We start from the raw sequence: 57,671 nt of genomic DNA, 5'->3' as shown, positions 1-57,671 counted from the left end.
TGGAAGGGCCTACTTTAGTAAATCCTTGTGATAACTTCATGCAAGTTGTGCCTGAAACTTCAAATAGAATTGCGGCGATAAGGTAAATCCAACCTGTTGACATATTTGTTATCAGCATTTTGTGAAGAATATGTTTTTATTTTATCTCTGTAAAATAAAAAATACTGCAAATCGAATTATTATCATTATTCGCATGAATCTACTCAATATTTGTAGGATACGCTACGGGTTGGAAGCTTTATGTGTAAGGGCATAGGTGACACTTGTACCAACATTTTAAATAGAATTGCTATATTTCAAGTCTGCTTTTGCCGAACTTACCGAACTCCAATAGTTCAGTTTACCGTATATTTCTAATAAGGACATTTCTAGTTCGGTAATCATCAGTAATCAGGTGATAAAAACCGAATTTACCTCACTTTTATTTTTAAATACTATAAAAACATAGAAAGGAATCAAATCTTCCAATCCTTAAACAGTAAAGATAGTGATTATCCAAGGTAGAAATATGACATTAGTACGTTTGAACCCCTGGCAAGAATTTAACGCGATACAACGTCAAATCAATCGCTTATTTGATGAAGATACTTTGCCAACTGCATTTTTAGATAGAGGTTTATCCAAAGTTCCGGCTGCTGAGTTAAAAGAAACTGAAGATGCAATTCATCTGAAACTAGAACTTCCGGGAATTGAAGCTAAAGACTTGGATTTACAAGTTACAGAAAAAGCTGTGTACCTGAGCGGTGAGCGGAAGTCTGAAGCAAAATCTGAGGATAAAGGTACAATTAAAAGCGAATTCCATTATGGTAAATTCCAACGTGTAATTCCTTTACCTGCTCGGATTCAAAATACCAATGTTACAGCAGATTATAAAGATGGTATCTTGAACCTGACGCTACCTAAAGCTGAAGAAGAAAAGAATAAAGTTGTCAAAGTTAATCTAGCATCATCTGGCTAATTCCAGCTTAATATCTGCTAGCTATCTAAACTAAATAAAAAGCGCTCTCCAAAAGGTGAGCGCTTTTTAGCGTGAATTACTCAGCCTATACAGATTTATTAGGAAAGTGCAAAATTTTAAATCTTTTACAGTGTGTTATACACTAATCCAGATTTTAGGTGCGCTAGGAGGAATATTATAATGCACCCGATAAAACTTGCTCTTGATTAAATCCACATTTCTTAGTTAAGCGTTAAGCGCTTCTTCTTGATGGGTTTCGATAACGCAATCAGAAGTGGGGCGGGCAACGCAGGTAAGAACCCATCCTTCGTCAATTTGATCGTTGTCTAAGAAGTTCTGATCTGATTGGTCAACTGTACCTGAAATCAGCTTCCCGGTACAGGTAGAGCAAGAACCAGCGTTACAGGAATAGGGCAAGTCAAGCCCATTTTCCTCGTTAGCGATCTCTAGGATGTACTCATCATCAGGGACTTCAATTACGTGTTCACCTGCATTTTCTTCACCTTCTGGGATACGTAATGTAACCTTGTAAGTTGCCATGTAAAAATTCCTAGCTAAATATAAACTCCATTTTCGATACTACGGGTTTATGTGCAGCTAGTCTAGAGTTTATTGTGGTTGATTTATTTACATTCTTAAGCGCTTAGTGTGAACTGGAAGTTAAAGCAAAAAATTCTGCGATCGCTTCAGCAAATCCCTCAAATGAACTATAATCTTTAGCCACGATGGAAACATTCACACCTAACTTTCGTGTATTAGCAGTTGTATAAGGGCCAAAACATGCAACTATACAGCTTTTATAATCGCTTTGCGAGTTGAACATTGTTAAAAAGCTTTCTACTTCTGCCGTGCTACTAAAGGCAATTACATCGATTATTCCTTGACGAATCAAATTTAATTCAATACTGTAGATACTTGTGTTTAAACCCTGTGTAATATAGCTAGGTACACTAGTTACTTCTATACCCAATTGCTGCAAATCTGTAATCAAATTGGGTATAACATCAGGCTCAGGTAAACCAATAACTTCTGGAGCCGGGATCAGCACTTTTTTATTGTGAATTTCTGGTAATTTCGCTAGTTCTACTACAATTCCGGCTGGGCTAGATTCTGCGGGGATTAAATCGACTTTGCCACAAAAAGATGATAAGCTTTCTGCATCTTTTCCTAAAGCACATAATTGGCATTTTTCTAGTACAGATACGGGAATATCTAAATCATTCATTCGCTGAAAAAACGCAGTAATGCCATTTCTACTGGTGAAGACAATCCAATCAAATTCCTCTATGCGACCTAGAGCAACATCTAACTTAGTGTAGTTTGATAAATAGCAGGTTTCGATAGTAGGCATAAAAACAGGTAAACCACCTTGTTTGATGATTTGTTTAGCTAACCTATAAGCATAATTTCTCGGTGCTGTGATTAAAATTCTCTTGCCATATAGAGGTAATTCTCTAGATGGAGTCAGCAGGTCGATTTCTGTTGATTGGATGTGCATTTGTTTATCTGTCATTTCATTGCTATTCGACCTTAGAACGCAATACGCTTGGTGTTCGTGATATTTTGCCCATATTTTTGTAACGATTCAGGTGGCTCATCAGCAATAACAGAAATAGACTGGATTTAGCATATAATCTGATAATAGGCAGTTTTTATGCTCTTAGATTTTCTTTACCAATCATCTCTTAGATTAAATCTTTATCACTCCTCACTGGACTGCTGAACACTAAAAATTTTCTTAGAGGAATTCTGTCGCACAGCGATAGCACTTTACTACAGTTAATTGGACTCAAAAAAATATAAAATTGGCACGTTCAAGGGGTTCAGCTGGGATACCTGCAAAATGGGACACCTTATAAAATTTTGTAATGCATCTATGGGCGAGTTAGTAAATCAATAAAACAGGCTCTGCAACATTTATTTACAACGTGTGCTGTTTTGCGCGTATCCCGGCTGAACCCCTATTTGTCTACTTTATAAGGTAGAGCAATGACTTTACTATATTTAGCATCAATACGATTTAGCTGTCCATTGGGACTAATGATGTCAATGCCAATTAGTTGGTAGGAATTTGGGTTTGTAGAAACTACAGGAAGTTGTTCAAGATTTCCTAAGTAAAGCACAGCAACAGTAATTGAACAGGCGTTGACTGTTCCTGTTGAACATCCATTTGGATAATTAACACCGCTAAGAACCCCTGGAGTATAAGGTGGAAGACCGAGAAATGGAGCTTTAAGACCTGGAACTACTTTCCAAGAAGCATTCTCATTTTTAAAATCACTATCTCGTCCTGAAAAACAGAAATCAGACACTGCGCCAAAGTATGAGTATTCTTTACCGAAAGTATTGAGTGTCACAGTGGATTGAGCAGCAGTGTTGAAGTCAAAGGAACCTTTCCCCCCGCCCTTAAGAGTAAACTTAAACCTCAGTACGGTTTTAGGTCTGCCAGTAGCCAGAGTACGAATAAGTGGAAAGCTTCCTGTGGCTGTGGCACCTATAATTAAGCTACCACCCACTTTTAAAATTTTACGTCTCGAATAGATGTTAAACACAATGTTTTCTCCTAAACAAATAAAATTTTTGACGTTGCATAAATGCTGGATGAATTAGCTCTAGTGCAATTGATTTATGCTAACCGTTCATAGGATCTGAAACGCTGTAGTCAAAAATAGGTTACTGAGAGCTGATTCGTAAACAAAAGCTTATTTGAACCGTATTGAGCTATATAAATCCTAGTATCATGCAGCATAAATACACATACCATTTTTTAGCCTTGTGGTCAGCCAAATTTTCGTAGCTTTTAATGGTCTGCTTACTACCGCCAAGCTGTACTAGCCATTTTTCTAGGATGAATTACTCCCCATTTTTCCGATGCCATGTGTGTTGATAAAACGGCACGATATGAACATCCAAGAAAGTTGGCACAAAAATCTTATGTCTTCATTACTGGCTTTATCTAACAGTTTAGCTGATACCGTAGAACAAGCTGGAAGTGCTGTGATTGCAGTAAATGCGGGTACTCGTGTTTCTCCAAGCGGCATTCACTGGCGTAATGGCATCATTGTTACCTCTGATGAATCTCTCCAACGTTATGACGACATCACCATCACTTTATCAAATGGTAGTACTGCACCAGTAACACTCATCGGTCATGACTCTAGCACTGATATCGCTGTTTTTAAACTAGAGAATGTAGAAATACCTGTGGCAAAAGTTGGTGATGCCAAAACGCTTAAAGTCGGTCATCTGGTGCTAGGACTGGCAAGAGGTAGCGAAGGCGATTTAAGGGCGGCGATGGGGGCGGTAAGTGTGGTTAGCGGTGCATGGCGCAGTATAAATGGCGGCAATATTGACCAATTCATCCGTCCAGACATCACCCTTTACTCTGGTTTTGCTGGTGGGCCGCTCGTAGATCCTGCTGGTTTTGTGGTAGGCATGAATACATCGGGGCGGCGTGGTACTGCTTTGACTATTCCTACTGCTACAGTTGATCGCGTAGTTGACCAATTAGTAGCAAAAGGACACATTTCAAAAGGCTACTTGGGTGTGGGAATGCAACCTGTACGCTTACCTAAGAATCTGAAAACTGCTCTCAAATTAACTTCTGCAACTGGGGTAATTGTCGTTAATGTTGAGTCTTCTGGGCCGGCTGATAATGCAGGTGTGCTGCTTGGCGATGTTTTGGTAACGTTCGATGGCGTAACCGTGGGCGATACCGGTGATGTACTGGCGCTGCTCAATAGTAGCGATCGCATTGGTAAAACTGTCAACCTGCAAGTTGTCCGGGGTGGAGTGTTAGTTGAGTTAGCGATCGCAGTTGGTGAACGACCTACTAAGGAAGAATAATCCAATTTGGGATGGGTTTAACTAGCTCTGTCAAGATTTATCTAAATTTTCTATTCATTCGAGCTTCTAAACTCGAAACTTCCACCTTTTTACTCGAACGTTGAGCCTCTGATCTCGAAAGTTGCACCTTTTTGCTCGAACGTTGAGCCTGTGAACTCGAAAGTTGCACCTTTTTACTCGAACGTTGAGCCTGTGAACTCGAAAGTTGCACCTTTTTACTCGAACGTTGAGCCTGTGAACTCGGAAGTTGCACCTTTTTACTCGAACGTTGAGCCTGTGAACTCGGAAGTTGCACCTTTTTACTCGAACGTTGAGCCTCTGATCTCGAAAGTTGCACCTTTTTGCTCGAACGTTGAGCCTCTGATCTCGAAAGTTGCACCTTTTTGCTCGAACGTTGAGCCTCTGAACTCGGAAGTTGCACCTTTTTGCTCGAATCGTCATTAGTCATTAGTCATTTGTCATTTGTGTTTCTAAGGACAAAGGACAAATGACAAAGGACATCACTAGATTTTACTTTGACATGGGGAAAAATTGCATAACATGGCAAACACAACATTAACTAACATCGCTGCTGAATTGACAGAGGTAGCTGCTAAACTACGCGATCGCACTGTCAAAGTAAAAAGCGGCTCTCTAGGAGTCGGTTCTGGTGTAATTTGGCAATCTGACGGACTAATTATCACTAATGCCCATGTCGCAACCAGCAACCGCGCAACTGTAGAATTAGCAGACGGAAGGGTATTTGATGCGGTGCGGACACAATTTGATCCACAGCAGGATTTAGCAGCCCTAAAAATTGTCGCCACTGATTTAACTGCTGCAACGATTAGTAATTCTGAGGCGCTAAGAGTAGGTGAGTTAGTTTTAGCGGTGGGTAATCCCTTTGCTGACAGTGGTGCTGTGACAACTGGAATTATCCATGCAAATAATCCACGAGCAGTTATGGCTGATTTGCAGTTATATCCTGGAAATTCTGGGGGGCCACTTGCCGATTGTCAAGGCCTTGTGGTGGGAATTAACACCATGATTGTTAATGGTTTGGCTGTGGCAGTTCCCAGCAACAGCGTTGAGCGTTTTTTACAGGGCAATGGTCGTCTGCAACTGGGAGTCACACTGCAACCTGTGCTTTTAGGTAGACGTAGCTTGGGTTTATTGGTGTTGTCAATTCTACCTAACAGTGCGGCGGAAACTGCTGGTGTGCAAATCGGCGATGTTTTAATTGGAGTTTCGGGGCGATTATTCACTAGCATGAATGATTTAACTAAATATCTCCATGACAGTAAAGGATCTGTGCCGCTACAACTCCTACGCAGTGGGAAGCAATTTGTGATTTATGTTGACGTGCAGTCTGGGAAAACTCCTGTGGAGGCGACATGATCCGGGTGATGGTAGTTGCCACTTCGCCTGTAGTACGGGCAGGGTTATCAGCTGTGGTGACTACCAATCCTCGGTTGACAGTTGTGGGGAGTGCATCTGATTTGGATGTATTGGCAAGGGAAGTTGGGCAATTACAACCAGATGTGGTGCTGGTAGATTTGAGTGGCAATCTTCAACAATCGGTGTGGGAAAAATTGCTGGTTATTCAAGAACAGCAATATCCATTAGGAATGATCGTCATTGTTGAGGAACTTGACAGCATTGATTTAGAGACAGGGTTACATTCTGGTATCCGGGGGATATTGCCCAGTACTAGCACGGAGTCAGAAATTGTTGCGGCTGTGGAGGCGATCGCTTTTGGTTTGGTGGTGCTGCACCCGGATGCTATAGAATTATTATCTATCCGGGAAAAAGTGGTGGCAAATCCTGTACAAACCTTGACACCACGAGAGATAGAGGTTTTAGGTATGCTTGGTTCTGGGTTGGGGAATAAAGCGATCGCTAAAGACTTGCACATTTCTGAGCATACCGTCAAATTTCATCTCTCATCCATTTTTCAAAAGCTCAGTGTCTCCAGTCGCACTGAGGCTGTTGCTGTAGGTGTGCGACTAGGTTTGATTATGCTGTGATCTGTAGTGATTAACAGTTGAATGCAATTGATCATGAGCTTAGATCCCCTCTAAGGAGCGCTTAAAGTCTGAAGGAGTACACCGAGAATTTCTGCTCATGATATCCTTTATTGATGACACGTCCCTTAAGGCACACATTTCTCCGATTGAAAGAATTACCATGACTTCTGACAAACATTCTGTATCCTTGGATGACGCACGACGAATACTAGCGGCTGGAGAAGCGAAGGCTCGTGCAATCGGACAACCAATGAATCTTGCGGTTGTTGATGCTGGCGGGAATCTTGTTGCTCATATTCGGATGGATGGTGCGTGGATTGGAAGTATCGATATCTCAATTAACAAAGCATTTACTGCTCGTGCGTTTGATCTCTCTACCAAATCCCTTGGTGAGGATGCTCAACCAGGAAAACAATTTTATGGTATTCACGCCTCAAATGGAGGACGAATCATGATCTTTGCCGGGGGTATACCACTTCAACGTGATGAGCAGATAGTTGGTGCGATCGGAGTAAGTGGTGGTAGCGGTGAACAGGATCAAGCTGTAGCTGAGGCAGCTGTCGCAGCTTTCTAATACCATTACACTAGTACTGCTGCGCGGAAGTCAAAAGTCAAAAGTATTGTATTGCGGGCTTTCGCGTCATTTTGAATGGTATGTTTATTTACGCCGTGTTGTAATAGATGCCCTACATTACCAAAAAAACTTGCAATTTTTCTCAAAGCGTCTTTTGCGCGTCTGGTAGAGAAGTGACGTGACATATAGCCTCCAATGAGGGCATGGTGTATATATCACATTTGATTCATCACTTATATGAACATTTTAATGCTCTCTTCTACCTTTCCCTACCCACCAACGCGCGGAGGAACCCAAGTCAGGACATTTAATTTACTTAAATACCTGAGTCAACGCCATAGTATTACCCTGGTGACTCAACGTGAGGGCGATGTTACAGACGCAGAAGTAGTAGGATTGCGCGATTGTGTGGATCATTTAGCCATTTTTGAACGCCCGCCAGATTCTGCAACCACCGGAATATTAAAGAAAATACAGCGATTTGGTAAATTTTTACAACAGGGGACACCGCCAAGTGTACTCAACCGTTACTCAATTGAGATGCAAACATGGATTGATAACTGGGTGGAAGCGGGGAAATGTGATGTAATTACCTGCGAACATAGCGTCAATGAAATTTATGTACATTCGCATTTTCCCAAACAACTAAAAACTATAGTTAATGTTCATAGTTCAGTTTACGCTACTTGTCGCAACCAACTATCAACGGGTATTTCTGAAAATTCCCTTAGAGACAGAATTAATCTGCCACTTTTGCGGCGTTATGAGCAAAATTACTGTGCTAAATTTTCGGCAATTGTGGCGACAACAGAAGAAGATAAAATTCAACTAGAAGAATTTAACCCTAATAGTAAAATTACAGTTATTCCCAATGGTGTAGATTTAGTTTCTTTCCCCAACCGTACCACCGATCCCGGTGGACACCGTTTAATTTTCATCGGTGCAATGGATAATTTGGCAAATATTGATGCTGTCTGCTTTTTCAGCAACGAAGTTTTGCCAGAAATCCAAAAATTGTATCCTGATGCAACTTTCGATATAGTCGGTTCTCATCCAGTGTCAGAAGTTTTAGCACTTGCTCAAAAACCAGGAATTAATGTAATTGGGCGTGTGCCTTCGATGGTAGAATATTTACATCAATCTACCATCTGCGTTGTACCTATGCGGACTGGGTTTGGGATTAAAAATAAAACTTTAGAGGCAATGGCAGCTGGTGTACCGATAGTAGCTAGCGATCGCGGCTTAGAAGGATTAGCCGTAGATGCAGCTAGTCATCCATTACGGGCATTACGAGCAAATAAACCGACAGAGTACATCACCGCCATTAGTCAACTATTTGAGCAGCCACATCTGCGTTCAGAATTGTCTGACAACGGCAGACAATTAGTAGAAACAGAATTTACTTGGGATATTGCTGGTAAAAGTTATGAACAAGTGTGTCTTAAAACAGATTAATGCTAATTGGTTATCAGCTACTTTAACGTAATTAGCACACACATAAAAATGCTTGATTTAATAGAGATTACACCACTAGCTTCTAGATAGATTTTTATTCTTATTTCTTGTTGGTGTGGGACAGATGTGAGTAGAGACCTTGCAATACAATGTCTCTACATTGGCTGTACAAATTATCTTATCTAAATCAGATTGGTTCAGGGTTAGCTTGTAAAGAAACACATCAATTATTGTCAAATTTAGTTGAAGCACCTAACACAAGTAATTTCTTATGCTTACGTTTATTCTTATTTTTAAGAGTTGTCAAATAATTATCAACGTAGCGAAAAGCAGCTGCACCATCGTAATCAGCAATGGCTATAGCTTGTAAGAAAACCTTTGAAGGAATTTCAAACCCTAAAAATTTTTCTGTTAAAATTAACAAATCTTTATCTGTGGCAGGAAAAGTAGTTTCTTCAGCCTCTTCTAGATTAGAAAATATATCTTCAATTAATGCTTTATACATTTTGTACCTCCCCAAAAGGATAAGACGCAAAGCCTGTGATAAAGTCTAGTTGCTGATCGCGAGTTTGTAAGTTAAGTGGAAGTTCAACACCAGGACATCCAGTCTCGCGCAAAATCTGCAAACAATAAGCACCCAGTGGAGTGTATGGAGCAAGCTCCAATTCATGAGCTACTTCAAGAGCCATCTCCAGATTGACTTGGATAACCGTCTTTACAGGGTTGGTCATAAACACGCCCTAATAAACTGGATGCTCTAAGTTTTGATCACAAGTTCAAATAGCGTAACGGTGTTTTTGCGGATTTTATGAAGAGGCGAAAATAAAGTATCAGCGCATTTGCGGTAATGTATCCAAAATTATGCAAATAAGTCTTGCGATCGCTGTTTGCTTAAAAGACGTTGACGTACCTCTTTAAATGTTTTCCTAAGTACAGTGCGTCGCACATAAGACAAAAGATTGGATGTGTTTACACATGCATCGTGATGTGCATTAGGGACTTCCAACTAAAAAAATATCCTATTGGTGTGTAAGCAGAGGGGCACTTAGTTGGGGGTAGGGGGAGAAAGAAGAATATTATCTGAGTAAATTAGATAATTTATTTTCTGGAAATCGCTTAACAGTGATTGTAGTTAACAATTAAGTAGCTTGTTTCTTGCCAAAGGCGAGTATTATTATCAATGAGGAATTATTTCGGCACTTCCACAGCGTCGAAAAAATTTTTCATTGGATAAGCTTAATTATTTGGACATACTCAAACTTCAGTCAGACATAAGGTTCACATAATTCTTATCTTTAGCCAAATTAAAGTAAATGTCATACAAAGAATTAGAACACATCGTAGACGCTAAGATACAAAAAGCTATACGGAAGCATGAGGTTATAGTTGCTTTTATTAGTAGTATTATTGGTTTGATTTTTATAGTGGGTTTGTTCCATGCTATTTTGCTCAACCACACTCAAATTCAATTATATTGCTTGAGATGATTAATGATTCTGTTCAATATTTTTTTATTATCAAGTGTTCCTTAATCTCTATAAAATTAATCAAAGTGTAAGAATTCAGCACCCAGAATTCAGGGGGCAAAGCCTGAGATATTTTTGTTAGGTCAGGTCAGAAGTTATTAATAATTTAGAATGATTGGTATATTTATTTATCAAAGACTCTCCTGATTATTTAACTATTCTAAATCCTGAGTTTTAATATTAAATTTATACATATTTTTTCTAAAAATGAATTGCACTATGGAGACTAAAAATAATAGCATGACTGCTGAAAAACCTTTATTTTTAGTTTTCAGTTATCAATAAAGTTAAGTTTTTTAGCACATATATTATTAGTGGGATAGGTTCATTAAAAATTACGAATTACGAATTACGTTAGCGAAGCGGGGCGTAGCCCATTACGAATTATTATGACTGGTCGCCGAGTATTGTTTTTAGGCATAATTGTAAGCATCCTTCTCACCTATGCAATTTGGATAGGTGGGAGCATTCCTGCAAGCATCATTAAACTTCCTGACCAAGGATTAAACTGGTATTACTGGAAGCTTCCTCAACCAACCTTTTGGAGTCGAGCGACGGCTTGGGGCATGTACATTGGGCATCAGTTTAGCATCTGGGGGTGTATCTGGTGGGCACAGCGATCGCAGTTAAAATACAAATCGGCATTGCACCCGATTAATTATCTCATGCTTGCTATTAATGGTGCATTCATCGCTTTACACTTTCTCCAGACTTATATTTGGTACGATGCTCTAGCTCAAGATACTTCAATTTGGGCTTCTCAAGGTGCAGTTGTCCTTCTACTGGTGTTTGTACTAATTTTGGAAACGCCTCGACGCGGTTTGTTTTTTGGCAATTCTGTTCCATTCCATCAACAGTTTTTGCAAATTATCAAGCTGTACCACGGCTACTTTTTCTCCTTCGCCGCTATCTATACCTTTTGGTATCATCCAATGGAAGCGACTTTGGGGCACTTAATTGGTTTTCTCTATATGTTCTTGCTTTTGCTCCAATCGTCGTTGATATTTAACCGCACGCATGTAAATCGTTGGTGGACATTCACTTTGGAAATTACAGTTATTTTACATAGTGTTGTTGTATCTTTGATATTAGGACAAAGCAAGTGGCCAACATTTCTCTTTGGTTTTCTTGGCATTTTAGTACTTACTCAACTCCACGGTCTACCTTTAGGTATCTTGACTAAACGTACTATCTATGGAGTCTTTTTAGTCAGTGTAATGACGGTTTATGGACTAACTGAACGCGGCTTGGGCAGGATTTACGAAGTAACCTATATTCCTCTGATTGAATTTGGACTAGTTGGCGCAATTTACTTAATCTTCCTGCTCATTTTATGGACAATTTCTCGTTTATCTCTCAAGACGTAATATAATGTTAGCGTTGTAACTTGTTGAACTCTAACAAGCTGAATTGCAAAATTATGATAAAATAATAACTCATCTGGGTTATTTTAAATAAATTTTAAAGAATTGAAATATTTTTTAAATGCCCATAATTATGTCCTTTATTATCACGTTGTATAAAAGAAGAAGCATTCTGTTTTGAAAGAATTGATTCTGCCCAATTATTAAGACTTCTATCAGAAATCCAATGTTCAAACTCATGTAGAGAATGCACAATTGGCGGTATATTCAAACCCATACGAGAGCAATAGTCAGTTTGCTTTACCATCTCCTCAAATACTGTAGATGCAGCAATACTGTCATAAAAAGTCAAAATAAGAGGAATCACTGGCTTATCGTGAAGATTTAAAGCTTCTACTGTGTTGCCAATTTGCTCAAATGCAGAATGAATTCGACACCAAACATCAGCAAGTTTATCAGCATGAAAATAGGCGCTTGTATCGGCAGACATAATACTACTTTTGCATTCTAATACGATATATGAACTTGAAGTTTTAATGAGAAAATCAGCACGCTTATCTTTGCTAGAGGTAGAATTTTTGACTTCGGTAATTCTCTGAAAAGAATTAGGAATAATAAAAGGAAGAAGTATATTTTCAAGATAATCCTCAAATGAGCGACTTAATAATCCTTCTAACTTTTTCCTAGTAATATCCTCGAAAACAAGACCTCTAATCTGATTCCAACAAGATTCAGAAAAAGAAAAGGGATCTGGCAAACAGAATCTTTCACTATTTAATTTAATAAAAGGAACTTCTAGAAAATAATTGTAAAATAGAGGTTGATAATAATCAGGAACACTATTAAGTGTTTGATTGATTCTATTCCGAAAGGAATTATCAGCTTCCGAGGAAAAAGGCTTACTATTTTGCTTAACAATTATTTGTAAATTTTCTGGGTTAATACCTAATTTTTGAACTTCATCGTCTATATCCGGAAGTTGAGAAAAATTACAAAATCCTTTTCTATTATAAAAATTGCCAAACAGACTTAAGCAAGCTAGAATTTGTTTTAAGTAATTTGTTGGACTTAGTTTTGTGCGCTCTAAAAAATCATTGTAAAAATTTTTATCGGAATGTTTTTCCAGTAACTCAATAAATTTAATAGTTCGATGTATGCGAGCAACTGGGTATCCAAAACCTGCATTTTGAAAAGCTAGTAGCCTTTGTAAGAATAAACCAGCTATATGAGTGCGAATTACTTCTAAATCCAAAATCTTACTCAATTTTAACGACCAATTACGCACTATTTTCTCATGTTCATTTTCCCATTTTTGGATAGAACTTAATAGGGCTTCTGCTTCTTTATCAAGAATACGTTTGTCTGAAATGGTATGATGTTCCCAACCATGATAAGCATTAATTAAACTGTCAAACGTCTCAACACTAATATCCCCATGCCGATGGGGATTACCTGCACTAGCTAGTAACATGAGTCGGACAGCATAATTGCGTTCAGTATTACTAAGCACCCAATCTAAAGGATCTGAGTATTTTTTCGGTTCCCACTTTTGCCAGCATTTCTTAGCTCCAATCTCTAGAACTGATATTGAGTTGTAGCGGCGAATAAACTCACGTAGTTCAGAAAAACTTTTGAAATCCATTTGTAGTTAAAGAGCAGTAAGCTAAGATGGAACGTAGCAAAATTTGTATTATGTTAACATATCATTCTTAACTAAACATTACATATCTCCATAAATGAATTATGCGTTGCTCAAAATTTTTGAGAGGCACAATTCATTAATTATGCCTACATCAATTTCGGAAATATCTATTAAAAAAACTCATAATTTTACTCATCACTACTAATATTTTTTTGCTGTTGATAACGCTGTTTAAATTGCTGTTGCTGTACTTTATGATCCACAATAGGTTCAGGATAGCCAACAGCATGACGTTCCGAAGATGGAATTTTACCAGTAACTAAATATTCTGTATCTACAGACCGTAATTCTGATACCCATTGCCGAATATATTCCCCCTCTGGATCAAATTTTTGTGTTTGACTGGCTGGATTGAAAATCCGCACAGGTTTAGGGTCCATGCCGCTAGAAGCACTCCATTGCCAACCACCATTATTAGCAGATAAATCACCGTCAATCAGGTGCTGCATAAAGTATTTTTCTCCCAATTGAGGATTAATTAGCAAGTCTTTGGTAAGGAAACTGGCGACAATCATTCGACAACGGTTGTGCATCCAGCCGCTTTCGTTTAACTGGCGCATTGCTGCATCCACAATGGGATAGCCAGTTCTCCCTTCACACCAAGCTTGGAAATTTTCTTCGTTAGTTTGCCAAGGAAAATTTTTAAAGGTGTCGCGGAAAGCACCATCAGCTAATTCAGGGAAGTTATACATTGCATGTTGATAAAACTCCCGCCAAGCTAATTCTTGTTGCCATGTGCGAATATTAGCTGCTGCTTCCTCACTGCGACTATTTTCTTGTGCTTCTATCGTGGCTTGCCAAACAGTGCGAATGCCAATTACACCAAATTTTAAAGCTGCACTCAGTTGCGATGTTCCGTCCACTGCGGGAAAATTTCGCTGTTCTTGGTATTCAGTAATCGCTTTAGTAGTAAATTCCTCTAGCCGTTCTTGCGCTGCCGCCTCTCCCGGTAAAATAATCAATTCTCCATCCCAAATAAATCCTAAATCTTTGGCTGAAGGTAGGGTTAAGGCTCCTGCAAGTTTAGCAATTTCCTGTTCAGCTTCTGTTAACCCCTCAACATTTTGCAGAGTTTCTACTGGGTTCGCTTTTGGTTTGGTAATCCAATTTTTCCAAAAGGGGGTGTAAACCGTGTAAGGTTGATTGCTACCAGTGCGTAATTGCTCTGGCGAATTGAGGATTTGATCCCAGTTTTGATTAAGAAACTGAATACCTTTTTCTTTGAGGGCATTTATAACGGTGCGATCGCGTTCTTGCGAATAAGGTTCTACATCCCAATTCCAAAAAACAGCTTTGGCATTTATTGCTTCTGCTAAAGCTGGTATCGCTTGTACAGGATTGGCGTGGAGTATTAACAACTGGCTACCTACTTGAGCATATCGCTCTTGGAGTTTCTGCAAACAGCCAATCATATAAGTTACTCTTACAGGAGCAATATCATCTCGTTCGAGAATATTCGGATCGAGGCAAAACACGCCCACTACTTTCGGACTCTGTTGTTTTGCCGCAGCTAGTCCCGTATTGTCAGAAATGCGTAAATCGCGCCGATGCCAAAACAGAATTAAGTCAGACATTCCATGCTATATATAGTTCACCCGTACTAGCTTAAATGCTAGTGGTACCAATAAACATCATTCTGACGATAAATTTCTTCTATAGGTGGTTAACGCCTAATACTTAACCTCCAAAGCCAGGAATTAAACGCTTGAGGGCACGATCGGTAACATCGCTATAGCGGAGTTCTCCACAGAGAATCTTACCCATGATTTTGGCACCAGAGGGATGCTTAACACCGACTTTGTAGCCAATAGCAGGAAAGCGATAGAATGCTCCAGCTAATTTTTGTGCCCAAGCCATCTCAGTACCCCATTCTTCATTAATAGCTTCAGTATATTTTTCTAAAGCGTTGGTATCACCAGAAAGGGCCTCATTAATCGCTCCTGCTGCAATCAAACCGCTAAAAATTGATGGACGAATGCCTTCTGCTGTCATAGGATAAACTACACAAGCAGCTTCCCCAGCCAAAACAGCATTTTGGGTATGCAACTTTTGTTTTCCATTCCACAAGCAAAGAGGATAACCATACTGCTTGCTAGTTTTGATATCTAGATCAAATGATCGCGCATACTCATCTAAAATCTTTTTAAAATCTTGGGGTTGACCGCTAACAAATGTACCGATACCAATGGAATAACCATCCGCCTTCGGGAAGTTCCAAATGTAGCCATTTTTCACCAAGCCTAACTCAAGGTGAATTGTGGATTTGTCTTTCACAGTTGCAGAAACTTCTGCTTCCAAAGCTGCTGCTAAACTGCGTTTACGTTCTTTGAAGCCTAGCCATTTTGCCATTGGCCCTTTAGCACCATCAGCCGCTATTAAGTAGCTACCTGTAACTGGGCCATTGGGTGTGTTAACTTGCCAATACTCATTTTTAAATTCAATACTTGTTACTTCTGTATTATCTCGGAGTTCAGCCCCTCGCTTCTGTGCCTGCTGCACTAGAAAATGGTCAAAAATATCTCGTCGCACCATCCAGACTGGTTCTTCTGTGGCGATTTTTGCTTCTACTGGGTCTTCCAATTTCCAGGTAAAGCGAAAGGAGTCGGCTTTTACAGAAATTGCTGGGCTAAAATCAAAGTCAAACCATTGAGCGATCGCTGGAGATACACCACCGCCACAAGGTTTATATCTTGGTAGGGATTCTTTTTCTAACACTAATACTGAGCGACCCTGTTTAGCTAAATGATATGCAGCTGTTCCACCAGCTGGCCCAGCACCGACGATGATGCAATCGTACATAAGGCTGAATTTTTGCTCCTGAATTAGTGATTTTCTATTAAGTAGGGGCAATTCATGTAGACGCATTCGCTAGAGCGTCTCGTAGATAAGTGGCTTCCCACAGAATATTGCTCCTAGTTTAATTATTCACGCCCACTTAACTTACTTGATCAATTTTTATTAAATACTTAAGAAATTATAAAGGCTGAAAAATTTATCCTTCATCCTTCAGCCTTTATGCTTCAGACATGAAACTTTAAACAGTCATGATGTCTTTTTCTTTTTCTGCCAATAGTGCGTCTATTTTGGCAGTGTACTCGTTTGTGAGTTTTTGCAAGCTATCTTGTTGGTCTTTGGATTCATCTTTGGAGATTTCAGAAGCTTTCTCCTGTTTGCGAATCGCTTCTACACCATCGCGGCGGATGTTGCGAATAGCAACACGACCCTCTTCAGCATATTTAGATGCCATTTTGACAAATTCTTTACGGCGATCACTGGTTAAAGGCGGAATATTCAGCCGAATTACAGAACCATCATTGCTGGGGGTTAAACCCACATCAGAGAGCGAAATCGCCTTTTCAACGATATTTAGGGTATTACGCTCATAAGGCTGAATCAGAATTGTCGAGGCATCTGGCGTGCTAATATTTGCCAGTGATTTTAAGGGCGTGGGCGAACCGTAATACTCCACTAATATCTTATCTAATAGACTCGCATTGGCACGACCAGTGCGAATCGTGTTAAAAGCTCGTTGAGTTGAATCAACAGAACTTTGCATTTTACTTTTCGCGTCAGCTAATATCACAAGAACCTCCCACAAGGGTACCGATGGATTCTCCCAAGACGGCTCGGTGGATGTTACCTCGCACCGTTAGATCAAATACCAGAATTGGGATATTATTTTCTTTACACAAGGCGATCGCAGTACTATCCATCACCCGCAAATCTTTGGCTAAAACGTGCGCGTAGGTAAGGCTATTGTAACGCTTGGCGTTAGGATAAATATGAGGGTCGGCATCATATACCCCATCTACTTTGGTTGCTTTAAAAATCACCTCAGCATCGATTTCTGCGGCTCTTAATGCCGCAGTCGTATCTGTAGTAAAAAAGGGATTTCCAGAACCAGCACCAAAAATTACCACCCGCCCTTTTTCAAGATGACGGATGGCACGACGACGGATATATGGTTCTGCTAATTCTTGCATAGCGATCGCAGTTTGCACCCGCGTCTGTACTCCTATGCGTTCTAGTGAATCTTGCAACGTCATGGCATTCATTACCGTGGCAATCATCCCAATATAGTCAGCGGTTGCCCTGTCCATCCCCGCCGACGCTGCTTTGACGCCACGAAAAATATTGCCGCCGCCAACAACTATGGCGATTTGAGTGCCAGTGGCTATAACCTCTGCTAATTCTTGTGCTATGCCTTTGACCACTTCGGGATCAATGCCATAACCCATGTTGCCCATTAAGGCTTCACCGCTCAGTTTGAGTAAAACCCGTCGGTAATTGGTTCCCATGAAGTTCCGCTTTATCAAAAAAGTTGCAATTGCCTCCAATTTAAGATAGCAGGTACAGGGACTATCTATGTCTAGTTACGCCAAATCAATGTAGTACCTATTGGTTTTGTTTCTGGTATATCTATTTCTTCACCAAGAAACAGAGAAGTGATCGCAGTTCTTAAATAATCCTCTCCCTGGAATAATGGGTCTTGGGGATGATTATCAATTTGACCTTTGTAACGTACTATACCATTACTATCTATTAGAAAGGCCGTTGGTGTTTTTGTTGCACCGAAACTACCTGTGACATCTTGGGTTGAGTCCCACAGGTAAGGGAAGTTCAACTGGTGACGTTGGGCAAAAGCTTTCATATTTTCAAAGCTTGACTTAGTGCCGCTATCAACATTACTACTATTCAATCCAATTAGTGTGAAACCTTGTGGGGCAAATTCGGCTTGAATGTTTTTTAACCTGTCTATATACCACTCTACATAAGGACAGTGATTACATAGAGAAATAACGCCCACTGCTCGGAACTTCTCAAGATAACGCCTGAGATGGTGTACTTGATCGTCAATTCCTGGCAGTTCAAAATCGGGTGCATAGCTCCCAATGGGAGTATCGATTGTTTCTAGTAGATTCATGATTTCTGGCTCGCAGAACTAGGAACAAGAAAAAGATTGTTAAATTCAGCGTCAGTTTCCAGTTGCAAACCACCCCTTAGCCGATGCCTCATATTTGACAATGTTATAGACTTGCATTAGCGATCGTAAATTGTGAAACTACTGAATCTAGCATTGATGCTAATTTACTCATATCTCAAAATAGCGAAAATATTACTCACATTCTAGAAATTATGATTTCTAATACTGACATAATCATAAGTTGTGAGTAAATTATCTTGATCAACAAGACGGAAATCTATGCTGGATAAAACTATCAGCCTAGAAGCTTTCGTGCTGTCTGTCTAAGGTATCACTAGTGCAAAGGATTTACTTTGAAAATCTGATAAATTTTATTCAAATTCAAAACAATTTTACTTGCGTCTTCCTGCTGAAAGGCTTTTACCCTCGTTTTCATCAAATTTTTTATGACAACCTCAAGTTCAAAAACAGCACTTACCTCTACAAAAATCTGGATTTGGCAAGATTTTCCCATCTGCTATCAAACCCAAGGAACTACTGGGCCAGCCGTTGTCCTTGTGCATGGATTTGGCGCTTCTTGGTGGCATTGGCAAAAAAATATTCCTATATTAGCAGAAAGTTGTCGTGTTTATGCAATTGATTTAATTGGTTTTGGCGCTTCCGCAAAACCTCAACCCGGTGAAAAAATTGCTTATACCCTAGAAACCTGGGGACAGCAAATAGCAGATTTTTGCCGCGAAGTAGTGGGTGAGCCAGCTTTTTTAGTGGGAAATTCGATTGGCTGTATTGTAGCTATGCAAGCAGCAGTAAGCAACCCAGATATTGCTTTGGGAGTTGCTTTGCTCAACTGTTCTTTACGGCTGTTGCATGATCGCAAACGGGAAACTTTACCTTTATCTCGTCGTTACGGAGCGCCTCTACTGCAACGCCTGTTATCTATCAAACCAGTTGGTGATTTCTTTTTCAATCAACTCGCTAAACCGAAAACAGTGCGGAAAATTCTGCTGCAAGCTTATGCCAATGCTGAGATGGTGACAGATGAGTTAGTAGATATTCTCACTTCACCAGCAAGCGATCCGGGGGCTGGGGCTGTGTTTCTTGCTTTTACTTCTTATTCTACAGGGCCATTACCTGAAGACCTTTTGCCACTGTTACCTTGTCCGGCGATTATCTTGTGGGGAACAGCCGATCCGTGGGAACCAATTAAGTTAGGGAGAGAATTAGCTAACTTTCCGCAAGTAGAAAAGTTTATTCCGTTGGAGGGAGTGGGGCATTGTCCGCAAGATGAAGCGCCGGAGTTAGTCAATCCGATTTTACTCGATTGGATTTTGGAGCGATCGCGGTGATCATCTGTGAGAGGTTAGAATAGTGTAAATTTTGTCAATCAGCTAAAATACACTTAAATACTGACTGTAAACAATAAAGACGACAATTCCAACGAAAATAAAGAGGACTAAAGTAGCTATTAAACCACGATGTCGAGAGACAACATCAAGAAGTACTAGTAGCCAGAATAAGGCAATCTCAACTGCGCTAGCAAGGAACACAAGTCTGAAATTTAGTTCAATTTTTGGAAGCTGTGAATTTAATAATATAGCAAACCTTGTGGCTGAAAAATCGCCTTCAAAATGAGAGGACGATATTCTTAGCTGCGTCTGTACCAAGTTAACTAAGAACCAAATAATTACTATGCCTCCCATTACTGTCAATACAACAGCTAGTCCTTTAAATAATCGATTTATAAGCATCATTTTTTCCTCCTAGAAGAAAATTTTGAGATAATGATAAGTATTGTTAAGTTAAACCTTTCTAAATCTAAAATATAGTGCTACTTTCTATTTAAGACATTGTTTGAAATAGCACTCAAGGCAATTACTAATTCAACAAAACTAACTGAGTTAAAAAGAAGCCAAGTGCTGCACTGCCCAAAGGAACTGTTAAATTATCAATACCTAAAAATGAAACAGCCTCTAAAGCAGTAGCTATAACTCCTACAAACAGGGATACTGCCCAAGTTTGCCAACTGTTTCCTTGAGTTCCAACTAAAATCAAACTACTGACGACATAGCTAACGAGCATCATAGTTAGGGAGCCTTCCCAACTTTTTTCTGTCCCAAAAACTTTATACTTATGTTTACCAAAGCGTTGCCCAATTAAGGCTGCTAATCCATCTCCCCAAGTCATTACCAAAATTCCGAGTGCTGCGTACTGGGGTTGTTGCAAGTACCAGAACCAGGCAACTAAAATACCGAAACTCACAGAGTAAAAAAAAGTTCCTAAGCTTTGCCGTCCAACGCTATTAATACCAGGAAGAATGGGCAATCGGTAGGATAATAAGGTAATTACACTCGCTAAAATAGAAGCTGTAATCCCTACACTGGCGGGAATATCGAGCCACCAAGCGATTAAAATCACATTCCCAGTGCCAATATGAACAATCTTCCGCACGATTTCTGGCTTGTCGGCAAAGCGGTTTACCACCCATGCAATCAGGAGGATGAGTAATACCCAAATTGCAGCCGACGCAATTTGCAGCCATAAAACCGGAATTGAGGTGAAGTCAGAAAATGTAATTAACAAAGATGCGACAAATGAAAAGTTTTACCCCTGTTACTAATTTATAAGATTTGGGTAGCTGTAATGAAATTATTATTGATTTGGCTGATTCGGGGTTACCGAATGTTTATCTCGCCGTTGTTTCTCCCGACTTGTCGCTTTCAACCAACCTGTTCGATGTATGCTATTCAAGCCATTGAACGATTTGGAGTATTGCGTGGTAGCTGGATGGCAACTCGGCGGATTTTGCGCTGTCATCCGTTTCATCCAGGTGGTTACGATCCAGTGCCAGAAGTGGTAGAAAAAGTTACAGAGCAGTAGTTTAGTATAAATTTGTTGAATTTAGGGAAGGGGAGATGGGGGAGATGACAAGAACGGTAAATTATTAAAGGAAGTGTTCGTGGGTATAGCCATTTGGGGAGATGTCAACAGCTGAGGTTGTCATCTAATTTGAGAAGGTTGAATAATTTAATTTAGACTTATCATGATTAATCCTACTGCGATTTCTATACCCGACCCACAAATTCCTACTCCTGGCCCGAATCCGCTACCTAGTCCTAATCCTGAACCGAACCCGTTACCGAGTCCTGAACCTGTACCGGGGCCAGCGATTCCCCAACCTTTACCTGGGCCTGTACCAGAACCAGTACCTGCTCCCATTCCTCAGACGGTTCCAGAGCCGATTCCTCAAACAGTTCCAGAACCAATTCCCCAAACCATACCGGAACCTGTTTAGATTACCTTGGTAATGTAATCCAAAATCCCAAATCTAAAATCCAAAATGCTAAGAGCCGGAATTGTCGGACTTCCCAACGTCGGAAAATCTACTTTATTTAATGCTGTAGTTGCTAATGCCAAAGCAGAAGCAGCTAACTTCCCTTTTTGCACGATTGAACCGAATGTCGGCGTTGTCGCAGTCCCGGATGAACGGTTAAATGTTCTTGCTAAGATTGCCAGTTCGGCACAAATTATCCCGGCGCGGGTTGAATTTGTAGATATTGCTGGTTTAGTTAAAGGTGCAAGTCAGGGTGAGGGACTAGGAAATCAATTCCTGTCCCACATCCGGGAAGTTGATGCGATCGTCCATGTGGTACGTTGTTTTGAAAATGATGATATTATCCACGTTGCTGGTTCTGTTGACCCAGCGCGAGATATTGAAATCATTAATATAGAACTGGGTTTATCAGATTTAGCACAAATTGAGCGGCGAATTGACCGCACTCGCAAACAAGCTCGTACTAGCAAAGATGCACAATTTGAAATCATAGTTTTAGAAAAATTAGCTACGGCTTTAAATGAAGGTAAATCGGTGCGTCAGGTGAGCTTGAATGAAGAAGAAGCAGTAATTATTAAAGGACTGGATCTGCTTACTTATAAGCCGATTATCTACGCTGCGAATGTATCTGAAGATGAGTTGGCAACTGGTAATCATTTTGTGGAAACAGTGCGGCAAATTGCAGCAACTGAAAATGCCCAAGTTGTGATAGTTTCGGCTCAAGTTGAAGCGGAATTAGTAGAATTACCAGATGAAGATAAAGCGGATTTCCTCGCGTCTTTAAATGTGGAAGAAGGCGGTTTGAAATCATTGATTCGGGCAACTTACACCCTTTTAGGCTTGCGAACATATTTTACCTCGGGCCCTAAAGAAACCCGCGCTTGGACAATTAATATGGGAATGTCTGCACCTCAAGCTGCTGGTGTAATCCACAGTGATTTTGAGAGGGGATTTATTCGTGCTGAAACTGTTGCCTATAAAGATTTGGTAACAAATGGTTCGATGAATGCTGCGAAGGAAAAAGGGTTGGTTCGCAGTGAAGGGAAAGAGTATGTTGTGCAGGAAGGGGATGTAATGTTGTTCCGATTTAATGTGTAGGTGTAATTAATGAGTGGCCGTTATCGATAAGATAATGGTCAACCTACACCAAGTTGCGATCGCACTGTAACCCAATACGCTTGGGTTAAGGCTAAAACTCTTTGTCAAAGTCAATTTTTTTAACGTAGACGTTGCATCGGTGAACCAGCGCGGTCTTCTCCCAAGGAGAGATGCCAAAGGCGATGGGGGTTTCCCCCATGAGCGACTGCACCAAGCCGAAGGGCTTGCCGCAGGCTACTGCAAAGGACGCATAGACACGAACGCGAGTGCGTTCTTGCAGGGTAGGACGCAAAGAGAAGGAAAAAGTGCTTAACTGAACTGTATTGTATTTTGTACTCCAATTAACAAGATAATTACGTAATTACTTGACTCATGATAGTACTTTCTGTAAAGAAAGCAATAATTCGTTAACAGTATAGGGCTTCGGCAAAAACGTATCGACACCAATGTTAGTTAAGGAACTGAGCTTCTTCTCAGACATCAATCCACTACTGGCAATAATTCTGACTTGGGGGTTGATTTTTCGCAGGGTACGGATGGCAGTTAAACCATCTAGCGAGGGCAGCATAATATCCATTACTACAGCACTAATTTTGTCCCTATTTTTAGCGTACAGCGCGATCGCCTCAATGCCATCACTAGCAATTAGGGTTTTATAGTTGTGAGCTTCTAATGATGTTCTGGTAATCTCTTGAATGCCAGCTTCATCATCCACAACCAGAATCAATTCTCCATGTCCTGTCTGTAGTGATAATTCTTCTGGAGTGAGTGTTTCCATTCCCCCTACTGCTGGTAAGTAAACTTTAAAGCTAGTCTCACTTCCCAGTTCGCTATACACGTTCACAAAACCTCCGTGGCTTTTAACTATCCCCATTACGGTGGAAAGTCCTAAACCAGTGCCTTGTCCGACATCTTTTGTGGTAAAGAATGGCTCGAAAATTCTATCTAAGATTTCTTTCGGAATCCCAGTTCCAGTATCGGAGACAGTAATCACTATATAAGGCCCCTCTTCGGCTTCCAGGTTCATCCGGGCATAATTTTCGTCAATCAACAGATTCTCAGCAGAAATACTCAAACTACCGCCATTGGCCATAGCATCCCGGGCGTTAACGCAGAGGTTCATCAGCACTTGATGCAGTTGGGTACTATCTCCAGAAACCATCCACAAATCCTGCGGTACGTCAGTGCTGATTTCTATGGATTTGGGAAATGTCTCTTTGAGAATCTTAGCTAGTTCCACTATCAGATGCCTGAGTTGCAAAGTGATGTGCTTCCCTTCTACACCCCGCGCAAAGGACAACACTTGTTTAACTAAATCAGCACCGCGTCTTGCGTTGATTTCCAAAATTTCTAGTAGATGGCGAGTTCGCTCATCTGCATGAGGAAATTTGAGCGGTAGCAGTTGCGCTCCTGTCAAAATCGGTGTCAGGATATTGTTGAGGTCGTGAGCAATGCCACTAGCTAAAGTACCAATACTTTCCAGGCGTTGGGCGCGAAATAATTGGGCTTCTAAGTGTTTTTTCTCGGTAATATCTGTGTCTACAGTAAGAATTGATTTAGGTTTTCCTTGATCATCGCACACCAAACTCCAGCGACTAGAAACAAGAATTTCCTTGTCCATTTTAGTAAGTTTAGTTAACTCGCCCTGCCACTTTCCTTTACTAACAACTTGTAAAAGAGCCGCTTCAATTTCTGGTGAAGGTTCGTCATACAAAAGCTCACTAGCATTTTTACCCCAAGCCTCTGTAGCTTTCCAGCCATAAAGTGTTTCTGCGCCTTTGTTCCAGAAAATAATTTGATTGTTTAAATCTCGCAGACAAATGGCATCTGTGGTCACATCAAGTAATGCTGCTTGTTCGCTGATTTTTTCTTCTGCCAATTTGCGTTCGCGTAGCGCGGCTTGTCGTTCACTAATATCAATACTGGCACATGTCACGCCGACAACTTCTTGCGACTCGTTCCGCAATGGCTCAACTGTCAAATCGTAATATCGAGTTGTATTTTTGATTGTGATTGATACTTCCTCTCGCGTTCCTATGCCAGTGGTTAACACTTCACGTTTAATTGTGGTGAGACGTTGAGCATCTTCATCTGGGATAAGATCCAAATCTTGTTTACCCAACATTTCTTCAACTGTCAATCCATTGAAGGGATTGTAAACCCAGGTGTACCGTAACTCGCAATCTTGGTTATAAACGAAGATGGGAGAATTTTTCAGAGCCACCCGAAATCGTTCCTCACTCTGTCGCAGGGCGTTGTCTGCCCGTTGACGTTCGATGGCATAACGCATGGAGCGCACCAGCAAGTCGCCAGTTACTTGTCCTTTCACCAAATAATCTTGCGCTCCTTCTTGCATTGCTCTAATTGCTAGGGTTTCATCGTTTATACCCGTCAGCACAATTATCGGAGTGGCTTTTGCTTGATGGTGAGCGATGACAAAAGTTTCCAGTCCCTGGCTATCTGGCAGCGAGAGGTCTAACAAAATTACATCAAAAGGTTCCTTAGCTAGGTAGTTGAGTGCTTCGGAAAGTCGCTCAACGGGCGACAAATCAACTACAACTGTAGTAACTTCTTTTAAAAACTCTTGTAATAAAAAGATATCACCAGAGTTATCTTCTACTAATAAGACTTTAATATTTTTACCTGCCATTTCCACTACTCCGGTGGCAGTTTTACAATCGCAAACCAAAAATTTTCTATTGATTGTACAATTTTAACGAATTGATCGAAATCTACGGGTTTAGTTATATAACAGTTTGCACATAAATTATAGGCTTTGAGGATGTCTTCTTCAGCTTGGGAAGTCGTCAAAATTACTACAGGAATTCGTCTAAGGTTTTCATCTGCTTTAATTTCTGCTAGTACTTCTCGCCCATCTTTTCTGGGGAGATTTAAATCGAGCAACACAATATCTGGATGGGCTGCTTCGACATATTTTTCCTGCTTTCGCAAAAATGCCATTGCCTCTACCCCATCTTCGACCACATTCAAGTGAATCGAAATTTTGCTATCTTCCAGGGCGATGCGTGTAAGTTGGGCATCGCCAGGATTGTCCTCTACCAACAAAACCTCAATAGGCATAATTGCTGTTATGATGCCCACGATTGATTAAGAACTCTATCTGGAATTGTGAAGTAGAAAGTCGAGCCTTCACCCAGTTTCGACTCAACCCAGATCCGGCCGCCGTGGCGTTCTATAATTTTCTTACAAATTGCCAGACCAATTCCAGTACCCGGATACTTATCTCTACCGTGCAAGCGCTGAAAAATTATAAAAATACGTTCACTATACTGGGATTCTAAACCAATGCCATTATCACGCACCGAAAATAACCATTCATCTACCGACGGGATAACATTTAAACTTTCCCCCTCTGGATTTGCATCTAGCTTCCCTACTTTGATATGAATTCGTGGTTGCTGATGACGGCAAAATTTAATCGCATTACCAATCAGGTTTTGAAATACTTGTATCAATTGGGTAGCATCAGCCATTACTTCAGGTAGAGGATCGTGAGTGATAATTGCTTTACTATCCATGATCGCAATTTGTAGATTAGCGATCGCCTGTTCTAAGACAATACTACAATTTACTGGTATAAAGGGCTGTCCGCGGGTACTAACGCGAGAATAATTCAACAAATCATTTATCAGCGTCTGCATCCGCCGCGCCCCATCTACTACATAGTTGATAAACTGATCAGCATTAGCATCAAGTTGATTTTTGTATCTTCGCTCTAGTAGTTGTAAATAACTCGTTACCATCCGCAACGGTTCTTGTAAGTCATGGGAAGCTACATAAGCAAACTGTTCCAATTCCGCATTAGAACGAGCCAGTTCTTGACTTTGCTGAGTTTCTTTTTCTAATAGTTGCGCTTGAGATAAAGCAATCCCAATTTGGTTAGCTAGTTGCTTTAATAACTCCGTCTCAAAGTCATTCCACCGTCGAGGTGTAGAACACTGATGAGCCAGCAACAAGCCCCAAATGCTTTCCCTGACGAGAATTGGTACTACAAGGTTAGCTCTGACAGCAAACTGTTGAAGAAATTCTCGATGGCATGGTTGAATATAAGCGGTTTCAATGTCTTCAATGGCACTGACTCTTCCCTGGTGATATCTTTCTATGTATTCTTCCTTAAAGCAGAGGTCAAAAATATTTTTTCCCAAAATTACTGGCCAACCAGGTAGCACTGCCTCTTGCACTACTGTTCCCGAACCATCAGACTCTAGTTGAAAAATTAAAACTCGGTCAGCTTGTAGTAGTTCTTGTACCTCAGTAACCGTAGTTTGGAGAATTTCGTTTATTTGTAAAGATTCTCGAATTTTCAAGGTGATTTCAGCAAATAATTGCGATCGCAAATTCTGTCGCTTTAATTCTTCCTCTGCTCGCTTGCGATCTGTTATATCAGTATAGGAACCCACCATACGAACTATATCACCCGATGCGTCCCAAAGTGCCTGTCCTCGATCTAGAATCCATTTATAGCTGCCGTCTTGGCATTGGACTCGATATTCACAAACATAAAACGGCGTTTTCTTGGCAAAATGGTCTTGGAAAGCTTGCATTACCCAATCTCGCTCATCAGGGTGGATTAGTTTTGTCCATTCATCCCAAACGTTGCAAACTTCGTAGTCTTTATAGCCGAGCATTTCTTTCCAGCGAGTTGAGAAGAACACTTCATTAGTTTTAAGGTTCCAATCCCAAATACCATCATTATTACCATGTAATGCTAATTGCCAGCGTTCTTCACTCTCTCGTAGTGCTTCTGCTGTGCGCCGTCGTTCAGTAATGTCTTGGAAATAAACAGACAAGCCGTCTTTTGCAGGATAAGCGTGGACTTGAAACCAGCAGTTTAGTGGCTGATAAAACTCCTCAAATTTCACACTCACCTGTTCTAACATTACTCTGTAATACTCACGATGGAATCTTGTGTCTATGAGTTCTGGAAATACCTCCCAGATGCTTTGACCTAATAATTCATTCTGGGCTTTTTGCAACAGTAATTCTGCTTGACCATTAATGTAGGTGAATCGCCATTTTTTATCTAAGGCAAAAAACGCATCAGTAATGCTTTCGAGCAAATTAGCAATGCGGATTCTCGCAGCTTCCGACTCGGCGTGTGCTGCTTGCTGGTGTGCTATTAATTGCTCGGTAACTTGAGATACTTCAGTTACATGACGCCTAAGTTCTAGTTGGTCGATTACCAAGCGACTCAAACCTACAAGCGCCTGTAGTTGTTCTTGGTTCAATTCCCGTGGAACTTGGTCAATTACGCACAGAGTTCCTAGCATATCTCCCTGCAGGGTAATTAGAGGTACACCTGCATAAAACCGCACATAAGGATAGCCAGTTACCATCGCATTATTTGCTAATTTTTCATCAGCTAGGGTATCAGGAACCACTACAAGATTACGCTGCTCTTGGCAAAGGTAAGATAAGCCAACACTCCGGGGCATTTCTGATATATTTAAACCTACTTTTGCCTTAAACCATTGACGGTTTTCATCAATGAAATTTATCAAAGAGATGGAAGTGCCACAAATAAATGCCGCTAACTGAGCAAGATTGTCGTAGGCTTCTTCCGGTTCGGTATCAAGAATTTGATACTGGCGAAGCGCTTCTAGCCTTGCCATTTCTGTATCAATGTGTCCTGGGTTCATTAATTTTGATTAAAAAATCTAAATGTAATATCCAGTTAGTAGCATGGCCATCTCAAGAATAGCTTAACATTTTTTAATAATACTTATTTCTTTCCCTGTCTTTGGCTGTTCAAAGAAGTCTGTTTAAATTTTTTTAATGATTCAGCTAATGGTCAGACGGCTTGGATGATTTTTGACTAGTTCTGATTTTGGAAACATCCTCTAAGTTTGTTTGGGTTGTCCACATTTACACTTGTTCATTTTGCAACATCTGCGTAATTTTCTCACAAAAAGAGTGATATATAACTAAAGGAAAATATCTCTGCTTTAAATGAGCAACGAGTATTTCTATGGATTATTTTTTCAGGACTTGGGTGCAAAACAAACTTCATCGACAGAGTTTGCTGAGTGCGAGTGTGTTAGTTTCTCTAACTTTGACCTTACCATTATTTGTAATTAATTCAACAATATTAAGTACATCGGCACAGACGCAAACAGACCAAAAACGCACAGATGAGGCATTGCGTCTGTACCAAGTAGGCGAACACCAGTATAATCAAGGTCAGTTAACAGAAGCATTAGAGACATTTCAACGGGTTTTAGTTATTGATCAAGAAATTGGCGTTAGCGAAGCGGCTCCAAAGGAGCATCGCTCCCACCAAGCAAAGACCTTTAATAAAATTGGGGAAGTTTATAACGATATCGGTCAGTATCCCAAAGCTTTAGAGTTCTACCAGCAAGCCTTAGACATTACCAAACAAATCAGCGACAAACAAGGGGAAGGTGCAATACTTAGAGGCATTGGGTCAGTTTACAACAACATCAATCAGTACCCCAAAGCTTTAGAGTTCTTTGGGCAAGCAAATGGCATTGCAAAACAAATTGGTGACAAGAAAGAGGAAAGTAAGACCCTCAATGGTATTGGAGAAGTTTACTCTAGCCAAAGTCAGTATGCCAAAGCTTTAGAGTTCTTCGAGCAAGCAAATAGCATTGCCAAACAAATCGACAACAAGAAAGAAGAAATTCAAACCCTTAATGATATTGGAGAAGTTTACTCTAGCCAGAGTCAGTATGCCAAAGCTTTAGAGTTCTTTGGGCAAGCAAATAGCATTGCCAAACAAATCGGCGACAAGAAAGAGGAAAGTAAGACACTCAATGCTATTGGAGAGTTTTACTCCAGCCAAAATCAGTACGCCAAAGCCTTAGAGTTTTACCAGCAAGCAAATGGCATTGCCAAAGAAATCGGCAACAAGAAGGGGGAAGGTCAGGCGACCAATGGTATTGGGGCAATTTATCACAACCTCAGTCAGTATGCTCTAGCTTTAGAGTTTTACCAGCAAGCAAATAATATTGCCAAACAAATCGGCGACAAGAAAGGGGAAAGTGCAAACCTTAGAGGTATTGGGTCAGTTTACTCTAGCCAGCGTCAGTATGCTAAAACTTTAATATTATACCAGCAAGCCTTAGCCATTTACCAACAAATCGGCAGCAAAGCGGGGGAGAGTTCGATTCTTAATAGCATTGCGGCTGTTTACTCCATTCAAGGTCAGTACCCCAAAGCTTTAGAGTTTTACCAGCAAGCATTAGCAATCAACAAACAAATTGGTAGCAAAGCAGGAGAAGGTACAAGTTTTGCGAATATGGGGGTATTTTACAGAAGCCAGGGTCAATACCCTAAAGCCTTAGAGTTTTACCAGCAAGCGTTAGCGATTTACCAACAAATCGGCACTAAGGCTGAGGAAGCCTCTATTCTTAACGGTATTGGGTCAGTTTATTATGAACAGAAGCAGTACTCTAAAGCTTTAGAGTTTGTTGAGCAAGCCTTAGCAATTAACAAACAAATCGGCAATAAATCAGGAGAAAGTACAACCCTTAATAACATGGGGGCATTTTATTACAGCGAGAGACAATATCCCAAAGCTTTAGAATTCTTTGGGCAAGCTTTAGCAATTAACAAACAAATTGGCAACAAATCAGGAGAAGGTACAGCCCTCAATAGTATTGGGTCAGTCTACTATAACCAGCGTCAGTACAAAAAAGCCATAGAGTTTTTTGAACAAGCTTTAGTGATTCACCAACAAACTGGCTCCGTTGCGAGTGAATGCATAACCCTGAAAAACATTGGAGCAATCTACGTTACCTATAATCAAAATCCCAGATCCTTAGACTTGTATCGGCAAGCTTTAGGAACTTGCAAAAAAATTGGCATTAAGCTTTAATCTAATACCAATTCATAAAAACTGTATTAGAACTAGCTCTTTCAAGGTGAACGTTTGTACTATTTAATAAATGGTATTTGAACCTAATTTTGGTATTTTAGCTTAGGCATCGCTTAATTATACAATTCAAAATTTGGAGTTTAATGGATAAATTCTTTGTTCAATTCCAGCCGATGCTTGAAATGCCGTAAAAACCTTAATAGTACATATGCTCACCTTAAAAGGGCTACTGTTAAACCCCTACCAAAACAGCTGACCGAAGCTTGGCAATTACATCACTCAAATTACCTGTGTTCAGGCGGTAACTCAGAGGATGGGCAATCAACCGTGCCGTGCTTTCATATAGAGTAGCAATTTCAATCAAACCATTTTCCCGCAAAGTCCGCCCTGTAGAAACCAAATCCACGATCGCTTCTGACATACCAGTAATTGGCCCTAGTTCCACTGAACCATACAACGGCACTATTTCCACAGGTAAATCTAGACTGTAGAAATATTCACGAGCGCAATTGACATATTTTGAAGCAACTCTACCATGCGGAGGTAAATCTAAAGGCGATCGGTAAGAACTAGATGCTTTTACCGCCACCGACATCCGACAATGCCCAAACTGCAAATCCACCAAGTGGGCAACTTGCGGCTGCTTCTCCCGCAACACATCGTAACCAACAACACCCAGTTGTGCCTGACCATATTCCACATAGACAGGCACATCCTGCGCCCGCACCAACAAAGCTTTTGCAAGTCCTTGAGTGTCAATAATTTGAAGTTGGCGAGTTCCTGAATCTAAAAAAGCACTAAAATCTAATCCTACAAATTGTAGCAAGCGGATGCTATTTTTAAGTAGTTCCCCTTTTGGCAATGCAACAGTCAGCATTCTTTTTTTAGTATCCTTGGCGTCCCAGCAGTTGAATAATATTGAGAATATCTCTATATGCTTACCACAAGCAGCATGAGAATTTTATTAGTTGATGATGAAGTTGAACTAACTGAACCCTTGAGTCGCTTATTAACTCGCGAGGGTTACACTGTAGATGCCGCTTACGATGGGACAAGTGGCAGCGAACATGCACAAGCAGGCAGTTATGACCTACTAATTTTAGATTGGATGCTGCCAGGAAAAACGGGGTTAGAAATTTGTCAGCAATTGCGACGCCAAGGTAAAACCACTCCCGTGCTGTTTCTCACAGCCAAAGATACTCTAGATGACCGCGTACAAGGTTTAGATGCTGGTGCAGACGACTATTTAGTTAAACCTTTTGAACTGCGAGAGTTACTAGCCAGAGTTCGTGCTTTATTGCGTCGTTCTGGTTCCCAAACCTATGAAACCACTAGCGGACGTTTAACCGTCGCTGATTTAGAACTCGATTGTGAAAATCAAGTAGCCTATCGCCAAGAACGAATAATTGAGCTATCCCAAAAAGAAAGCCAGCTGCTGCAATATTTTATGGAACACACTGGACAACTAATGACTCATGCCCAGATAATGGAGAATTTATGGCAAGAGGAAGAACAACCAAGTAGTAATGTGATTGCGGCATTAATTCGCTTGCTACGCCGTAAGATTGAGGTAGGTAAAGAAACTATACTGATTCATACAGTTTACGGCAAAGGGTATCGTTTCAGTGCTACCTCAGTGGAGTAAGTATAGCAACTTGCTTTCAACTCACAATGATTCGGTTAATTCGTTAGAAGAATCATTAATTTTTTTCAATCTTTGCGACTTTAATTCCTGTCGAAGTTTGTTGTAGAGGGATGAATCCACAGGCATCATAATCTGTGAAATTTCCTTCCAGACACCAAGCTGATTATTTGCACTCATATCTTCCATGAGTTGCTCAGTGTAACGCAAGGAAAATGAGGCAATGCATGTCGCCCTCGCTACAACATTATTGTATTGAGTTTTCATCCAATTCATATCTGCTGCCATTTCTTGATACATTTCTGAGGGCGAAGGTAATAACAAGTTGCCTTTGACATATTCTAGCAGCCACCAAGCACTAACTTCTGATGTCAACTGACAATAGAAACTGCTGTTATAGCCAACAAAACCCATCTGTGGAAAATTAGGATGAATCAGATAACGGTAAAGGTTAAAATTACCGTCTTCATCAATTATCTGTCGACGATATTCTTCTTCGAGAAAGGGAAGTTCCTGGTTAAATCCTGTACCAAAAATTACTATATCTGCCTGCAACTGCTGACCATTGGCTAATTCCACACCATCAGGGATAAACTTGGCGATGCTGGTTTTAATTGCCTGAATTTTACCAGAGCGTACATACTTGAAGAAATCTGGAGGAGCTATAGTAATTTGACAGTTAGCCTGATTCATCGGTTGTTCGGGCAACATGCCGCAGCTATCAAGACCGAATTGTAGGCGTAGCACCATCTCGTTAGTGCGCCAGAAAGCCCACACTAGCGGTTTACCCAGAGTATGCAGCAATCTTTCAATCCGTCCCATCTGACGGTAGGGAAACCAAGCTTCTGCAAAGCGGGTTAATAAAACATACTTCAGGTTTACTAAACCCAGAAAAAATCTTGGAACCTTCCACAGAGGTTGACGGAAGACGAGGGTGGATTCTTTAGCTATGTTCGCTGCTAAAGTCGCAATGTCGCAGGCAGATTTGCCAAAACCCACTACCACTACCCGCTTACCCTCAATGATTGAAGCATCATTAAACTCAGTAGAATGGAGTACCCGTCCTTGAGATGCTGCGAACTCCTCCCTACCAGGCAAAGAAGGTAAATTAGGGAAACTAAATATGCCATTGCACACTAGCACAAAGTCAAATTCATGCTTTTCTTCTTTTGTTTCACCCCCATTACCTTCTTTCACTCTGATGGTAACTACCCATCCTGGCCGTTCTCCAGTTTTTCGAGAAACATTGGTGACTTCTGTTTGAAAGTGAATTCTTTCAAAAACTCTAAAATTCTGGGCGTATGAATTTAGATAATTCCGCATATCCTCTGCTGTCGGCCACTCTGGGTAAGATGCAGGCATGGGATAGTCAGAAAAACTATATGTGTCACCTGTATTTTGGGTTGTTAATCCTGGGTAACTTCGAGATTTTTCCCAAACACCACCAAGTCCTTTTTGTTTCTCGAATACAGTAACGTTATAGCCTTCCTCGACAAAAGTTTTAGCTGTTACCAGGCCGCTAATTCCAGCCCCAATCACGCAAATTTGTTTGATTTCCATATTCTTTTTTAAGTAAATTATGAAATAATTTCTGCAAAGATGAATTTATAGCAGGTTTTATTTATTTGAACCACATCTGTGGTAGGCTTCAAGAACTGCCTCTTTGTTGAACTAATAGTAGGTGCTTACTATCTGGTTGACATTGACTGGTATCCAAAGTAAGACCTTTGAGTCCAGATGCGATCGCAATTAAGTTACTTGAGAATAGTATCAATAAGCCACAAGTTGATGATTAACATTTAATGTTTCAGCCTTGACCACATCAAAAGATAAATAACTTAAAGCCTTGCTATACAATGATTTGAAAAATGTCAAAAAGTTTTTGCCTACCTGCAGAATGTGGGCTAAAACATATCCAAAAATCTTTAGTCTACTCAGTAGACTTTAGCTGTTAGCCTTGAACTTTAGTTCTAGGCGGGCAAGGAAACCAACATTTAAGCTATGTCTAACTCAAGTTGACACCAATGGCAACTCCATAACTTTCTACTTTTCCACATATACTAAAAAGTCAGATACATCTTGGTATGGCAATATACCAACATCTTGGTATGGCAATATACCAATATGTATCTGAAGAATTATTGATTAATAAACTTTGAAAATACTTTAAAAGTGGGTGACGAGGGATTTGAACCCGCAACCAATAGATTAAGAGTCTACTGCTCTACCGTTGAGCTAGTCACCCACACAAATAACTATTATAGCAGACTCCTAAGAAATTAGCTAGTGCCGTACCCAAAAAACTAATTAAAGAGGAAATTTGATGGTGAAGGTGGTTTGACCGACTCCACTCTCTACATAAATTGAGCCGCCTAAATGTCTGACCATTTTCTGCACTAATGCCAATTCTAGTCCAGTGCCGCTATGTTTCCAAGGATCGTGTTTGGAAAGGTGATAGAAAGGCTCAAATATCCGTGACAGTTCATTGCTGGTAAGCTCTAGTCCAGAATTGCTAATATTAAGCTCTACTGTGTCTCCTGTCAGGTGAGCAGAAACTATAATGGACTCATCGATTGGGGTATATTTGCAGACATGATTGAGTAGTTCGGTGATAATCCTCTCCATATCTGTGATATCTGTTTCTAAAAGCGGGAGTCCAGGATCAACACTCAGGTTTAACTGCTGTCGCTGGCAGTTGGTGAGGTCTCGAAAAGACTCAACAATGGGGTGAAGCCAGCTTTGTAAGTCAATGGCAATCAATGTTGGGGGATCGGGTTCGGCTTCGAGATATGTGAGTGTGAGTAGGTCGTTAATTAACTTGTTTTCTCGCCCACACTCGTTATGCAGAATCTGCAAGAGTTGTGGAACTATTTCTATCTCTAATATTTCTGCTGGTGTGAGGACACTTTCAAGGGTTTGGACTGCAAGGCTGATGCTAGTTATTGGTGTCCGCAGTTCTTGGGACAGGTTTCTGAGAAATTGGTTTTTGAGCCGATCGCATTTTTCTAATTCTTTTACCTGTGCCTGGGTTTGTTTGTAAAGCTGGGCTTGACGAATGGCGATCGCACATTCACTTGCTACTTGCTGCATTAACTCTATTTCAAATTCATCAAATGCCTCTTGTGATGGTCTTGTCAACCAAATGTTTCCTAAAATCCCTTGAGTATCGAAAATTGGACAAGCCATCTGGGACATAACCAACAATTTTGGTTGCCATCCTGACACAATTTCCAAAAATTGCAATGGTTGTTTTTGCAACAGTGGCTGATAAACTTCAAGACGGTCAGCAATCTTTTTAGTCAATCCTTGACACCGAGGTAGGTTAATGCTGTACTCGTAGGTAATAGTAACCAGAGTTTGACAGGCGCTATAGAGTTCGATTTGGCAACGGTCAAGGTTCAGTAACTCTGCTAATTCCTGAGTTACTGTCTGCAACACCTGACTTTCATCCAGACTGTCGCGGATTTGTTCTGTCATGCGTCGCACCAAGGCTTCAAAGTTTCGCACCTGCTGCAACTGATTTTTATGCTTGTGTTTGTGCAACTCCAACTTTGCTTGGAGATCCTTGATTTGCTGACGAAGTTCTGCTTGTTCAGCAGCAATGCCAATTTGAGTTGCCAACTGTTTGAGTAAATCAGTTTCTGTTTGCTGCCATTGACGCGATTGGTGGCAATGATGGGCAATCAATAGTCCCCACATATCTTGCTCTTGGAAAATCGGCACAACTAGATTGGCTCTCACCTGCAAAGATGCCAGAAAATCTATATGGCAAGGATGCAACCCAGCTGCATAAATATCTTCAACAGCTTGAATGCAACCTTGACTGTAGTGTTCTTGATGTTTGCCACTAAAGCAGGGATCGGTGATGTTTTTTCCCAACAGGAGATCGCTTGCAGCCACAGTTGATTCGGCAATGATTACCCCACTGCCATCAGCCTCAAAGCGATAAATGAGGACGCGATCGCAATTCAAAAATTGCCGCAGTTCAATTGTTGTCTGATGCAGAATTGTCTCAAATTCTACAGATTGGTGAATCCTTCCTGCGATCGCTTCTAATAATTGCTCTCGTTTAACTTGGAGTCCAACTGTTTGTTCTGCTTGCTTCACAGGAGTAATATTGCTACTAGTACCAATCAGTCGATAAATCCGGGAGTTAGCATCCCGTAGTGGGGTGAGAGTCGTACTCCACCAAGTCGGAACCCCCTGGAATTGCAAACATTGTTCGTAAGAAATAGTTTTGCCCGATAGCACACATTCAGCATAATGTTGACGCACCTTAGCAGCATCGATGGGGGCGAGAATATCCTCTGGTTTTTTGCCCCGGAGATCATCTGAGCGAATGCCTATCCACTGCTCATGAGTGGGATTAAGTGCCACATATCGAAAATCTCCGTCCTCTAGAACATCAACTACAAATATTGATGCTTGCACAGAATCGTACATGCTTCGTATAAACTGCTCAATACTAGTTTTCTCATCTACTTCTGTGCCGAAGAGAATCTGAGGTGGTGATAATTTTATCAACTCTATAGTTGATTCCGTTGGATTTATATTCATGCGAGAGTCCCTGTCTGGTATTACTAACTCTTCTAGGCGCTCTCTTGTTGTTACGCTTGTAGTAGATGCACTTTAGCGCCTATAGCAAAGTCTTGTCAGCTGTTGCTCATCGAAATTTGGATCTTTCTCTACTTTTTGTCAGAAATCTAGGAAAGCTAATAAAAGTCAGCTTAACAAATCCTGCTTTTTGAAGGCAAAAATACATTTGCAGGTTAGCGCAAACTTACTGAAAGTTGATTTTTAACAGTTTTTCAAGATTTTTGCATATATCCAAGTGCAAGTATCACTATACATCAATAAAATTTACAATTCTTAATAAAACGAGGGGGAATTGGGAGTCGTAAGGATGCTTAATTCCACCCTCAGTCATCGCAATTTATGAGCATTCATTCCGGTGAAGATACCAACCAGTAGCCAAGTAATAGCTAATCCCATGACTTCGCCTAAGAATAACTGCATCAGGCGGTGTAAGATCATCCCAACAGCAGAACCCACAGGGACAGCAACAGCCCAACTTGCCGAAGAGACAAATATCCATTGCCACCCGTTATATTGGGTAATTGCTAACCATTGTGCTAATCCAATCCCCAAGCCGCCAAGTGCCCCATAAACCGCCCCAGACAGGATTCTCACAGGGAAAATCTGAGTGCTAGGTACTATCCAACCCAGCGCACCAATACCGATCGCGGTGATGATACTCCAACCCAAAAGACTTGACAAAATCCACCTGATACAAAATATAGGTTTTTTGAGAACACAACCTTGAGGAAGTGCGATCGCAAATCCGCCGATAGCCGCTTCTATTACTCCAATATCTGGCTTTTCACCGACTTCAATAAAGAGTAAACTCAATAAAAATCCGCCAAAAGTAGCTAAAGTCCACAGCAATGTAAAGCCAAATTTAGTATTTTTAGGCGCGAATGGCATCAAAGTTTCTTTGTTTGTAATAATCTGACAGTTCTGGCATTAAACATTTCAAAAAAACCTTTGCGTCGCTGTTGGGGTGATTCCGGTACGATGTAACCCCACAAACTCTCCCAGTAGAAAAAGGAGATACCATCAAAATTGCGATCGCGCACTACCTGAACCTGTTCTCTAACGTGTGCCATTTTCACCGGATTTCTGAAGGTTCCTGTTGATATCCCAATACCTACAGGAATTATACTTTGAGCCAATTTTATAGATGGAAGTTCTAGTTGAGCGATAAAAGACTTTTTGTCATTTCGATATACCTGCAAAATTAACTCATTAACTAAACCTTTTTTTACCCAATTTTCCCAATCTTGCAAATAGTATTTATAAGCAAAAGTTTGAGAGTTAGGGGATAAAGATATTTTAACTTTGGGTTTAACTACCTTGACAGCTTGGTAGATTTCTGCCATGAAATCAGTAATTTTATCTGCCCGCCACCGCATCCATTCTGAGTTAAAAGGGTCAGTTGGGGGACTTTTACCTTGATGCTCTTGTTGATAGAGTTCTATAGTAAAGCGATCGTATCCGAACTGTACAGGCATCCCAAAATGGTCATCAAGCTGAATACCATCTACATCATAATTCCTCACTACTTCCAAAATTAGCTCTTGAATAAACTCTTGCACTTGCGGATGTAAAGGATTCAACCAGGCCAGCTTAGTTACTAAAATATTGTCGATTTCTTCTGGCGGGGCATCTTGAGTAGACTTTATACCTTTTTGCCCAATTGTCAACCAGTCGGGATAATGCCTTGCTAATTGTGAATAATGCGGTGTCATGAATCCGTATTCAAACCAGGGAATGACTCTCAAATCTTTATTTTTACCAAGTGTTACTATCTTTGTTAAAACATCGTGTCCACCATGCATGAAGTTAAGCAAAGGTTGAGTTTCTGAGCCTGTAGTTATTTTGGCTACTGCACTTTTATAAAAAGTATGTCCTCGGTTCCAAACTACAGGATAAATTGTATTAAAGTTGAGAGCCGATAATTGATTTATAGCACGGTTAATACCCCAAGGAAGAAATAGTACACCACTACCAACATTAGTGAGCCAAACGCCGCGAATTTCTGTAGTTAAAGGACTTGTTTTTTGGGAATAAACTGGCAGTGAAGAGGGGAAAAAAACTGTTAAAGCGACTACTAATCCCAAACACAGTAAGCAAGAAACACAACGGCGAACAACCCGATTCATTTGTAAGCGCGACCTAGTGCGATCGGAATATATATAACTACAAAATAAAGTTGTAATCCTCCGGATGATGTAAAGAAATGATGATTCAGAAGTCAGGAGTTAGAATATTTCAAATAATACGGAGCCAGTTTTGGTGACGAATATACTTAACGATAGCAAAATCTAATAAATTATGACTCATAACCCCTGTAGAGACGCAATTAATCGCGTCTCTACTCCTAACTCCTGAATTCTTTATTAAAATCTTTCCACACCTTCAAATTGCTTGATCACCGATGCATTTGCTGCTTCACCACAAGTTCGTGGTGTGGGGAATATCTTTTCCGGATTTGCTAACCCTTTAGGATTAAAAACTTGCCGCACCCATTGCATAGTTTCTAAATCAACTTGGCTAAACATCTGTGGCATATAGCATTTTTTCTCCTCACCGATGCCATGTTCGCCAGAAATACTACCACCGACTTTGACACAAAGTTTGAGAATTTTTCCACCCATTTCTTCTACTTGCTCTAATGCTCCAGGCACAGAATTATCATAAAGAATGAGTGGATGAAGATTGCCATCACCAGCATGAAATACATTAGCAACACGATAACCGTATTGTTCACTTAATGTCTTAATCTCGTGCAGAACATAAGGCAATTGAGTTCGAGGAATTACACCATCTTGTACATAATAATCTGGGCTTAAATGTCCAGCCGCAGCAAAAGCAGCTTTGCGTCCTTTCCATAATTTCAATCTGGTTTCTGGGTCATTAGCAGAAGTGACATTTCGTGCCCCATTCTTCTTACAAATTTCAAGAACTCGCTGTTTATTTCCTGCAACTTCCACTTCTAAGCCGTCAATTTCTATTAACAAAATGGCAGTAGCGTCGCGTGGATAACAATTAGTTGCGACAACATCCTCAACAGCATTGATGCTGAAGTTATCCATCATTTCCATTCCACCAGGAATAATCCCGGCACTGATAATGTCAGAAACAGTTGCCCCAGCAGCTTCAATGCTAGTAAAATCTGCCAATAGTACACAAATTGATTCTGCACTTTTGAGAATTCGCAAAGTGATTTCTGTGGCAATTCCTAAAGTGCCTTCAGAACCAACAAAAATACCTGTTAAATCATAACCAGGCATTTCTGGAATTTGTCCACCTAAATCAACAATTTCCCCTTCTGGCGTGACAATTTTTAATCCCAAAACGTGGTTAGTGGTAACACCATATTTGAGACAATGTACGCCACCAGAATTTTCAGCAATATTACCCCCAATAGAGCAGATAATTTGACTGGAGGGATCAGGAGCGTAGTAAAATCCAGCACCACTGACAGCTTGTGTTACCCAACTATTAATCACCCCTGGTTGTACAACTGTGCGTTGATTTTCTAAATCAATGCTGAGGATTTGCCGCATTAAGGAAGTGACAATCAAAACAGAATTTTCTAATGGTAAAGCACCACCAGATAGACCAGTGCCAGAACCGCGTGCTATGAAGGGAATAGAGTATCGATTGCATATTTTCACAACTTCCGCAACTTGTTCTGTAGTTCTGGGTAACACTACTATAGCCGGACGTTGGCGATAGCCAGTTAAACCATCGCATTCATAGGTAATGAGTTCTTCGCGGCGTTGCACTACACCATTTTTGCCAAGGACAGCCTCGAATGCTTTGATAATGGGTTTCCAGTTGCGTTGTTTTTTATCTTGGGTAAGCATAGTTTTTAAAAGTTCAAGGTGGATGTTGCAGGCTGGTTGATATAGCTGTAATTACTATTGTTGCAAGAATAGCAGTCAAAAGTGAGTAAAAGCGATGTTTAATGATGTAGAGTAAGAGCGATCGCATGATTTAGGTAGAACAGGTATGATAAGTGAGATTTAATGCCTTCTGCCTATCACACCTCTCATAGATAGATTGGTTTGAACTGTAACGAAACTTAGCATTCTGTTCATTGCTGGCTTATGATCTTAGGATGAACTTGGCTAAAACTCTCAGTCTAACCCAGCTTACACTGTACTGATTCAGCAGTAAGAAGCGTACACTTGAGTGTCTCCGGGAAATTAAGGGGAACTCAAGTACAATTTATCCTGTCACTCACGATAATATAGTAAATATATTGTTTACAAAAAACCATACTCTTACGAAACTATTGGTTTTAACGTGGTTTTCCTGAAATTTTAAGAAGTCGCTTATTCAGCATAATTACATATTTTCCTAAGTATTTTTGGGGAATCAATTCGATCTTATAAGGGAATCGATAAGGTGATTACAAACTTTATTTATATTAAATAATCACTGACTATGAAGCTAAATTATGATAAGAAGCTGAACTATTTATTAGGCATACTGATAGTAGTAGTAATTTTGTTATTCAATTTTCATGCTTTAACACAGTCGCCAAAAAATAGTGGTAATAAGGTAGAAATCAATGAATCAAAAACTTACCAGTTTGGTCTTATTAAAACATCTGCCCCTATTAGCTATTATGACGATCAAGCCGCAACTTGGAAAGGTTACTGTTCTGCCTTAATAGAATATTTAAAGAAAAACGGGTTTCCGAATATAAAGATAGTAGAGATTACCAAAGACGAGGATCGCTTCAAAGGCGAAGGAAGTGAGAGCAGTAAAATTGATGCTGAGTGTGGCCCTAATACCATAAACGAAGAACGTAAACAAAAAATCCGTTTAAATGGTCTAGATGGTAAATTTTCTAAAACTTTTGGTTGGACAGGTGCAACGGCTTTAGGATTGAGTAAAAATATACAAAAGCTTTCTCCTGGAATTGAGTTTAAAACACTAAAAATTGGTCTACCAAAAGGAACAACAACTATAAATATAGTAAAAATAACTAATCCTTCATTAGAAGAGCAAAAAATTAGCTACTTAGAAAAAACCGAGGATGCAATAAATAAGCTAAGAAGGGGTGAAATAGATGTATATTTTAATGACGAAATGATTTTAACGCGCTTTAGAAAAAAATTAAATGAAGAAGCAGGTGCAGAAAAATATTCTGTTAAAGATGATTTGATAAGTAATGAAGAATATGGAGTCGTAGTCTATCATACAGATGATCTTAAAAATAAGCGACTATTGGAAGCGATAAATCTTTTGCTTGGAAAAGCTGCAATCAAATCTTTTGGCAGCACAAAACTTAAAATATTATTGAACAAAAACAATCCAGATTTTCAAAATTTTATTAAAAATGATTTGAGCTATTATAGTAATAAGCCCAGTCCAGACTTCTGGATAAAAACAGTTTTTATCCTGGTTCCACTAATTTTTGTGAGTACATTACCTGTATTGATTAAAAGATATCAAAATCAAAATAATAGCAAAGTAGAGATAGAAAACAATAGAATAAGAAATCCTCAACCTCAATCTGTCGTCAAAAATCAGGACAAGAAAGTAGCTCATTCATTACCTTATGTTCATGTTACTATTCATAACAAGACTAATCAATCTAATACGAGAAGAGGCAATATGAGCAATCCTATCAATTTTGATCAAAAGAATTCAAATATAACTGTTGGGAATCAAGGTACAAATACAAATACAAACACTCAACAATTTGTTCAGTATACATCTGAGCAAAAGCACGATTTATCTCAATTTGCAAAAGATATACAGCGAATTTTAGAAAAAGTTGAGAGAAATCAACCTAATGCTACTCAAGTGGAAAAACAAAAAATAGTCTCTTATGAAATTCCTCCAGAGCAAAGAAGCAAGATTGTGAGAGCTTTACAAGCCGGAGGAGAGAAGGCACTAGAAGAGTTGCTTGATAATCCTTACCTTAACATTGCAATAGCCGTTGTTAAAGAATGGCAGAGGGAAGAGTAGGATCACATTGTCAAATAGTAGATAAAGTCATGATTAAGCAACTTTTAATCAATGATGATGATTATTATGTGCCAGATGCTAACCAGTTAATCACTGAAAATGACACTTTAGATAATTTTGCTACTTCTAAACAGAAACGCCTTTTAATTGGCTCTCTTTACAGTTCTCTACAGCAGCAGACTTTTTTAGCAGCGGCAAATGTTGGAATTTACCATACAGACGGACAACCTGCAATTGTACCCGATATTTTTCTCAGCTTAGATGTCCAAGTGCCTCAAAATTGGTGGGAAAAACAAAATCGTTGTTATATGGTTTGGCGCTTTGGTAAACCTCCAGAAGTCGTGATTGAAATTGTCTCTAATAAAGAAGGTGATGAACTGGGCAAAAAACTGCAAATTTATGAACACATGCGGGCTAGTTACTACATCGTATATGACCCTAATCAGCAATTGGGAGAGAAAGTACTACGCGTTTATGAACTTAGAGGAAGGCGCTATTTTGAAACTTCAGAAAATTGGTTGGAACAAGTTGGTTTAGGCGTAACTTTGTGGGAAGGTGAATTTGAAGGTAGACAGGATCATTGGCTACGCTGGTGCTACCAAGATGGTAATATTTTATCGACTGGAGATGAACGCGCCGAACAGGAACGACAACGTGCCGAACAGGAACGACAACGTGCCGAACAGGAACGACAACGTGCCGAACAAGCAGAACAACGCACCCAATTACTAGCAGATAGGCTACGGGCTATGGGCATAGATCCCAATACTTTTTAGGACACTCGCTGTAAAGACGCAAAAAAACTTTACGTCTTTACATGAGCAAAAATTTATCACGAACTTGTGCAAATTATAAACTCATTTATACGATGCCAAACCTTCTCTAATACATTAGGATCGTCTGAATCAAACCATTCAATTTGTGGATATGCTCGAAACCAAGTACGTTGGCGTTTGGCAAATTGTCGTGTATGCAAAATGGTTAATTCTTTCGCTTCATCTAAGGAAATATCCCCAGACAAATATTGCTTGATTTCTTGATATCCCAAAGTATTTAACAAAGACAAATCAGCGCCATATTTTTGACAAAGATACTCCACTTCAGCAACCAAACCATTTGCTATCATCTCCTCAGTACGCTGTTGAATACGAGCAAGCAACTTTTCAACATCGCAATCTAAACCAATTTGCAAAATCGGATAATTCGGTGGATTCTCCCCTTGCTGTTCTGAAATTGGACAACCAGTGACATAATATACCTCTAAGGCTCTTAAAGTTCGCACTAAATCATTGCCATGAATCTTTTGTGCTGCAACGGGGTCAACTTGTTGTAACATTGCATAGAGTTGTGGTTGACCAAGAGATTCAAGCTGCGATCGCAATTCTGTTTGCGGTGCAACTCTCGGAATTTTCATACCTCGAACAATAGAACGGATGTATAAACCAGTCCCACCAACTAGGAATAGTGGCATAACACCAACAGAAGCAATTAAAACTTGTGTTTGCTCTTGATAGTCTGCTACTGTCATCATGTCTGTTGGCTCGCATATATCTATCAAATAGTGCCGCACCAATTTTTGTTCAGCGACAGTTGGTTTCGCCGTCCCAATATCAAACTCACGGTAAACTTGACGAGAATCAGCACTGAAAATTACAGAACCCAATCGCATTGCCAAACCCAAAGCCAAACCAGATTTACCCGTTGCCGTCGCACCACAAATCACAATTAATTTAGTCATTAGTCATTAGTCATTAGTCATTGTTATGGGGCATTAAGCAATAATTAATAGTTATTCTCCTCCTGCTCCCCCTGCTCCCCCTGCCCATCTTCCACGGTAGTGCAACCCCAGTAAAAACTTCTCTTGAAAATGCCCTACAGACGCCAGCAAGGCTTTTGTGTTACAATTTTGGAGTGTTTTTACTTTTATTTGCCTTTAGGCGATTTCAACCCCACGCATCAGGAGAGTTTACATGACGAGCAGTTACAGTGCCGATCAGATTCAAGTTCTGGAAGGTCTGGAAGCCGTCCGCAAAAGACCAGGAATGTACATCGGTACCACTGGGCCGCGAGGACTCCACCATTTAGTTTACGAGGTGGTGGACAATTCAATTGATGAAGCTTTGGCGGGTCATTGCACTCATATAGAGGTGGATATCAACGCTGATGGTTCAGTGACTGTAACAGATGATGGTCGCGGTATTCCCGTCGATACTCACTCGCGCACCGGAAAATCGGCTTTGGAAACTGTAATGACGGTACTGCACGCTGGTGGTAAGTTTGGCGGCGGCGGCTACAAAGTTTCTGGAGGATTACACGGGGTTGGTATTTCTGTTGTTAATGCCCTGTCTGAAATTGTAGAAGTTACAGTTTGGCGAGATAAAAAGGTTCATATCCAACGCTATGAACGCGGTATCCCAGTTAGCGATCTGCAAGTCAAGCCTTATAAAGAAGCTAGAACCGGAACTTCTGTTACTTTTAAGCCAGATACCCAAATATTCACTACTAGCATTGAGTTTGATTACATCACTTTATCAGGTCGCCTACGGGAATTGGCGTATCTGAATGCAGGTGTCAAAATTACCTTTAGTGACCACCGTTTAGAACTACTAAAAAGCGATACACCCAAGGTAGAAACCTACGAATACAAGGGTGGGATCAAAGAGTATGTTGCTTACATGAACCGTGAGAAGCAACCCCTGCATGAAGAAATTATCTATGTGCAGGGCGAACGTAACAACGTACAAGTGGAAGTTTCTTTGCAATGGTGTACTGATGCTTACACGGATAATGTGTTAGGTTTTGCCAATAATATTCGCACGGTCGATGGTGGTACGCACTTAGAAGGCTTGAAGGCGGTTCTGACGCGGACATTAAATGCGATCGCTCGCAAGCGCAATAAAATTAAAGAGAATGAACCTAACCTCAGTGGCGAACATGTCCGCGAAGGTCTGACAGCCGTAATTTCCGTTAAAGTCCCAGATCCAGAATTTGAAGGACAAACCAAAACCAAACTCGGTAATACCGAAGTACGGGGAATTGTCGATTCTTTGGTAGGAGAAGTCCTTACCGAGTATCTAGAATTTCATCCCAGCGTTGCTGATGCAATTTTAGATAAAGCTATCCAAGCTTTCAAAGCCGCAGAAGCCGCACGTCATGCACGAGAATTAGTCAGACGCAAATCTGTACTGGAATCTTCGCCATTACCCGGTAAATTGGCAGACTGTAGCTCTCGTGACCCTGGCGAATCTGAGATATTTATTGTGGAAGGGGACTCAGCCGGTGGAAGTGCTAAACAAGGACGCGATCGCCGCACTCAAGCTATCTTGCCTCTACGTGGTAAAATTCTTAACATTGAAAAAACCGATGACGCTAAAATTTATAAAAATAATGAAGTTCAAGCGTTAATTACAGCACTCGGTTTAGGTGTTAAAGGTGATGAATTCGATTCCACTCAACTGCGTTATCACCGGATAGTCATCATGACAGATGCTGACGTAGATGGAGCGCATATTCGGACTTTGTTGTTAACATTCTTCTATCGATATCAGCGATCGCTCATTGAACAAGGCTTTATTTATATTGCTTGTCCGCCACTGTATAAAGTAGAACGGGGACGTAATCATGAGTATTGCTATAGTGATCGCGAAAAAGATCAAACAGTCGCCAAATTTCCTGCTAACGCCAACTATACCATCCAACGCTTCAAAGGTTTGGGTGAAATGATGCCACAACAACTTTGGGACACCACAATGAACCCAGAAACCCGCAAAATGAAGCAAGTCGAAATTGAGGACGCTGCCGAAGCTGATCGCATCTTCACAATTTTAATGGGCGATCGCGTCGCACCCAGACGAGAATTCATCGAAACCTATGGCTCTAAACTCAACTTCACCGATTTAGATATTTAATATCAATTCCCTGACACGACTCTAATAAGTTGTGACATTGGTAATGAGTGATACGTTTTCACCCATTACCTTTTTTATATCTAAAAACTGCTAAAAAAGTACCTCTTTTGAAGGATGACAAACTACAAAAAATATAAATCTTTTGTATTAATATTTTTAATCTAGAAACTATGTCGTTAGATAAGTGACTATATCCATAAATTCATTAGATATTGTCAATAATTCCTTATTTAACTGGATTTTAGATAAAGCTATGAAAGTGAGCAAAGGCATAGTAGAAATATTGTTCAATATTATTGGCATAAGTAGCTTGATTGCTCTGTCTGCCTGCGTTCAACCTGCCGAAACTCCTACAGCAACTGTCTCTCCTGTCACGCCAACTCCTACTGCTACTGCCACCATTGTCACTCAAAATTTAGCAGAACTGGCAAAGTCAGCAGCCAGTCAAGGACAGTTTCAAACCCTCATCCGAGCAGTGCAAACAGCAGGCTTAACTGAACAGCTTGCTAAACCAGGCCCTTACACAATATTTGCGCCTACTGACGCCGCTTTCTCTGCTTTACCAAAAGCTACTTTAGACCAACTCTTACAGCCAGCAAATAAACAACAATTAGGCAAGCTTCTGGCCTATCATGTTATACCTGGAGGAATTACCTCCCAGCAATTGACATCTGGACAAGTTAAAACAATTGAGGGTAGTCCCGTTCAAATCACGGTTGATCGTGCCAGCAGCTCAATCACAGTCAACAATGCTAAAGTGACTCAGCCAGACATCCCAGCTAGCAACGGCATCGTTCATATAGTTGACCAAGTACTTATGCCACCTAATTTTCTCTCAAGCTTAAAAACCACCCCAACACCACCGTAGTTCAAGTATTGCTAGAGTTTCCAATTTTCGGTAGGGATGGCTTTCAAACCATTGGTGCTTTTAAACCTATCCCTAGCGAAAACTAGACGCTAACAATTAGATTAAAAAAACTAGGTTCCTTTACCACGCAAACGCCAGGCCAGTGCAACATAACTATAAAAATTCTCAATTTTTCAATTAATAAATAACCATATAATTTGCTAATTGTCAAGATTTTATAAAAATTCAATCTTCTAGTGTTAGCTAAACTACCAACTTTATGAAAGTTTAGTTAAGATAATACTCTTTGCATTGCACTGACTAGCTGATTTATTTTGTCCACCAGCTAGAAACACATTTGTTATGCTTTAAGAAAATAACTGAATCTCATCTATAAAACAGCAATTAATAAGTATTTTGAAAGTATTTTGGGGATTTATCATAATAAAATGACAGAAAATCACTGATATACAAGTACTTAATTTTACAAAGAATTACGTACTTAAATTTTATAACCAAATCATCAGGCAATCTTGTGTCTTTATCTTTGTTGGAGGTAATGCCTACTGGAAGCGTACACCATCTGGCAGCAAACTTGTTGATATCTTCATGTACTGCCTTGGCGATCGCTATTGTATCGGATGTATCTAATGAACTTTTGCCTAAAATAAGACTATACTGGCGAATTTACAGGACAAATTCTTTTTGTATTGATTAAAATATCCTTGTATACAATAAAAAAAGTTTGTCAAGTTTCATAGGGCTGAAATCGCCACAGTGCGCTAACGTGTGAATAAGACCAAATTAGTTAAACCGAAATTGATCTGCTATCAGGTCGATTCTGCCAAAGCCTCAACTCCTCAGTTAAGGTAATTAGTACGCAGAAGGTTAACCGCTTTAAGGCAAACACCATCACCCTGGTTGTATTTACCCAAGTTCAAGACCCACTTTAGTCTAAGGAATGCGTAATTTGTAAAGAAAATGTAAAAATGGGTAGATTAAGACGAAACGTCTGAGTTAACATAAAATTCACTCTTCCTAAGTAAGGAATGTTGTGTAACATACATGAAGTTTGGCAAAAGCAAACGTACTTACTTTGTAATGTAATAAGAGGGTCACTCCAATTCTGAAAAGTGGAGAAAAATTTAAGAGTATAACTCCCGTTTTGAATATCTTTTTGGTAATAGTGGCTAATAATTGCTTTAAAAGTTCATGATTAATACACAAAAAGAGTGCAATTTCTGTGAAACAGGCTACAATCGGAAGAGTCTTTCTAGAAAAATCTGCCAAAAGTCTGAATTAATTTAGTATAGAGTGGCAAATTTTTTGATAAAGGCGAGTCTTTTTTTGACCAGTTAGTTGAAAGCAGTGTGTGATAGCAATACACATCACATTTACTAAGATGAGCAAGTCACTTTTAGTAATCGCTTAAACTAAAGTAAAAAACCTCCCACCGGAGGTGTAAAACGCCCGAAAATATCTCTGGCAAATCTGCCAAAAAGCTTATTTTCGGTTGATGAATAGCTCGTTTAAAAGAGCAGTAAACACATCTTGAGTAATTGATTCTGCAAGGAGCATGAGGAACGCGGCATGAACCAGGCTAACAACGTACTCGAAAGCATATATCAGCCTGACCTAGAAATAATGAATCAGCCTGAGCTCGAGTTAGAAGAACTCTTAATAGACGATGAAGAGGACTTGCTGATCATCGATGAAGGTGACGAGGAATTTTTAGAGCCTCAGTCTGATGAGGACGACGCAAAGTCTGGAAAAGCCGCTAAATCGCGTCGTCGGACACAAAGCAAGAAAAAGCACTACACTGAAGATTCAATTCGGCTTTACTTGCAAGAAATTGGTAGAATTCGGCTGTTGCGGGCAGACGAAGAAATTGAATTGGCGCGGAAAATAGCCGATTTGCTCGAATTAGAGAGGGTGCGAGAAAGACTCTGTGAGCAGTTAGATCGCGATCCTAGAGATAGTGAATGGGCAGAAGCAGTACAACTACCTTTGCCAGCTTTTCGTTATCGCCTCCATGTTGGTCGCAGGGCAAAAGACAAGATGGTACAATCTAACCTCCGTCTTGTAGTTTCAATTGCCAAGAAGTATATGAATCGTGGTTTGTCGTTCCAAGACTTAATTCAAGAAGGCAGTCTCGGTTTGATTCGTGCCGCTGAAAAGTTTGACCACGAAAAAGGTTATAAGTTCTCCACTTATGCTACATGGTGGATTCGTCAAGCAATTACCCGCGCGATCGCAGATCAATCACGCACAATTCGCCTTCCAGTTCATCTTTACGAAACCATCTCTCGGATTAAGAAAACTACCAAGTTATTGTCTCAAGAAATGGGTCGCAAACCCACTGAAGAAGAAATCGCCACTCGCATGGAAATGACCATTGAGAAGTTGCGGTTTATTGCTAAATCTGCCCAGTTACCCATTTCATTAGAAACACCCATTGGTAAAGAAGAAGATTCTCGGTTGGGCGATTTTATTGAATCCGATGGTGAAACGCCAGAAGACCAAGTTTCCAAAAATCTTCTGCGCGAAGACCTCGAAAAAGTCCTCGATAGTCTTAGCCCTCGTGAACGTGATGTTCTCAGACTGCGTTACGGCTTGGATGATGGTCGCATGAAGACTCTTGAGGAAATCGGACAGATTTTCAACGTCACCCGCGAACGCATTCGTCAAATTGAGGCGAAAGCACTCCGCAAATTACGCCACCCAAATCGTAATAGCGTTCTCAAAGAGTATATTCGGTAATAATTATTCAATAGTCATTGGTCATTAGTGAATAAACAAATGACAAATGACAAAACAATAAAAAACCTGGTAGTGAATTAGCACTCCAGGTTTTTTTATTTGTAGGTCATCTTAGATATTAAAACTTATAGGATGCCCCAAAAATGTAGAAAGCCTTGACCAGAAAAAAGCTCAACCAAAACGGCTGCCAAAAAGCCAATCATTGCCAAGCGACCATTCCAAATTTCTGCTTGTGGAGTAAAGCCCCAACGCCAAGCGTTGCGATCTTCAATTACAGGAGTAGTTATTTTTGTTGTAGTTGCATTTGTCATGGTTCAGACTCCAAGCTTAATTTTTAAGGTTTATTGCCTTATGTAAACTAATATAACAAATATTTTTATAAAGGCAACATATTTTATACTTTTGTTTATATACCTTGACATAAAAAATAAGAATTAATAAAAGCTAAAACATCTATCTTTGGATATAACTATAAGACTTACGCAAAATGACAAAATTATCCTTACCGCCTTCATGGTTAGTCTAGCTAGACAGTTTACAGATATTCCTTATGCTAAGGAGTTGGCACAATTAATAGAGATACAAGGGTTGGTAAAGCTATCTCAACCATAAAATCAAGACAAAAGTATTTTACTTAGCGTACGTATAGAAGCTCGTTATAAAGGTACCAGCCAGGTGATAGCTCAATATCAAAAAATACAAGTTCTAGAACTAGCAAGCATCTGGTTTGTTACCGCGTGAGCTTTTCATGTCTAGCAATCCGAATGTTACGTCGATTAGCCCGTAATCAAAGTCGTTCAACTGCTTAATAATTATTTTATAAACACCCTCTTAGGTACACGGTTTTAATAAAGTACAAAACCTCACTCTCAACTCTTCTGCTTACTACTACTGCGTATACACAAGTTGAGTTGGGAATCAAATGGACACAAAAGAACAGAAAATTATTTTTAAAATCCTTGCTTTTCCGTTATACCTCTATCAATAGATATCTTGCAAAAAAGTTTCGTGGTATGATTGAGAATTTTATAAAAAATCCATATCAGAATCTATACAAAGAACTTTTGTTACCTCATTGGCATGTCTGATAGAAATAGAAAGCAAATTTTTTAACCCATTATTGTACCATAATTTATTTTTGCAAGAGGTCTAATAATCTGACACTATTAAATCAGTGAACAGTCAACAGTTATCAGTTATCACGGTAAGTGCGGTGATTAGACATTTCGGCTTACCTCGATTTACTTCGACTACACTCAGTACAGATTGCTACCTCGGCTTCTCTACGAGACGCTACGCGAACGCTCGGCACAAGGCGCTTAGTACAAAGACGCTCAGTCAAAGGCGGGGTGAGGTTAAAAACTATATTTAGATGTTATTTAATTCACATTCCTTATCAAATTTTATATTTGATAGTTTGTAGAAGTTGGTCTTATTTAGTTTCTCTAAATTGTTTTCCTTTGCCTTGAGTTTGTTTTGACTCATTTTCCTGCAAAAGTCTGTTGGTAATAATTAAGACAATCATTAACCATCCAAACTGAATCTGCCAGGGTGCTAATACTAAACTGAAAATAAAGCTAATAGCTGCAAATACACCTGCAATATATGCAATTTCATCGCTACTCTTTTTAAATAAGTAGCCAGTGGCTAAAGCAGTACACAGTGGGAGCAAGAAGAACAAAGCCATTTTACTAACTTCTGAACTAAAGTTAATGTGCTTATAAAACAAATTGAAATTGTTTTTTAGAATTGTGGTTAATTTTACATCCAAGAAGGTTTTAGGCACAACAGCCCATTGAAATAAATATTATAGAAAATTAAGGTTATGCAATGTTAAATTTTACACCAACTGAAATAATTCTTGCGACAGAAGAAGCGCCCAAAAGCTTGACGAATAAATCCTTCTTTTGTGGTCGATGATTAGCCAAGCTCGCTTTAAGAGTAGATTACGAGACGCTATGCGTAGGTTGGTGAAAAGTTCACAATCCCTTCTGGTGAAATTCCGACTCAGCATAGCTGCGTTATGCTATACAAACTATCATTTACACATACGGACACAAGGCTTTAAAACTTGCGTAGATAGGTTTTGTCTATTTAGACAAGACAATTGTACTCTTGTGAGCAATCATCTGATAAATTAGCTTAAAACTTTGGCCTTGCACGAGAATCAGGATTTAGTATAGCGTGGTGTAAATCAAGCTACCATTTTAAACAAGCAAAAGCCTTGATATACAAAACTTTTGACTTTTGAATGCGTGAGTTTTGACTTCCGCCTTGCGGTACTAGCATATTACCTTTAGAAGTAGCGTTTTCATTTTTTCCTTTTAGACACTCAATGCTGAACATTCCTCAACTACTGGCAACTGAAATCAACCTCAAACCCCATCAGGTGCAAAACGCGCTGGAACTTTTGGCGGAGGGTGCAACGATTCCCTTTATTGCACGTTACCGGAAAGAGCGCACCGATGAGATGAATGAAGTGCAACTACGTGAACTGGCTGATCGATATACTTATTTAACAGAACTGGAAGAACGAAAATCTGTGATTTTAAGTGCGATCGCCGAACAAGGTAAACTCACAGATGAACTCAAAGCCAAAATCTCATCCTGCTTACAAAAAACTGAACTTGAGGATTTATACTTACCCTATCGCCCAAAACGACGCACCCGCGCTACTATCGCCAGAGAAAAAGGACTCGAACCACTGGCAGAATTTATTAAATCGCTAAATGTAAAAAATGCTGCAACGGTTTCCCTAGAAGAAGAAGCGGCTAAGTATATTTCTGAAGTCAAGGGAGTAAAAACAGTAGAAGAAGCGCTTAAAGGTGCTGCTGATATTTTAGCGGAAGAAGTGGCTGAAAAAGCTGAATTACGCGCATATATCCGCGATTTTTTTCTAGAAGAAGGGGTATTTGTCTCCCACATCAAAGATGATTATCCCGAAGGTACAACCAAATTTGAGATGTACCGTAACTATCAAATTAGGGTAAAAAATATTGCACCACACAATATGCTGGCGTTGTGTCGGGGCGAAACGGAAAAAGTATTAAGCTTTGAAATTACTTTTGATGAGGATACGGTACTTTACTATCTTGAGTCGAAAGAAATTAAAACCAAAGTTCGGACAATTCGGGATTTTTATCAGACGATGTTAAAGGATGCATTCAATCGTTTGATAAAAGTCTCTCTAATGGGAGAGGTAATTTCTGATAATAAAATCTACGCAGACATGGAATCAATCAAGACATTTGAAACTAATCTGCGAGAGTTGCTGCTGTCTGCACCAGCAGGCATGAAACCAACCTTGGCGATAGACCCTGGATTTAGAACTGGGTGTAAAGTTGCTGTCCTCGACCAAACTGGGAAATTTTTGGAATACCAAGCGGTTTTTCCTCACCAAGCGGCTGAACAACGCGCTAAAGCGGCACAAACTGTCAAAAATTTAATTGAAAAATACAAGATTGAGTTAATCGCCATTGGTAACGGTACAGCGTCGCGCGAGACAGAAGAGTTTGTCACACAAGTATTGCAAACCATAGAACGCAAACCAGTTAAGGTGATGGTGAATGAATCTGGCGCATCTATATATTCTGCAAGTAAAGTGGCGCTAGAAGAGTTTCCCGATTTAGATATTACCGTGCGCGGTGCAATTAGCATTGGCCGCCGTTTGCAAGATCCTCTAGCAGAACTGGTGAAAATCGATCCCAAATCAATTGGTGTGGGACAATATCAGCACGATGTCGATCAGAAGTTACTGAAAAAGAAATTGGATGAGACTGTAGAAAGCTGCGTTAACTTCGTCGGCGTAGACTTGAACACCGCCTCGAAAGAACTTCTAACTTCCGTCTCTGGAATTACGGCAACAGTTGCCAATAATATTGTCGCCTATCGCAACCAGAATGGAGCCTTTAAAAATCGCCGACAACTTTTGAAAGTTCCGAAGTTAGGACCAAAAGCCTTTGAACAAGCGGCGGGTTTTCTGCGAATTCGCGGCGGTAATAACCCCTTGGATAATACAGCAGTGCATCCAGAGAGTTATTCTGTAGTAGAAGCGATCGCATCCGATCTAAATGTGCCATTAAATCAGGTGACACAAATTGCTGAAAAACTCAAAAAGACCAACCTAAAGAAATACGTTACCGATAGCGTTGGTGAACCGACACTGCGCGACATCCTCAGCGAACTAGAAAAACCAGGGAGAGATCCCCGTGCAGAGTTTAAGTATGCCATCTTCAAAGAAGGAATTAAGGAAATTAATGACTTAAAGGTGGGAATGGAACTAGAGGGAATCATCACGAATGTCGCCAACTTCGGCGCATTTGTCGATATTGGCGTACATCAAGATGGCTTGGTGCATATATCCCAACTTGCTGAGAGATTTGTAGACGATCCCAACAAAGTTGTCAAAGTCGGACAAGTAGTCAAAGTGCAGGTGCTAGAAATCAACCAGAAACTCAAGCGGATTAGTTTGTCTATGAAAGCAGTTAAACAATAATAGGACTTACGCAAAAACTCTCTCAAACTATTATTACTTCGTGTCCTACCTTGCGGGAAGCCACTCCGTGTCTATGCGTCCTTTGCAGTTCGTTTTTTCATAATTTTGCGTAAGTCCTAATTAACTCTTCATGAAATTGAAGAAAAATAGCCGTCATTTCACCAATTTAAATTCAATTAATAAAACTAGTAAATTCGCTACTTACAAGTGCTATTTAAACTCCTTAGCATGAGAAGCGAAACAAACATCAAGATTTTACCTGGAGTTATCAATGAATAAGCAACTTTGTACTAACGCTTTAGTTATTGTCATTAGCTTGCTTGGGGTATCTTCTGCTATCACACCTGCTTGAGCTAACTTCATAACTTCAATAACAGCAGCTACAAAAACTGAAGTTCCTAAAACAGTACAAACTGTAACCACAACCACTAATACTGCTGAAGTCGGAAAAGGTGTTAAAGCTACTGTCCAAGAGACAACTAATACCACCGTTGGACAATTGGCTGGAGTAGCAACCGATTCTAAAACAACTGCACAAGTAAAAGACCCAAGTCAAGTTAAACCAAAATTTTTCTTTCACCAGTCCAACATTGCTTGTCATCTTTAGCACCCAATTTCAATTACTGTACTGTATATGCAGCCCTTTATCCAAAATTCTTTATCAGTAAGTCTTTTGAGACTTAACAGGAAAAGTCATCTGGTGTATAGTCTCCACTGCCAATACGGTTCGGATAACTTTTTAACCGAACCCTATAGTTTCCACTCCTAATCTCAAATCGCTGCATAAATCTCGCCATGCCGGCAGGGCCAAATTCTTTATTTAAGGCTTCTATAGCCCTTTCTATGTTGGTGAAGTCTAGCTAAACTTCATATATAAACCCTTTCAACTTTGAACTGCTATATTCCCAACCGTTTAATTTCAGCTTGATTATATGCCTGTTGGTCAACGACTATAAGACTATCTATTTCTAAAGAGGTTACAGGTGTCAAGCAAAAAAATCGGTTTTTGGTCTGTGTGGGCGTTGGGTGTCGGAGGCATTGTCGGTGGACTTTTCCCAGCGCTGGGAGTTGTAATTCAAATAGCTCATACAGGCGCACCACTAGCATTTGTTATCGCAGGGACAATAGCTTTGATAACTACTTATGCTTATGCAAAACTTTCGGTAGCTCATCCATGTCGAGGCGGGACAGTAACCTTTTTAAACCAGGCTTTTGGTTCAGGGCTGTTTAGTGGGACACTGAATCTTCTACTATGGTTTAGCTATGTAGTCATGCTTTCCTTTTACTTGCAGGCTTTTGGTAGTTATGGAGTTAGCCTGTTCACATCTACTCAACCTATTTGGAAGCATTTACTGATTAGCTTGGCAATTTTAGGGACAACTGGATTGAATCTACTAACTGCCAATCATGTTGGTAAATCTCAAATCTGGATTGTCAGCTTCAAACTGGGGATTTTGATACTGTTCATTACTATGGGAAGTAGTCATATCGACATTTCCCATCTAGAACCAGTCTCAGTATCGTTGCTACAGTCAATTTTCGCAGGAGCAATGGTAATCTTCTTGTCTTATGAAGGCTTTGAGCTAATCGCCAATGCAGCAGAGGATCTTGTCAATCCCAAGCATACTTTGCCACGAGTTTATTATTCTGTAATCGGGTTCATTATTTTGCTTTACGTTTTAATAGCACTGGTTACATTAGGAGCAGAACCAATAGAACAGATTTTGGCAGCAAGAGATTATGCTCTGGCTGAAGTTGCCAAACCAATTATGGGGCAATTTGGATCTGTTTTGATTACTATTGCTGCTCTTTTATCAACTCTCTCGGCTAGTAACGCAACACTCTACGGTTCAGCTCGTTTTAGTTCTGTCATTGCTCAATCTAGGGGATTTGACTCTGGCAGCCAAATAAATGGCATAGCTCAATCTTCAATTGGCTTATTTATTACTAGTGGTATTACTTTACTCATCGCCAATTTTTTTGATGTAAATCGGATCTCAACGATGGGTAGTGCTGGGTTTCTCTTGATATTTGCTGCGGTTAATTTAGCTAATGCTCGTATGCATCGTTATACGAAAAGTAAGCAGTGGATTTCACTTCTAGGTGCTGGAATATGTTTGGTGGCACTAGGAATGTTAATTTGGTTTGCTTTGCAAACAGATCCACAAACTGTTTGGGTTTTAATATTCATGATAGGAGTAGCCATCGGTCTCGAAGTAATCTATTATCTGTCAAACAATCGACGGCTACACCTTTGAAGAAGCTTTGCTCAATAGGATGTATTTGTAATAGTCCACGTTTGTATTAATTTAACGACTCGCTAAGGGTGCCTTCTTTGTTAGCGGGTCGTTAAATATAGCTGTTTGCTTTAGATTTTCATTATGAATCATCTCTTAAAGATGATTTAGGAATGGCTCATAAGCAGTAATTTTATCTGGAACGTTGAGCCTTTACCCTTATTGCTGATCACATGAATGTGACCGCCGTGAGCCTACACAATTTGTTGAACGATCGCTAATCCCAACCCAAATCCGCCGCTTTCTCTGGCACGTTCTGTATCAACTCGGTAAAAGCGATCAAAAATGTAAGGTAAATCTGCATCTGGAATTCCAATTCCAGTATCGATGACTTGAATTACTGCCCGATCTGGATGAGGTTCTAAACGTAACCAGACAGTTCCACCAGACGGAGTGTAATTGCAGGCGTTGTTAAGCAAGTTTTCCACAGCTAGGCGTAGCAAATCGGGGTCAGCCCACAACTCAATGGGTTGTTCTGGCAAATGGCTGATCAACTTAATCGACGCTTTTGTAGCAACAGTATTGTAAT

Annotated in this window: 47 protein-coding genes, 1 tRNA gene and 1 pseudogene (2 of these 49 cut by a window edge); 21 read left to right on the top strand and 28 right to left on the bottom strand. The window is 40.1% G+C overall.

Annotation, left to right across the window (positions count from 1 at the left end):
* On the bottom strand, window positions 1–103 hold the 5' end (the start) of the coding sequence (locus V7L20_RS16180) for a DMT family transporter (RefSeq protein ID WP_334745060.1). It extends 221 nt beyond the left edge of the window; only the first 103 of its 324 coding nucleotides appear in the window; the start codon lies at window positions 101–103; its stop codon lies off the left edge, out of view.
* 405 nt (window positions 104–508) lie between these two features.
* On the opposite strand from V7L20_RS16180, the gene V7L20_RS16175 reads away from it, so the two are divergent.
* Window positions 509–958 carry an Hsp20/alpha crystallin family protein gene (locus tag V7L20_RS16175; protein ID WP_334745059.1) on the top strand — a complete coding sequence of 150 codons (450 nt, stop codon included), beginning with the start codon at window positions 509–511 and terminating at the stop codon, window positions 956–958.
* A gap of 225 nt (window positions 959–1,183) precedes the next feature.
* Here V7L20_RS16175 and V7L20_RS16170 read toward each other — a convergent pair whose 3' ends face one another.
* From V7L20_RS16170 to V7L20_RS16160, 3 genes are all read right to left on the bottom strand, one after another.
* Window positions 1,184–1,498: a ferredoxin gene (locus V7L20_RS16170; protein ID WP_334745058.1), complete on the bottom strand. Its 315-nt coding sequence runs from the start codon at window positions 1,496–1,498 to the stop codon at window positions 1,184–1,186.
* A 103-nt stretch (window positions 1,499–1,601) separates the two neighbouring features.
* Window positions 1,602–2,471, bottom strand: a complete 870-nt coding sequence (locus V7L20_RS16165; protein ID WP_334745057.1) for a uroporphyrinogen-III synthase — start codon at window positions 2,469–2,471, stop codon at window positions 1,602–1,604.
* Window positions 2,472–2,919: 448 nt separating this feature from the next.
* Window positions 2,920–3,510, bottom strand: coding sequence for a hypothetical protein (locus V7L20_RS16160; protein WP_334745056.1), 591 nt, complete (start codon window positions 3,508–3,510; stop codon window positions 2,920–2,922).
* A 382-nt stretch (window positions 3,511–3,892) separates the two neighbouring features.
* Between V7L20_RS16160 and V7L20_RS16155 the strand changes: the two genes are divergently transcribed.
* From V7L20_RS16155 to V7L20_RS16130, 6 genes are all read left to right on the top strand, one after another.
* A complete protein-coding gene (locus tag V7L20_RS16155) occupies window positions 3,893–4,804 on the top strand; it encodes a S1C family serine protease (RefSeq protein WP_334745055.1) in 912 nt (303 codons plus the stop codon).
* Window positions 4,805–4,954: 150 nt separating this feature from the next.
* Complete coding sequence (locus tag V7L20_RS16150) at window positions 4,955–5,248, top strand: hypothetical protein (RefSeq protein ID WP_334745054.1); 294 nt, start codon at window positions 4,955–4,957, stop codon at window positions 5,246–5,248.
* Window positions 5,249–5,344: 96 nt separating this feature from the next.
* Complete coding sequence (locus tag V7L20_RS16145; protein WP_334745053.1) at window positions 5,345–6,181, top strand: S1C family serine protease; 837 nt, start codon at window positions 5,345–5,347, stop codon at window positions 6,179–6,181.
* A complete protein-coding gene (locus tag V7L20_RS16140) occupies window positions 6,178–6,810 on the top strand; it encodes a response regulator transcription factor (RefSeq protein WP_334745052.1) in 633 nt (210 codons plus the stop codon). Before V7L20_RS16145 ends, V7L20_RS16140 begins: the two co-directional genes overlap by 4 nt.
* Window positions 6,811–6,970: 160 nt before the next feature.
* The gene (locus V7L20_RS16135; protein WP_334745051.1) at window positions 6,971–7,384 is read left to right on the top strand and encodes a GlcG/HbpS family heme-binding protein; all 414 of its coding nucleotides are present in this window, start codon (window positions 6,971–6,973) and stop codon (window positions 7,382–7,384) included.
* Window positions 7,385–7,621: 237 nt separating this feature from the next.
* Complete coding sequence (locus V7L20_RS16130) at window positions 7,622–8,839, top strand: glycosyltransferase family 4 protein (RefSeq protein ID WP_334745050.1); 1,218 nt, start codon at window positions 7,622–7,624, stop codon at window positions 8,837–8,839.
* A 223-nt stretch (window positions 8,840–9,062) separates the two neighbouring features.
* Here the strand turns inward: V7L20_RS16130 and V7L20_RS16125 are convergent, their stop codons facing one another.
* Both V7L20_RS16125 and V7L20_RS16120 read right to left on the bottom strand, forming a co-directional pair.
* Window positions 9,063–9,344: a hypothetical protein gene (locus V7L20_RS16125; RefSeq protein ID WP_334745049.1), complete on the bottom strand. Its 282-nt coding sequence runs from the start codon at window positions 9,342–9,344 to the stop codon at window positions 9,063–9,065.
* Complete coding sequence (locus tag V7L20_RS16120; protein ID WP_334745048.1) at window positions 9,337–9,570, bottom strand: hypothetical protein; 234 nt, start codon at window positions 9,568–9,570, stop codon at window positions 9,337–9,339. The genes V7L20_RS16125 and V7L20_RS16120 overlap by 8 nt, the downstream gene beginning before the upstream one ends.
* Before the next feature lie 1,184 nt (window positions 9,571–10,754).
* Between V7L20_RS16120 and V7L20_RS16115 the strand changes: the two genes are divergently transcribed.
* On the top strand, window positions 10,755–11,732 hold the full coding sequence (locus V7L20_RS16115) for a hypothetical protein (protein ID WP_334745047.1): 978 nt from the start codon (window positions 10,755–10,757) through the stop codon (window positions 11,730–11,732).
* A gap of 94 nt (window positions 11,733–11,826) precedes the next feature.
* Here the strand turns inward: V7L20_RS16115 and V7L20_RS16110 are convergent, their stop codons facing one another.
* The 6 genes from V7L20_RS16110 to V7L20_RS16085 all read right to left on the bottom strand — a co-directional run bounded on the left by V7L20_RS16110 (window position 11,827) and on the right by V7L20_RS16085 (window position 18,355).
* Window positions 11,827–13,371 carry a hypothetical protein gene (locus V7L20_RS16110; RefSeq protein ID WP_334745046.1) on the bottom strand — a complete coding sequence of 515 codons (1,545 nt, stop codon included), beginning with the start codon at window positions 13,369–13,371 and terminating at the stop codon, window positions 11,827–11,829.
* 188 nt (window positions 13,372–13,559) lie between these two features.
* Window positions 13,560–15,005 carry a deoxyribodipyrimidine photo-lyase, 8-HDF type gene (locus tag V7L20_RS16105; RefSeq protein WP_334745045.1) on the bottom strand — a complete coding sequence of 482 codons (1,446 nt, stop codon included), beginning with the start codon at window positions 15,003–15,005 and terminating at the stop codon, window positions 13,560–13,562.
* 103 nt (window positions 15,006–15,108) lie between these two features.
* The gene (locus V7L20_RS16100; protein WP_334745044.1) at window positions 15,109–16,230 is read right to left on the bottom strand and encodes a geranylgeranyl reductase family protein; all 1,122 of its coding nucleotides are present in this window, start codon (window positions 16,228–16,230) and stop codon (window positions 15,109–15,111) included.
* Between the two features lie 235 nt (window positions 16,231–16,465).
* Window positions 16,466–17,014 carry a ribosome recycling factor gene (gene frr, locus V7L20_RS16095; RefSeq protein WP_334745043.1) on the bottom strand — a complete coding sequence of 183 codons (549 nt, stop codon included), beginning with the start codon at window positions 17,012–17,014 and terminating at the stop codon, window positions 16,466–16,468.
* The gene (gene pyrH, locus V7L20_RS16090; protein WP_334745042.1) at window positions 17,001–17,729 is read right to left on the bottom strand and encodes a UMP kinase; all 729 of its coding nucleotides are present in this window, start codon (window positions 17,727–17,729) and stop codon (window positions 17,001–17,003) included. Before pyrH ends, frr begins: the two co-directional genes overlap by 14 nt.
* Window positions 17,730–17,800: 71 nt before the next feature.
* Window positions 17,801–18,355, bottom strand: coding sequence for a thioredoxin family protein (locus V7L20_RS16085; RefSeq protein ID WP_334745041.1), 555 nt, complete (start codon window positions 18,353–18,355; stop codon window positions 17,801–17,803).
* A 446-nt stretch (window positions 18,356–18,801) separates the two neighbouring features.
* On the opposite strand from V7L20_RS16085, the gene V7L20_RS16080 reads away from it, so the two are divergent.
* Entirely contained in the window at window positions 18,802–19,701 is a 900-nt protein-coding gene (locus tag V7L20_RS16080; RefSeq protein WP_334745040.1) for an alpha/beta fold hydrolase, read from the top strand.
* A 529-nt stretch (window positions 19,702–20,230) separates the two neighbouring features.
* Here the strand turns inward: V7L20_RS16080 and V7L20_RS16075 are convergent.
* Window positions 20,231–20,935 (bottom strand): diacylglycerol/polyprenol kinase family protein, encoded by a 705-nt coding sequence (locus V7L20_RS16075; RefSeq protein ID WP_334745039.1) that lies wholly within the window; start codon window positions 20,933–20,935, stop codon window positions 20,231–20,233.
* Window positions 20,936–20,995: 60 nt separating this feature from the next.
* Between V7L20_RS16075 and yidD the strand changes: the two genes are divergently transcribed.
* From yidD to ychF, 3 genes are all read left to right on the top strand, one after another.
* On the top strand, window positions 20,996–21,232 hold the full coding sequence (gene yidD / locus V7L20_RS16070; protein WP_334745038.1) for a membrane protein insertion efficiency factor YidD: 237 nt from the start codon (window positions 20,996–20,998) through the stop codon (window positions 21,230–21,232).
* 163 nt (window positions 21,233–21,395) lie between these two features.
* On the top strand, window positions 21,396–21,647 hold the full coding sequence (locus V7L20_RS16065; protein ID WP_334745037.1) for a hypothetical protein: 252 nt from the start codon (window positions 21,396–21,398) through the stop codon (window positions 21,645–21,647).
* Window positions 21,648–21,692: 45 nt separating this feature from the next.
* Window positions 21,693–22,784: a redox-regulated ATPase YchF gene (ychF, locus tag V7L20_RS16060; RefSeq protein WP_334745036.1), complete on the top strand. Its 1,092-nt coding sequence runs from the start codon at window positions 21,693–21,695 to the stop codon at window positions 22,782–22,784.
* A 370-nt stretch (window positions 22,785–23,154) separates the two neighbouring features.
* Here ychF and V7L20_RS16055 read toward each other — a convergent pair whose 3' ends face one another.
* Genes V7L20_RS16055 through V7L20_RS16045 form a run of 3 tightly spaced genes read right to left on the bottom strand, consistent with a single transcriptional unit; the run spans window position 23,155 to window position 28,444 of the window.
* Window positions 23,155–25,434, bottom strand: a complete 2,280-nt coding sequence (locus tag V7L20_RS16055; RefSeq protein WP_334745035.1) for a hybrid sensor histidine kinase/response regulator — start codon at window positions 25,432–25,434, stop codon at window positions 23,155–23,157.
* Window positions 25,435–25,439: 5 nt separating this feature from the next.
* Complete coding sequence (locus V7L20_RS16050; RefSeq protein WP_334745034.1) at window positions 25,440–25,865, bottom strand: response regulator; 426 nt, start codon at window positions 25,863–25,865, stop codon at window positions 25,440–25,442.
* Window positions 25,866–25,873: 8 nt separating this feature from the next.
* Window positions 25,874–28,444: a GAF domain-containing protein gene (locus V7L20_RS16045; protein WP_334745033.1), complete on the bottom strand. Its 2,571-nt coding sequence runs from the start codon at window positions 28,442–28,444 to the stop codon at window positions 25,874–25,876.
* A gap of 353 nt (window positions 28,445–28,797) precedes the next feature.
* Here V7L20_RS16045 and V7L20_RS16040 point away from each other — a divergent pair, with 353 nt between their 5' ends.
* Complete coding sequence (locus V7L20_RS16040; protein WP_334745032.1) at window positions 28,798–30,642, top strand: tetratricopeptide repeat protein; 1,845 nt, start codon at window positions 28,798–28,800, stop codon at window positions 30,640–30,642.
* A gap of 232 nt (window positions 30,643–30,874) precedes the next feature.
* Here V7L20_RS16040 and hisG read toward each other — a convergent pair whose 3' ends face one another.
* Window positions 30,875–31,519 carry an ATP phosphoribosyltransferase gene (hisG, locus tag V7L20_RS16035; RefSeq protein ID WP_334745031.1) on the bottom strand — a complete coding sequence of 215 codons (645 nt, stop codon included), beginning with the start codon at window positions 31,517–31,519 and terminating at the stop codon, window positions 30,875–30,877.
* Window positions 31,520–31,594: 75 nt separating this feature from the next.
* On the opposite strand from hisG, the gene rppA reads away from it, so the two are divergent.
* The gene (gene rppA, locus V7L20_RS16030) at window positions 31,595–32,287 is read left to right on the top strand and encodes a two-component system response regulator RppA (RefSeq protein WP_334745085.1); all 693 of its coding nucleotides are present in this window, start codon (window positions 31,595–31,597) and stop codon (window positions 32,285–32,287) included.
* A 21-nt stretch (window positions 32,288–32,308) separates the two neighbouring features.
* Here the strand turns inward: rppA and V7L20_RS16025 are convergent, their stop codons facing one another.
* The 6 genes from V7L20_RS16025 to glcD all read right to left on the bottom strand — a co-directional run bounded on the left by V7L20_RS16025 (window position 32,309) and on the right by glcD (window position 40,716).
* On the bottom strand, window positions 32,309–33,844 hold the full coding sequence (locus V7L20_RS16025; protein ID WP_334745030.1) for a flavin-containing monooxygenase: 1,536 nt from the start codon (window positions 33,842–33,844) through the stop codon (window positions 32,309–32,311).
* Between the two features lie 613 nt (window positions 33,845–34,457).
* Window positions 34,458–34,529 (bottom strand) — tRNA-Lys (locus V7L20_RS16020).
* A 62-nt stretch (window positions 34,530–34,591) separates the two neighbouring features.
* Window positions 34,592–36,841 carry a sensor histidine kinase gene (locus V7L20_RS16015; RefSeq protein WP_334745029.1) on the bottom strand — a complete coding sequence of 750 codons (2,250 nt, stop codon included), beginning with the start codon at window positions 36,839–36,841 and terminating at the stop codon, window positions 34,592–34,594.
* A gap of 366 nt (window positions 36,842–37,207) precedes the next feature.
* Entirely contained in the window at window positions 37,208–37,768 is a 561-nt protein-coding gene (locus tag V7L20_RS16010; protein WP_334745028.1) for a hypothetical protein, read from the bottom strand.
* Window positions 37,768–39,006 carry a glycoside hydrolase family 10 protein gene (locus V7L20_RS16005; protein WP_334745027.1) on the bottom strand — a complete coding sequence of 413 codons (1,239 nt, stop codon included), beginning with the start codon at window positions 39,004–39,006 and terminating at the stop codon, window positions 37,768–37,770. Before V7L20_RS16005 ends, V7L20_RS16010 begins: the two co-directional genes overlap by 1 nt.
* Before the next feature lie 237 nt (window positions 39,007–39,243).
* The gene (gene glcD / locus V7L20_RS16000; protein WP_334745026.1) at window positions 39,244–40,716 is read right to left on the bottom strand and encodes a glycolate oxidase subunit GlcD; all 1,473 of its coding nucleotides are present in this window, start codon (window positions 40,714–40,716) and stop codon (window positions 39,244–39,246) included.
* Window positions 40,717–41,299: 583 nt separating this feature from the next.
* Here glcD and V7L20_RS15995 point away from each other — a divergent pair.
* Entirely contained in the window at window positions 41,300–42,835 is a 1,536-nt protein-coding gene (locus V7L20_RS15995) for a transporter substrate-binding domain-containing protein (RefSeq protein ID WP_334745025.1), read from the top strand.
* 29 nt (window positions 42,836–42,864) lie between these two features.
* Window positions 42,865–43,611 carry a Uma2 family endonuclease gene (locus V7L20_RS15990; protein WP_334745024.1) on the top strand — a complete coding sequence of 249 codons (747 nt, stop codon included), beginning with the start codon at window positions 42,865–42,867 and terminating at the stop codon, window positions 43,609–43,611.
* A 56-nt stretch (window positions 43,612–43,667) separates the two neighbouring features.
* Here V7L20_RS15990 and miaA read toward each other — a convergent pair whose 3' ends face one another.
* Entirely contained in the window at window positions 43,668–44,573 is a 906-nt protein-coding gene (gene miaA, locus V7L20_RS15985; protein ID WP_334745023.1) for a tRNA (adenosine(37)-N6)-dimethylallyltransferase MiaA, read from the bottom strand.
* Between the two features lie 232 nt (window positions 44,574–44,805).
* On the opposite strand from miaA, the gene gyrB reads away from it, so the two are divergent.
* From gyrB to rpoD, 3 genes are all read left to right on the top strand, one after another.
* The gene (gyrB, locus tag V7L20_RS15980) at window positions 44,806–46,743 is read left to right on the top strand and encodes a DNA topoisomerase (ATP-hydrolyzing) subunit B (RefSeq protein ID WP_334745022.1); all 1,938 of its coding nucleotides are present in this window, start codon (window positions 44,806–44,808) and stop codon (window positions 46,741–46,743) included.
* Between the two features lie 253 nt (window positions 46,744–46,996).
* Complete coding sequence (locus V7L20_RS15975) at window positions 46,997–47,611, top strand: fasciclin domain-containing protein (RefSeq protein ID WP_334745084.1); 615 nt, start codon at window positions 46,997–46,999, stop codon at window positions 47,609–47,611.
* A 1,569-nt stretch (window positions 47,612–49,180) separates the two neighbouring features.
* Window positions 49,181–50,350: an RNA polymerase sigma factor RpoD gene (rpoD, locus tag V7L20_RS15970; protein ID WP_094353188.1), complete on the top strand. Its 1,170-nt coding sequence runs from the start codon at window positions 49,181–49,183 to the stop codon at window positions 50,348–50,350.
* Window positions 50,351–50,475: 125 nt separating this feature from the next.
* Here the strand turns inward: rpoD and V7L20_RS15965 are convergent, their stop codons facing one another.
* Window positions 50,476–50,661, bottom strand: a complete 186-nt coding sequence (locus V7L20_RS15965; RefSeq protein ID WP_334745021.1) for a chlorophyll a/b-binding protein — start codon at window positions 50,659–50,661, stop codon at window positions 50,476–50,478.
* A gap of 1,121 nt (window positions 50,662–51,782) precedes the next feature.
* Complete coding sequence (locus tag V7L20_RS15960) at window positions 51,783–52,121, bottom strand: hypothetical protein (protein ID WP_334745020.1); 339 nt, start codon at window positions 52,119–52,121, stop codon at window positions 51,783–51,785.
* 564 nt (window positions 52,122–52,685) lie between these two features.
* Between V7L20_RS15960 and V7L20_RS15955 the strand changes: the two genes are divergently transcribed.
* Window positions 52,686–54,845, top strand: a complete 2,160-nt coding sequence (locus V7L20_RS15955; protein WP_334745019.1) for a Tex family protein — start codon at window positions 52,686–52,688, stop codon at window positions 54,843–54,845.
* 255 nt (window positions 54,846–55,100) lie between these two features.
* Here the strand turns inward: V7L20_RS15955 and V7L20_RS15950 are convergent, their stop codons facing one another.
* Complete coding sequence (locus V7L20_RS15950; RefSeq protein WP_334745018.1) at window positions 55,101–55,334, bottom strand: hypothetical protein; 234 nt, start codon at window positions 55,332–55,334, stop codon at window positions 55,101–55,103.
* Window positions 55,335–55,828: 494 nt separating this feature from the next.
* Here V7L20_RS15950 and V7L20_RS15945 point away from each other — a divergent pair, with 494 nt between their 5' ends.
* Window positions 55,829–57,103: an APC family permease gene (locus tag V7L20_RS15945; protein WP_334745017.1), complete on the top strand. Its 1,275-nt coding sequence runs from the start codon at window positions 55,829–55,831 to the stop codon at window positions 57,101–57,103.
* Between the two features lie 146 nt (window positions 57,104–57,249).
* Here the strand turns inward: V7L20_RS15945 and V7L20_RS15940 are convergent.
* A pseudogene (locus V7L20_RS15940) lies at window positions 57,250–57,671 on the bottom strand (sensor histidine kinase) (it continues 859 nt past the right edge of the window).

Source organism: Nostoc sp. (assembly GCF_036916735.1).
GTDB lineage: Bacteria > Cyanobacteriota > Cyanobacteriia > Cyanobacteriales > Nostocaceae > Nostoc.
This window is presented reverse-complemented; position numbering and strand designations above follow the sequence as displayed.

Bases quoted from the DNA above. Each gene is read 5' to 3' on its own strand.
- V7L20_RS15975 (WP_334745084.1), top strand. From the start codon at position 46,997: ATGAAAGTGAGCAAAGGCATAGTAGAAATATTGTTCAATATTATTGGC.
- hisG (WP_334745031.1), bottom strand. From the start codon at position 31,519: ATGCTGACTGTTGCATTGCCAAAAGGGGAACTACTTAAAAATAGCATC.
- V7L20_RS16165 (WP_334745057.1), bottom strand. From the start codon at position 2,471: ATGACAGATAAACAAATGCACATCCAATCAACAGAAATCGACCTGCTG.
- V7L20_RS16135 (WP_334745051.1), top strand. From the start codon at position 6,971: ATGACTTCTGACAAACATTCTGTATCCTTGGATGACGCACGACGAATA.
- V7L20_RS16055 (WP_334745035.1), bottom strand. From the start codon at position 25,434: ATGGCAGGTAAAAATATTAAAGTCTTATTAGTAGAAGATAACTCTGGT.
- V7L20_RS16080 (WP_334745040.1), top strand. From the start codon at position 18,802: ATGACAACCTCAAGTTCAAAAACAGCACTTACCTCTACAAAAATCTGG.
- pyrH (WP_334745042.1), bottom strand. From the start codon at position 17,729: ATGGGAACCAATTACCGACGGGTTTTACTCAAACTGAGCGGTGAAGCC.
- V7L20_RS16105 (WP_334745045.1), bottom strand. From the start codon at position 15,005: ATGTCTGACTTAATTCTGTTTTGGCATCGGCGCGATTTACGCATTTCT.
- V7L20_RS16170 (WP_334745058.1), bottom strand. From the start codon at position 1,498: ATGGCAACTTACAAGGTTACATTACGTATCCCAGAAGGTGAAGAAAAT.
- V7L20_RS16140 (WP_334745052.1), top strand. From the start codon at position 6,178: ATGATCCGGGTGATGGTAGTTGCCACTTCGCCTGTAGTACGGGCAGGG.
- V7L20_RS16120 (WP_334745048.1), bottom strand. From the start codon at position 9,570: ATGACCAACCCTGTAAAGACGGTTATCCAAGTCAATCTGGAGATGGCT.
- V7L20_RS16010 (WP_334745028.1), bottom strand. From the start codon at position 37,768: ATGCCATTCGCGCCTAAAAATACTAAATTTGGCTTTACATTGCTGTGG.
- V7L20_RS16045 (WP_334745033.1), bottom strand. From the start codon at position 28,444: ATGAACCCAGGACACATTGATACAGAAATGGCAAGGCTAGAAGCGCTT.
- V7L20_RS16065 (WP_334745037.1), top strand. From the start codon at position 21,396: ATGATTAATCCTACTGCGATTTCTATACCCGACCCACAAATTCCTACT.
- V7L20_RS16130 (WP_334745050.1), top strand. From the start codon at position 7,622: ATGAACATTTTAATGCTCTCTTCTACCTTTCCCTACCCACCAACGCGC.
- ychF (WP_334745036.1), top strand. From the start codon at position 21,693: ATGCTAAGAGCCGGAATTGTCGGACTTCCCAACGTCGGAAAATCTACT.
- V7L20_RS16025 (WP_334745030.1), bottom strand. From the start codon at position 33,844: ATGGAAATCAAACAAATTTGCGTGATTGGGGCTGGAATTAGCGGCCTG.
- rpoD (WP_094353188.1), top strand. From the start codon at position 49,181: ATGAACCAGGCTAACAACGTACTCGAAAGCATATATCAGCCTGACCTA.
- yidD (WP_334745038.1), top strand. From the start codon at position 20,996: ATGAAATTATTATTGATTTGGCTGATTCGGGGTTACCGAATGTTTATC.
- V7L20_RS15965 (WP_334745021.1), bottom strand. From the start codon at position 50,661: ATGACAAATGCAACTACAACAAAAATAACTACTCCTGTAATTGAAGAT.
- V7L20_RS16115 (WP_334745047.1), top strand. From the start codon at position 10,755: ATGACTGGTCGCCGAGTATTGTTTTTAGGCATAATTGTAAGCATCCTT.
- V7L20_RS15955 (WP_334745019.1), top strand. From the start codon at position 52,686: ATGCTGAACATTCCTCAACTACTGGCAACTGAAATCAACCTCAAACCC.
- V7L20_RS16125 (WP_334745049.1), bottom strand. From the start codon at position 9,344: ATGTATAAAGCATTAATTGAAGATATATTTTCTAATCTAGAAGAGGCT.
- V7L20_RS15990 (WP_334745024.1), top strand. From the start codon at position 42,865: ATGATTAAGCAACTTTTAATCAATGATGATGATTATTATGTGCCAGAT.
- V7L20_RS16015 (WP_334745029.1), bottom strand. From the start codon at position 36,841: ATGAATATAAATCCAACGGAATCAACTATAGAGTTGATAAAATTATCA.
- V7L20_RS16100 (WP_334745044.1), bottom strand. From the start codon at position 16,230: ATGTACGATTGCATCATCGTCGGTGCTGGGCCAGCTGGTGGAACAGCT.
- glcD (WP_334745026.1), bottom strand. From the start codon at position 40,716: ATGCTTACCCAAGATAAAAAACAACGCAACTGGAAACCCATTATCAAA.
- V7L20_RS16145 (WP_334745053.1), top strand. From the start codon at position 5,345: ATGGCAAACACAACATTAACTAACATCGCTGCTGAATTGACAGAGGTA.
- V7L20_RS15995 (WP_334745025.1), top strand. From the start codon at position 41,300: ATGAAGCTAAATTATGATAAGAAGCTGAACTATTTATTAGGCATACTG.
- V7L20_RS16005 (WP_334745027.1), bottom strand. From the start codon at position 39,006: ATGAATCGGGTTGTTCGCCGTTGTGTTTCTTGCTTACTGTGTTTGGGA.
- gyrB (WP_334745022.1), top strand. From the start codon at position 44,806: ATGACGAGCAGTTACAGTGCCGATCAGATTCAAGTTCTGGAAGGTCTG.
- V7L20_RS16155 (WP_334745055.1), top strand. From the start codon at position 3,893: ATGTCTTCATTACTGGCTTTATCTAACAGTTTAGCTGATACCGTAGAA.
- miaA (WP_334745023.1), bottom strand. From the start codon at position 44,573: ATGACTAAATTAATTGTGATTTGTGGTGCGACGGCAACGGGTAAATCT.
- V7L20_RS16110 (WP_334745046.1), bottom strand. From the start codon at position 13,371: ATGGATTTCAAAAGTTTTTCTGAACTACGTGAGTTTATTCGCCGCTAC.
- V7L20_RS16175 (WP_334745059.1), top strand. From the start codon at position 509: ATGACATTAGTACGTTTGAACCCCTGGCAAGAATTTAACGCGATACAA.
- V7L20_RS16085 (WP_334745041.1), bottom strand. From the start codon at position 18,355: ATGAATCTACTAGAAACAATCGATACTCCCATTGGGAGCTATGCACCC.
- V7L20_RS16050 (WP_334745034.1), bottom strand. From the start codon at position 25,865: ATGCCTATTGAGGTTTTGTTGGTAGAGGACAATCCTGGCGATGCCCAA.
- rppA (WP_334745085.1), top strand. From the start codon at position 31,595: ATGAGAATTTTATTAGTTGATGATGAAGTTGAACTAACTGAACCCTTG.